The sequence below is a fragment of the Frigoribacterium sp. CFBP 13712 genome (assembly GCF_014842255.1).
In the GTDB taxonomy this organism is placed as follows: Bacteria; Actinomycetota; Actinomycetes; order Actinomycetales; family Microbacteriaceae; genus Frigoribacterium.
Map to the genome: position 1 here is coordinate 338,382 of NZ_JACYVH010000002.1, position 56,189 is coordinate 394,570.

At 70.8% G+C, this 56,189-nt stretch carries 51 protein-coding genes, 4 tRNA genes and 1 riboswitch (2 of these 56 cut by a window edge); of the genes, 33 read left to right on the forward strand and 22 right to left on the reverse strand.

Annotated elements, in window-relative coordinates:
- From treZ to glgX, 3 genes are all read right to left on the reverse strand, one after another.
- Positions 1-1,459, reverse strand: partial view of a malto-oligosyltrehalose trehalohydrolase gene (treZ, locus tag IFT51_RS05205; RefSeq protein ID WP_192059895.1) — the 5' portion only. The gene continues 299 nt to the left of window position 1, outside the view; only the first 1,459 of its 1,758 coding nucleotides appear in the window; it begins with the start codon at positions 1,457-1,459; its stop codon lies off the left edge, out of view.
- A gap of 144 nt (positions 1,460-1,603) precedes the next feature.
- Positions 1,604-4,000 (reverse strand): malto-oligosyltrehalose synthase, encoded by a 2,397-nt coding sequence (gene treY / locus IFT51_RS05210; protein WP_192059897.1) that lies wholly within the window; start codon positions 3,998-4,000, stop codon positions 1,604-1,606.
- Positions 3,997-6,195, reverse strand: coding sequence for a glycogen debranching protein GlgX (gene glgX, locus IFT51_RS05215; protein ID WP_192059899.1), 2,199 nt, complete (start codon positions 6,193-6,195; stop codon positions 3,997-3,999). The genes treY and glgX overlap by 4 nt, the downstream gene beginning before the upstream one ends.
- 164 nt (positions 6,196-6,359) lie before the next feature.
- Between glgX and IFT51_RS05220 the strand changes: the two genes are divergently transcribed.
- Complete coding sequence (locus tag IFT51_RS05220) at positions 6,360-7,307, forward strand: NAD-dependent epimerase/dehydratase family protein (RefSeq protein WP_371740688.1); 948 nt, start codon at positions 6,360-6,362, stop codon at positions 7,305-7,307.
- A gap of 52 nt (positions 7,308-7,359) precedes the next feature.
- Here IFT51_RS05220 and IFT51_RS05225 read toward each other — a convergent pair whose 3' ends face one another.
- Complete coding sequence (locus IFT51_RS05225; RefSeq protein WP_192059904.1) at positions 7,360-8,910, reverse strand: S8 family serine peptidase; 1,551 nt, start codon at positions 8,908-8,910, stop codon at positions 7,360-7,362.
- A 172-nt stretch (positions 8,911-9,082) separates the two neighbouring features.
- A riboswitch (TPP riboswitch) is annotated at positions 9,083-9,191 on the forward strand.
- On the opposite strand from IFT51_RS05225, the gene IFT51_RS05230 reads away from it, so the two are divergent.
- From IFT51_RS05230 to IFT51_RS05250, 5 genes are all read left to right on the forward strand, one after another.
- A complete protein-coding gene (locus IFT51_RS05230; RefSeq protein ID WP_192059906.1) occupies positions 9,184-9,822 on the forward strand; it encodes an ECF transporter S component in 639 nt (212 codons plus the stop codon). Its footprint overlaps the riboswitch before it by 8 nt.
- 12 nt (positions 9,823-9,834) lie before the next feature.
- On the forward strand, positions 9,835-11,319 hold the full coding sequence (locus IFT51_RS05235; protein ID WP_371740690.1) for an ABC transporter ATP-binding protein: 1,485 nt from the start codon (positions 9,835-9,837) through the stop codon (positions 11,317-11,319).
- The gene (locus IFT51_RS05240) at positions 11,316-12,110 is read left to right on the forward strand and encodes an energy-coupling factor transporter transmembrane protein EcfT (RefSeq protein ID WP_371740691.1); all 795 of its coding nucleotides are present in this window, start codon (positions 11,316-11,318) and stop codon (positions 12,108-12,110) included. The genes IFT51_RS05235 and IFT51_RS05240 overlap by 4 nt, the downstream gene beginning before the upstream one ends.
- Positions 12,103-12,654 carry a zeta toxin family protein gene (locus IFT51_RS05245; RefSeq protein WP_244636927.1) on the forward strand — a complete coding sequence of 184 codons (552 nt, stop codon included), beginning with the start codon at positions 12,103-12,105 and terminating at the stop codon, positions 12,652-12,654. Before IFT51_RS05240 ends, IFT51_RS05245 begins: the two co-directional genes overlap by 8 nt.
- A gap of 115 nt (positions 12,655-12,769) precedes the next feature.
- Complete coding sequence (locus tag IFT51_RS05250; protein ID WP_192059908.1) at positions 12,770-14,353, forward strand: glycosyl hydrolase family 28-related protein; 1,584 nt, start codon at positions 12,770-12,772, stop codon at positions 14,351-14,353.
- Positions 14,354-14,423: 70 nt separating this feature from the next.
- Here the strand turns inward: IFT51_RS05250 and IFT51_RS05255 are convergent, their stop codons facing one another.
- The 6 genes from IFT51_RS05255 to IFT51_RS05280 all read right to left on the reverse strand — a co-directional run bounded on the left by IFT51_RS05255 (position 14,424) and on the right by IFT51_RS05280 (position 18,520).
- Positions 14,424-15,278, reverse strand: coding sequence for a hypothetical protein (locus tag IFT51_RS05255; RefSeq protein WP_192059910.1), 855 nt, complete (start codon positions 15,276-15,278; stop codon positions 14,424-14,426).
- A gap of 178 nt (positions 15,279-15,456) precedes the next feature.
- On the reverse strand, positions 15,457-15,774 hold the full coding sequence (locus IFT51_RS05260) for a metallopeptidase family protein (protein WP_192060196.1): 318 nt from the start codon (positions 15,772-15,774) through the stop codon (positions 15,457-15,459).
- 167 nt (positions 15,775-15,941) lie between these two features.
- Positions 15,942-16,014: transfer RNA gene (locus IFT51_RS05265), tRNA-His, on the reverse strand.
- Between the two features lie 40 nt (positions 16,015-16,054).
- Positions 16,055-16,675: an oligoribonuclease gene (gene orn, locus IFT51_RS05270; protein WP_192059912.1), complete on the reverse strand. Its 621-nt coding sequence runs from the start codon at positions 16,673-16,675 to the stop codon at positions 16,055-16,057.
- A 145-nt stretch (positions 16,676-16,820) separates the two neighbouring features.
- A complete protein-coding gene (locus IFT51_RS05275; RefSeq protein ID WP_192059914.1) occupies positions 16,821-18,086 on the reverse strand; it encodes an MFS transporter in 1,266 nt (421 codons plus the stop codon).
- Entirely contained in the window at positions 18,083-18,520 is a 438-nt protein-coding gene (locus tag IFT51_RS05280) for a MarR family winged helix-turn-helix transcriptional regulator (RefSeq protein WP_192059916.1), read from the reverse strand. Before IFT51_RS05280 ends, IFT51_RS05275 begins: the two co-directional genes overlap by 4 nt.
- 108 nt (positions 18,521-18,628) lie before the next feature.
- Between IFT51_RS05280 and IFT51_RS05285 the strand changes: the two genes are divergently transcribed.
- From IFT51_RS05285 to IFT51_RS05305, 5 genes are all read left to right on the forward strand, one after another.
- The gene (locus IFT51_RS05285; RefSeq protein WP_192059917.1) at positions 18,629-18,913 is read left to right on the forward strand and encodes an oligoribonuclease; all 285 of its coding nucleotides are present in this window, start codon (positions 18,629-18,631) and stop codon (positions 18,911-18,913) included.
- Between the two features lie 81 nt (positions 18,914-18,994).
- The gene (locus IFT51_RS05290) at positions 18,995-19,255 is read left to right on the forward strand and encodes a thioredoxin domain-containing protein (protein WP_192059919.1); all 261 of its coding nucleotides are present in this window, start codon (positions 18,995-18,997) and stop codon (positions 19,253-19,255) included.
- 92 nt (positions 19,256-19,347) lie between these two features.
- Positions 19,348-20,682, forward strand: coding sequence for a bifunctional glycosyltransferase family 2/GtrA family protein (locus IFT51_RS05295; RefSeq protein WP_192059920.1), 1,335 nt, complete (start codon positions 19,348-19,350; stop codon positions 20,680-20,682).
- A gap of 17 nt (positions 20,683-20,699) precedes the next feature.
- The gene (locus IFT51_RS05300) at positions 20,700-22,847 is read left to right on the forward strand and encodes a glycosyltransferase family 39 protein (RefSeq protein ID WP_371740709.1); all 2,148 of its coding nucleotides are present in this window, start codon (positions 20,700-20,702) and stop codon (positions 22,845-22,847) included.
- A gap of 118 nt (positions 22,848-22,965) precedes the next feature.
- Positions 22,966-23,041 (forward strand) — tRNA-Arg (locus IFT51_RS05305).
- A 93-nt stretch (positions 23,042-23,134) separates the two neighbouring features.
- Here IFT51_RS05305 and IFT51_RS05310 read toward each other — a convergent pair.
- Both IFT51_RS05310 and IFT51_RS05315 read right to left on the reverse strand, forming a co-directional pair.
- The gene (locus tag IFT51_RS05310; RefSeq protein ID WP_243214205.1) at positions 23,135-23,437 is read right to left on the reverse strand and encodes a hypothetical protein; all 303 of its coding nucleotides are present in this window, start codon (positions 23,435-23,437) and stop codon (positions 23,135-23,137) included.
- A gap of 151 nt (positions 23,438-23,588) precedes the next feature.
- Positions 23,589-24,608 (reverse strand): aldo/keto reductase, encoded by a 1,020-nt coding sequence (locus tag IFT51_RS05315; RefSeq protein ID WP_192059924.1) that lies wholly within the window; start codon positions 24,606-24,608, stop codon positions 23,589-23,591.
- 163 nt (positions 24,609-24,771) lie between these two features.
- On the opposite strand from IFT51_RS05315, the gene IFT51_RS05320 reads away from it, so the two are divergent.
- The 5 genes from IFT51_RS05320 to IFT51_RS05340 all read left to right on the forward strand — a co-directional run bounded on the left by IFT51_RS05320 (position 24,772) and on the right by IFT51_RS05340 (position 28,470).
- Positions 24,772-24,987, forward strand: coding sequence for a methyltransferase (locus IFT51_RS05320; RefSeq protein ID WP_192059926.1), 216 nt, complete (start codon positions 24,772-24,774; stop codon positions 24,985-24,987).
- Positions 24,988-25,120: 133 nt separating this feature from the next.
- On the forward strand, positions 25,121-25,708 hold the full coding sequence (gene ssb / locus IFT51_RS05325; protein WP_192059928.1) for a single-stranded DNA-binding protein: 588 nt from the start codon (positions 25,121-25,123) through the stop codon (positions 25,706-25,708).
- A 67-nt stretch (positions 25,709-25,775) separates the two neighbouring features.
- Positions 25,776-26,234: a hypothetical protein gene (locus IFT51_RS05330; protein WP_192059931.1), complete on the forward strand. Its 459-nt coding sequence runs from the start codon at positions 25,776-25,778 to the stop codon at positions 26,232-26,234.
- A gap of 75 nt (positions 26,235-26,309) precedes the next feature.
- Entirely contained in the window at positions 26,310-27,995 is a 1,686-nt protein-coding gene (gene ettA, locus IFT51_RS05335; protein WP_192059933.1) for an energy-dependent translational throttle protein EttA, read from the forward strand.
- Between the two features lies 1 nt (position 27,996).
- Positions 27,997-28,470, forward strand: coding sequence for a thioesterase family protein (locus tag IFT51_RS05340; protein ID WP_192059935.1), 474 nt, complete (start codon positions 27,997-27,999; stop codon positions 28,468-28,470).
- 78 nt (positions 28,471-28,548) lie between these two features.
- On the opposite strand, the gene IFT51_RS05345 is transcribed toward IFT51_RS05340, so the two are convergent.
- Positions 28,549-29,418, reverse strand: coding sequence for an acyl-CoA thioesterase II (locus IFT51_RS05345; protein ID WP_192059936.1), 870 nt, complete (start codon positions 29,416-29,418; stop codon positions 28,549-28,551).
- 21 nt (positions 29,419-29,439) lie between these two features.
- On the opposite strand from IFT51_RS05345, the gene IFT51_RS05350 reads away from it, so the two are divergent.
- Entirely contained in the window at positions 29,440-30,117 is a 678-nt protein-coding gene (locus tag IFT51_RS05350; RefSeq protein ID WP_192059938.1) for a hypothetical protein, read from the forward strand.
- 110 nt (positions 30,118-30,227) lie between these two features.
- On the opposite strand, the gene IFT51_RS05355 is transcribed toward IFT51_RS05350, so the two are convergent.
- The 3 genes from IFT51_RS05355 to pepN form a co-directional block, all read right to left on the reverse strand.
- Positions 30,228-30,584, reverse strand: coding sequence for a globin (locus IFT51_RS05355; RefSeq protein WP_371740710.1), 357 nt, complete (start codon positions 30,582-30,584; stop codon positions 30,228-30,230).
- Between the two features lie 149 nt (positions 30,585-30,733).
- Positions 30,734-31,738 carry a mechanosensitive ion channel family protein gene (locus IFT51_RS05360; RefSeq protein WP_244636929.1) on the reverse strand — a complete coding sequence of 335 codons (1,005 nt, stop codon included), beginning with the start codon at positions 31,736-31,738 and terminating at the stop codon, positions 30,734-30,736.
- Positions 31,739-31,860: 122 nt separating this feature from the next.
- The gene (pepN, locus tag IFT51_RS05365; RefSeq protein ID WP_192059940.1) at positions 31,861-34,401 is read right to left on the reverse strand and encodes an aminopeptidase N; all 2,541 of its coding nucleotides are present in this window, start codon (positions 34,399-34,401) and stop codon (positions 31,861-31,863) included.
- Between the two features lie 89 nt (positions 34,402-34,490).
- On the opposite strand from pepN, the gene IFT51_RS05370 reads away from it, so the two are divergent.
- The 5 genes from IFT51_RS05370 to IFT51_RS05390 all read left to right on the forward strand — a co-directional run bounded on the left by IFT51_RS05370 (position 34,491) and on the right by IFT51_RS05390 (position 38,925).
- Positions 34,491-35,117 carry a disulfide bond formation protein DsbA gene (locus IFT51_RS05370; RefSeq protein ID WP_192059942.1) on the forward strand — a complete coding sequence of 209 codons (627 nt, stop codon included), beginning with the start codon at positions 34,491-34,493 and terminating at the stop codon, positions 35,115-35,117.
- An 88-nt stretch (positions 35,118-35,205) separates the two neighbouring features.
- Complete coding sequence (locus tag IFT51_RS05375; RefSeq protein WP_192059944.1) at positions 35,206-35,691, forward strand: ribose-5-phosphate isomerase; 486 nt, start codon at positions 35,206-35,208, stop codon at positions 35,689-35,691.
- 99 nt (positions 35,692-35,790) lie between these two features.
- Positions 35,791-36,777 (forward strand): DNA-formamidopyrimidine glycosylase family protein, encoded by a 987-nt coding sequence (locus IFT51_RS05380; protein WP_192059946.1) that lies wholly within the window; start codon positions 35,791-35,793, stop codon positions 36,775-36,777.
- Between the two features lie 4 nt (positions 36,778-36,781).
- Positions 36,782-37,408, forward strand: coding sequence for an FMN-binding negative transcriptional regulator (locus tag IFT51_RS05385; protein ID WP_192059948.1), 627 nt, complete (start codon positions 36,782-36,784; stop codon positions 37,406-37,408).
- On the forward strand, positions 37,405-38,925 hold the full coding sequence (locus IFT51_RS05390; protein WP_192059950.1) for an amidohydrolase: 1,521 nt from the start codon (positions 37,405-37,407) through the stop codon (positions 38,923-38,925). The genes IFT51_RS05385 and IFT51_RS05390 overlap by 4 nt, the downstream gene beginning before the upstream one ends.
- A gap of 94 nt (positions 38,926-39,019) precedes the next feature.
- Here IFT51_RS05390 and IFT51_RS05395 read toward each other — a convergent pair whose 3' ends face one another.
- Positions 39,020-39,508: a Dps family protein gene (locus tag IFT51_RS05395; protein ID WP_055794695.1), complete on the reverse strand. Its 489-nt coding sequence runs from the start codon at positions 39,506-39,508 to the stop codon at positions 39,020-39,022.
- 189 nt (positions 39,509-39,697) lie between these two features.
- On the opposite strand from IFT51_RS05395, the gene IFT51_RS05400 reads away from it, so the two are divergent.
- The 3 genes from IFT51_RS05400 to IFT51_RS05410 all read left to right on the forward strand — a co-directional run bounded on the left by IFT51_RS05400 (position 39,698) and on the right by IFT51_RS05410 (position 43,213).
- Positions 39,698-41,107, forward strand: a complete 1,410-nt coding sequence (locus IFT51_RS05400) for a sensor histidine kinase (RefSeq protein ID WP_192059952.1) — start codon at positions 39,698-39,700, stop codon at positions 41,105-41,107.
- Between the two features lie 4 nt (positions 41,108-41,111).
- On the forward strand, positions 41,112-41,777 hold the full coding sequence (locus IFT51_RS05405) for a response regulator transcription factor (RefSeq protein ID WP_192059954.1): 666 nt from the start codon (positions 41,112-41,114) through the stop codon (positions 41,775-41,777).
- A 110-nt stretch (positions 41,778-41,887) separates the two neighbouring features.
- Complete coding sequence (locus IFT51_RS05410; protein WP_192059957.1) at positions 41,888-43,213, forward strand: acyltransferase; 1,326 nt, start codon at positions 41,888-41,890, stop codon at positions 43,211-43,213.
- Here the strand turns inward: IFT51_RS05410 and IFT51_RS05415 are convergent.
- Entirely contained in the window at positions 43,187-43,918 is a 732-nt protein-coding gene (locus IFT51_RS05415) for an SGNH/GDSL hydrolase family protein (RefSeq protein WP_192059958.1), read from the reverse strand. The genes IFT51_RS05410 and IFT51_RS05415 overlap by 27 nt on opposite strands.
- Before the next feature lie 112 nt (positions 43,919-44,030).
- Here IFT51_RS05415 and IFT51_RS05420 point away from each other — a divergent pair, with 112 nt between their 5' ends.
- Positions 44,031-45,842, forward strand: coding sequence for an acyltransferase (locus IFT51_RS05420; RefSeq protein ID WP_192059960.1), 1,812 nt, complete (start codon positions 44,031-44,033; stop codon positions 45,840-45,842).
- Between the two features lie 5 nt (positions 45,843-45,847).
- On the opposite strand, the gene IFT51_RS05425 is transcribed toward IFT51_RS05420, so the two are convergent.
- Positions 45,848-45,918, reverse strand: a tRNA-Gly gene (locus IFT51_RS05425).
- Positions 45,919-46,071: 153 nt separating this feature from the next.
- On the opposite strand from IFT51_RS05425, the gene IFT51_RS05430 reads away from it, so the two are divergent.
- From IFT51_RS05430 to clpX, 5 genes are all read left to right on the forward strand, one after another.
- Positions 46,072-46,144: transfer RNA gene (locus IFT51_RS05430), tRNA-Pro, on the forward strand.
- Between the two features lie 62 nt (positions 46,145-46,206).
- The gene (gene tig, locus IFT51_RS05435) at positions 46,207-47,532 is read left to right on the forward strand and encodes a trigger factor (RefSeq protein ID WP_192059962.1); all 1,326 of its coding nucleotides are present in this window, start codon (positions 46,207-46,209) and stop codon (positions 47,530-47,532) included.
- Between the two features lie 217 nt (positions 47,533-47,749).
- Positions 47,750-48,337, forward strand: a complete 588-nt coding sequence (locus tag IFT51_RS05440) for an ATP-dependent Clp protease proteolytic subunit (RefSeq protein ID WP_192059964.1) — start codon at positions 47,750-47,752, stop codon at positions 48,335-48,337.
- 37 nt (positions 48,338-48,374) lie between these two features.
- Entirely contained in the window at positions 48,375-49,037 is a 663-nt protein-coding gene (locus tag IFT51_RS05445) for an ATP-dependent Clp protease proteolytic subunit (RefSeq protein WP_279292988.1), read from the forward strand.
- Between the two features lie 175 nt (positions 49,038-49,212).
- Positions 49,213-50,493 (forward strand): ATP-dependent Clp protease ATP-binding subunit ClpX, encoded by a 1,281-nt coding sequence (gene clpX, locus IFT51_RS05450; RefSeq protein WP_192059966.1) that lies wholly within the window; start codon positions 49,213-49,215, stop codon positions 50,491-50,493.
- A 90-nt stretch (positions 50,494-50,583) separates the two neighbouring features.
- On the opposite strand, the gene IFT51_RS05455 is transcribed toward clpX, so the two are convergent.
- Positions 50,584-52,611, reverse strand: coding sequence for a M3 family metallopeptidase (locus IFT51_RS05455; protein WP_192059968.1), 2,028 nt, complete (start codon positions 52,609-52,611; stop codon positions 50,584-50,586).
- Positions 52,612-52,759: 148 nt separating this feature from the next.
- Between IFT51_RS05455 and IFT51_RS05460 the strand changes: the two genes are divergently transcribed.
- Both IFT51_RS05460 and IFT51_RS05465 read left to right on the forward strand, forming a co-directional pair.
- Positions 52,760-53,578 (forward strand): methyltransferase domain-containing protein, encoded by an 819-nt coding sequence (locus IFT51_RS05460; RefSeq protein ID WP_192059970.1) that lies wholly within the window; start codon positions 52,760-52,762, stop codon positions 53,576-53,578.
- A gap of 112 nt (positions 53,579-53,690) precedes the next feature.
- Complete coding sequence (locus IFT51_RS05465; RefSeq protein ID WP_192059972.1) at positions 53,691-53,864, forward strand: hypothetical protein; 174 nt, start codon at positions 53,691-53,693, stop codon at positions 53,862-53,864.
- A 72-nt stretch (positions 53,865-53,936) separates the two neighbouring features.
- Here IFT51_RS05465 and IFT51_RS05470 read toward each other — a convergent pair whose 3' ends face one another.
- A complete protein-coding gene (locus IFT51_RS05470) occupies positions 53,937-54,185 on the reverse strand; it encodes a hypothetical protein (protein WP_192059974.1) in 249 nt (82 codons plus the stop codon).
- On the reverse strand, positions 54,185-56,189 hold the 3' portion of the coding sequence (valS, locus tag IFT51_RS05475) for a valine--tRNA ligase (protein ID WP_192059975.1). It continues 605 nt past the right edge of the window; 2,005 of the gene's 2,610 nt are visible here — the last part of the coding sequence; the start codon falls outside the window, past its right edge — the gene reads right to left on this strand; its stop codon occupies positions 54,185-54,187. The genes IFT51_RS05470 and valS overlap by 1 nt, the downstream gene beginning before the upstream one ends.

A 56,189-nucleotide genomic window follows, 5' to 3' on the forward strand; every position in this document is an offset into this window, starting at 1 on the left:
ACCAGTCGAGCTTGCTGTTCTCGAACGTCGACGGCTCCTGCGGATCGGGCACGGACGATTCGTCCCAGCCCATCTTCGCGAACTCGGCGATGCGGCCCTTCGCCGTCGCCTCGCCGAGATCGTGCTCGGGGTGCGAGGTGAAGAACTGCCACGGGGTGGACGCCGCCCATTCCTCGCCCATGAAGAGCATCGGCGTGTACGGGCCCGCGAGGGTCAGGGCCGCCGCGATGACGAGCTGACCGTCGTCGAGGGTGGCGGCGAGACGGTCGCCGATCGCCCGGTTGCCGATCTGGTCGTGGTTCTGGTTCGCGACGACGAGGCGCCAGGTCGGCATGTGGTCGGTGTCGACCGGCTGTCCGTGCGTCGCCTCGCGGAACGACGACCAGGTGCCGTCGTGGAAGAACCCCTTCGTCAGCACCTTCGCGAGCGCGCCGAGCGGCTCGAAGTCGGCGTAGTAGCCGGTGGTCTCGCCGGTCAGCGCGACGTGGACGGCGTGGTGGAAGTCGTCGCTCCACTGCGCGTCGAGGCCGTAGCCCTGCCGGTGCTCGGGGCCGAAGCCGCCGCCGTCGCGGGGGGTGATCAGGGTCGGGTCGTTGAGGTCGCTCTCGGCGATCAGCGACAGCGGGCGACGCAGGTGCGCGCTCAGGGCGGCCGTCCGCTCGGCCAGCTCCTGCAGCAGGTGCACCTCGCTGTCGTCCTTCAGGGCGTGCACGGCGTCGAGTCGCAGACCGTCGACGTGGTAGTCGCCCAGCCACATCGCCGTGTTGTCGAGGATGAACTCGCGCACCTCGTGCGCACCGTCGTCGTCGAGGTTGACGTTGTCGCCCCAGGTGTTGGCGTGCTTGCTCGACAGGTACGGGCCGAAGAGCGGCAGGTAGTTGCCCGAGGGGCCGAGGTGGTTGTACACGACGTCCTGGATGACGCCGAGGCCGGCGGCGTGCGCGGCGTCGACGAAGCGCTGGTACGCCTCGGGCCCGCCGTAGTTGTCGGTGACCGTGAACCAGTCGACGCCGTCGTAGCCCCAGTTCCAGCGGCCGTTGACCCCGTTGACCGGCAGCAGCTCGACGAGGTCGACGCCGAGGTCGACGAGGTACGGCAGCTTGCCGATGGCCGAGTCGAGGGTGCCCTCGGGGGTGAAGGTGCCGATGTGCAGCTCGTAGACCACGGAGCCGGCCAGCTGACGGCCGGTCCACGCGGCGTCGGTCCAGGCGAAGGCGCCGGGGTCGTAGGTCTCGCTGAGACCGTGCACGCCGTCGGGCTGACGGCGCGAGCGGGGGTCCGGCAGGGGGGTGTCGCCCCCGTCGAGCACGAACCCGTAGCGGTGACCGGGCCCGCGGTCGAGATCGGGGGAGGCGCGCCACCAGCCGGTCTCGGGCTCGTGCGTCAGCGGCAGCAGCTCCCCGTCGAGGTGCAGCTGCACGGTGGTCGCTTTCGGGGCCCAGACGTCGTAGACGCTCATCGGTCTCCTCGGGTCGGTGTCGGTGTCGGGTCGGTGCGGTCGGTGAGTCGCGACATGCCGCCCACCTCGGGAGGTGAGCGGCATGTCGTGACTCCTCGACCAGGGGAGACGGTAGTCGGGCGCGGAGCGGCGCGGACGGGCGGGTCAGTCCTCTGCGGGGATCAGCAGGGCGACGGGGTACATGTCGAGCACCTCGGCCAGTCGCAGGCGACCGCCCTCGTGACGGCGACCCGTGAGGACGTCGCGATACGCGCCTCCTGCGGTCAGGACCTCGGTGTCGTCCCAGCCGCCGGCCTGCTCGAGGGAGACGGGGAGGCGCGTGGCGATCGCGATCGCGCCCCCGCGATCGACGGCGACGGCCGAGACGGCCTGCTCGCCGAACACCGGCAGCGCGGCGTAGCGGGTGAACAGGTCGGGGCGGTCGCGACGCAGCGTCAGGGCGCGATGCGTGACGAGCAGCTTCGCCGCGCCCGTGTCGTCGACCGGGGGAGTCGCGCCCGAGCGGATCGCCTCGAGGTAGAGACGACGCAGATCGAAGTCGACCGGGCGACGGTTGTCGGGGTCGACGAGCGAGAAGTCCCACAGCTCGCCGCCCTGATAGACGTCGGGGCTGCCCGGACCGATCAGCTGCATCAGCGTGACGCCGAGCGAGTTGCTGTACCCGGGGCCGCGGAGGACGTCGACGATGCGCTCGACCTCGTGCCGCACCTCCTCGTCGTCGAAGACGGCGTCGACGGCCGAGTGCATGCGCTCTTCGAAGGCCTCGGCCTCATCGGTGCGGTCGGTCCAGGTGGTCGACGAACCGGCCTCGCGGGAGGCCTTCTCGGCGTAGGCGTGCAGGCGCTCGCGCGACGCGGGCCACGAACCGACGACCGTCTGCCAGAGGATGTTCTCGAACGGCCCGTCGCCCATCGGCGCGAGGTCGCGGAGGCGCTGGAGGGTGGCGGCCCACTCGTGCGCGACCTCGGAGAGCACCGAGATGCGCGCCCGCACGTCGGCGCTCCGCTTCGTGTCGTGCGTCGACAGGGTCGTCATGCCGAAGGGGCGCTCGGCGAGGCGGCCCTGCTGGCGGGCGTGGAACTGCGCCGGAGTCACCGAGAACTCGCTGGGGTCGGCGCCCACCTCGGTCAGCGTCGCGAGGCGGCTGTAGCGGTAGAACGCGGTGTCTTCGACGCCCTTGGCCATCACCATGCCGCTGGTCTGCTGGAACCGCACCGACGCGGGGTGCGTCTCGTCGCGCAGCACGGCGACGACCCGCTCGACGGCATCTGCGAGCTCGGGGCGGTGACGCGTCGCGACGGACGCGGCCTCGGTCAGCTGCTCGGAGCCCTGCGGGAGGTAGCTGCGGTAGACGGGGAACGCCGCGGCCAGCTCGGCCAGGGCGTCGACGACCTCGGGGTCGACGGCGCCGCCGCCCGCGATCAGTCGCGCGAGGCGGTTGATCTCGCTGCCGAGGATGCCGTCGGCGATGCCGCGCTTGGTGCCCAGGATCATCTCGTGCCAGTCGACCGCCTCGTCGCCGGTCGACTCGTCGGCACCGGCCGCGCGCTCGTCGGCGTCGACGCCGGTCGCACGGCGGAGGCGCGAGTCGAGCCCGTCGAGCGCCGCGGCGCCGCTCGGGTCGACGAACAGCCGGTCGAGGTCGGCGAGGGTGTCGTACCCGGTGGTGCCCGCGGTGGCCCAGTCTTCGGGGAGGCGCTCGTCGCCTTCGAGGATCTTCTCGACGAGCACGTGGGCACGACCCGTGAGGGCGGCCAGACGGCCGAGGTAGCCCTTGGGGTCGGCCAAGCCGTCGGGGTGGTCGACCCGGAGGCCGTCGACGAGCCCGTCACGGAACCACCGCCCGATCTCGACGTGGGACTCGTCGAAGACGCGCCCCTCTTCGACCCGGATGCCGGCGAGGGTGTTCACCGCGAAGAAGCGGCGGTAGTTGAGGTCGGAGTCGGCGCGCTTCCAGTGCACGAGCTCGTAGTTCTGCCGTGCGTGGATGGCCGCAGCGTCGTCGCCGTCGCCTCGCGTGCCCGGGGCGATCGGGTACACGTTGTCGTAGTAGTGCAGCTCGTCGCCTTCGACGGCGAGGCCCTCGATGGACCCGTCGGCCGCCGCGGGCTCGCCGAGCACCGGCAGCAGCACCTTGTCGCCGCCGGCCGCCCAGTCGACGTCGAACGCGTCGGCGTAGCGGGACTCGCGGCCGTGGGTGAGGAGGTCCCACCACCAGACGCTGGACTTCGGCGTCGCGACGCCGACGTGGTTCGGGACGATGTCGACGAGCACGCCGAGGCCGTGCACGTGCGCACGGTCGGAGAGCGTGTGCAGACCCACCTCGCCGCCTCGCGCGGGGTCGACCCGGCTGTGGTCGACGACGTCGTAGCCGTGGTCGCTGCCCGGCTCGGCCTCGAGCACGGGCGACAGGTAGACCCAGTCGGCCCCGAGGTCGCGGAGGTAGGGGACGACGTCGGCTGCCGCGAACAGATCGAAGGAGGCGCGGATCTGCAGGCGGTACGTCGAACGCGGGTGTCGGGTCGAGTCGTTTCGGGTCACTGGTCTTCCTCGGCCGTGGCTCGGAGGACGACGAGCGAGCGACCCACCACGGGGAGTCGGTCGCCGGCTCGCAGAGCGGTGGGCGTCTGCGGTGTCGAGGGGGGCTGGACGGTGGTGGCGGCGCGGGTGGCCGTCGGCGTGCGGGGTGCGGCGTTCGCCGGCGGCGGCGGCACGTCGACGGTGCTGTCGACGACGACCTCCCAGCCCTCGGCGTACTCGTCGGGCGGCAGCACGAAGGTGACCGTGTCGGCGCTGGCGTTGAAGTAGAGGACGAAGTTGACGTCGGTGATGCGACCGCCGCGGGCGTCACGCCCGCGGATGCCGTCGCCGTTCAGGAACATGCCGATCGCCTTCGCGTACGACTCGTTCCACTCGCCCTCCTGCATGGCGTCGCCCTCGGTGGTCAGCCAGACGATGTCGGGCAGGGGCTCGCCCTCGCCGCGGGTGACCGGTCGGCCGTTGAAGTAGCGCTGGCGACGGAACGTCGGGTGGTCGTGCCGCAGCTTGATGACCTCGGCGACGAACTCGATCAGATCGCGGTCGGCGCTGTCCCAGTCGATCCAGCTGAGCTCGTTGTCCTGCGCGTAGGTGTTGTTGTTGCCCTTCTGCGTGCGACCGAGCTCGTCGCCGTGCAGCAGCATCGGGACGCCCTGGCTGAGCAGCAGGGTGGCCAGGAAGCTGCGCTGGCGCTGCTCGCGGAGCGCGCGGACCGCACCGTCGTCCGTCTCGCCCTCGACGCCCGAGTTCCAGGAGCGGTTGTGGCTCTCGCCGTCGTTGCCGTCTTCGCCGTTGGCGTCGTTCTGCTTGTCGTTGTAGCTGACCAGGTCGCGCATCGTGAAGCCGTCGTGGGCCGTGACGAAGTTGATGCTCGCCACCGGGCGGCGGCCGTCGCGCTCGTACAGGTCGGCCGAGCCGGTGATCCGGCTGGCGAACTCGCCGAGGGTCGAGGGCTCGCCTCGCCAGAAGTCGCGGACGGTGTCGCGGTACTTGCCGTTCCACTCCGTCCACTGGGGCGGGAAGTTGCCCACCTGGTACCCGCCGGGGCCGACGTCCCACGGCTCGGCTATCAGCTTGACCTGCGAGACGATCGGATCCTGTTGCACGAGCTCGAAGAAGGTCGACAGCCGGTCGACCTCGTAGAACTCGCGGGCCAGCGACGCGGCGAGGTCGAAGCGGAAGCCGTCGACGTGCATCTCGGTGACCCAGTACCGCAGGCTGTCCATGATCAGCTGCAGCGAGTGCGGGTGACGGACGTTCAGGCTGTTGCCGGTGCCCGTGTAGTCCATGTAGTAGGTCTTGTCGTCGTCCATCAGCCGGTAGTACGCGGCGTTGTCGATGCCCTTGAACGACAGGGTCGGCCCGAGGTGGTTGCCCTCGGCCGTGTGGTTGTACACGACGTCGATGATGACCTCGATGCCGGCCTGGTGCAGCACCCGCACCATGGTCTTGAACTCCTGCACCTGCTGACCGATGTCGCCCGTGGCCGAGTACGCGGCGTGCGGGGCGAAGAAGCCGATGGTGTTGTAGCCCCAGTAGTTGCTGAGGCCCTTCTCGAGCAGCGTGTTGTCTTGCACGAACTGGTGCACGGGCATCAGCTCGAGCGTCGTGATGCCGAGCTTCTTGAGGTGGTCGATGATCGCCGGGTGCGCGACGCCGGCGTAGGTGCCCCGCTCGTCCTCCGGTATGTCGGGGTGGGTCTGGGTGAGCCCCTTGACGTGAGCCTCGTAGATCACCGTCTCGTCGTAGCTGTACCGCGGGGCGCGGTCGCCCTGCCAGTCGAAGAACGGGTTGATCACGACGCCGAGCATCATGTGCGGGCCCGAGTCCTTGTCGTTGCGCGAGTCGGGGTCGCCGAAGTCGTACGCGAAGAGCGCTTCGTCCCAGTCGATCTCGCCGCAGGTCGCCTTGGCGTACGGGTCGAGCAGCAGCTTGTTCGGGTTCGCGCGAGAGCCCGAGGCGGGGTCGTACTCGCCGTGCACGCGGTAGCCGTAGCGCTGGCCGGGCTGCACCGTGGGCAGATAACCGTGCCAGACGTACGCGTCGACCTCTCGCAGATCGACCTGCGTCTCGACCCCGGCGTCGTCGAACAGGCAGAGGACCACACGCGTGGCGGCCTCGCTGAAGATCGCGAAATTGGTTCCGCTGCCGTCGTAGGTCGCGCCGAGTGGGTAGGGATTGCCGGGCCAGGTATGCATCGAACCTCCGATTGGGACTCGCTCAGCCTACGGGCGAACGGGGAGGGCGTCCGGCGCCGTGCGACGCGTACGGTGGCGACCATGTCGAACATCGTCGTTCCCACCCGCCCGACCCGCGCCTCCTCGGCCATCGCCCCGACGGGAGGGCGCTCGTGAGGATCGTCGTGCTCGGCGCCACCGGCCACGTCGGCGGCTACCTCGTCCCCCGGCTGGTGGCGACCGGTCACGAGGTGGTCGCGGTCAGTCGTGGCACGTCCGAGCCGTACCGCGCGCACGCCGCCTGGGCCTCCGTCGAACGGGTCGCGCTCGACCGCGACGCCGCCGAGGCCGACGGCACGTTCGGTGCGCAGGTGGCTGCGCTCGAGGCCGACGTCGTCGTCGACATGATCTGCTTCACCGTCGACAGCGCCACGCATCTGCTCGACGCGCTGCGCGGGACGGGCACCGCACTGGTCAGCTGCGGAACGATCTGGGTGCACGGCCCGGCGGTCGAGGTGCCCATCACCGAGGAGGCGCGTCGGACGCCGTCCGGCGAGTACGGCACGCAGAAGGCCGCCATCGAGGAGCTGCTGCTGCGCGAGTCGCGGCGACCCGGCGGCGTGCAGTCGACGGTGCTGCACCCGGGCCACATCACCGGACCGGGCTGGCCCATGATCAACCCGCAGGGCAACCTCGACCTCGGCGTGTGGGAGGCGCTCGCCGCGGGCCGCGAGGTCGTGCTGCCCGACCAGGGGTCCGCGACCGTGCACCACGTGCACGCCGACGACGTCGCACAGGCCTTCCAGCTCGCGGTCGACCGGTTCGGCCAGGCGGCCGGCGAGGCGTTCCACGTCGTGTCGGAGCGCGCCGTCTCGCTCCGCGGCCTCGCCGAGGCCGTCGCGCGCGAGTACGGGCAGGAGGCGCGGCTCCGGTTCGTCCCGTTCGACGAGTTCCGCACGCTGGTCTCGGACGAGGCGGGCGACGCCTCGTGGCAGCACGCGTGGCGCAGCCACTCGATGAGCATCGAGAAGGCGCGTCGGCTGCTCGGCTACGCGCCGCGGTACACGACCGTCGAGGCCGTGGTCGAGGGGCTCGAGTGGCTGGCGGCCGACGGGCGGCTCACGCTGCGCTGAACGCGGTCGCGCCCGCACCCCTGTCGAGGTGCGGGCGCGAACGGGCGGGGTGTCAGCGCCTGGTCACCGCCGCGAGAGCGTCGACGACGCCCTCGCCGAAGTAGCCGTTGTCGGCGACCGTGCCGGTGCAGGCCGCGACGCCGGCGGGGCAGGCCGTGTCGGTGGCCTGCTTCTCGAGCAGGCGCGTCAGCTCGGCGCCTTGGGCCTTCGGGTGCGTGGACTTCAGCAGGGCGAGCACGCCGGCGACGTGCGGCGAGGCCATCGAGGTGCCGGACTTCGTGCCGTAGCCGCCGTCGAGCACGGTCGAGAGGATCGCCGAACCCGGGGCGGCGACGTCGATGACGCCCTCACCGTAGTTCGAGAAGCTCGACTTCGCGCCCGCCGAGGTGGTCGACGACACGGTCACGACGCCGTCGAGCTCGGTCGGGATGTCTTCGCAGCCGGCGTCGATCTGCCGCACGACGGGGGTCGTGTCGTTCGGGCTGGCGTCGTCGACGGTCTTGTTCGCGAGGTCGATCGACGAGTTGCCGGCGGCGGCGACGTTCACGACGCCCTTCTTGTCCTGCGTGTACTGCACGGCCCGGTCGACGCTCGTCTTGACGGCGAGCTGGTCGACGTCGGAGTCGCACCAGAACTGCCACGGGTCGACGTAGTAGCTGTTGTTGGTGATCGACGCGCCGGTCGAGGCGGCGTACATGAAGCCGCAGATCGCCGCCTCGGGGTAGATGAACCCGTCGTCGCTGACGACCTTGACGGCCGAGATGCGCACACCGGGGGCGACGCCGACGATGCCGACGCCGTTGCGCGCGGCGGCGATGGTGCCGGCCACGTGCGTGCCGTGATCGCTCGTCGTGGGCTGCCAGGCGTCGTACGACCGGTCGGGCGTGCCGGCGAGGCAGCCGGCCGAGGCGCGGGTGTCGATGTTCGGCTGCAGGTCGGGGTGGTCTCCCTCGATGCCCGAGTCGAGCACGGCGACGAGCACCTTCCGGCTGCCGTCGGTGATCTGGTGCGCCTGGTCGGCCTTGATCGCCTTGTTGTCCCACTGCTGGGCCTCGAGCGGGTCGGCGACGACGGTGGTCTGCGCTTCGAGTCGCCGCTCGGGCGAGGCGGCGTCGGCGCGACCGGGCTTCCCGGGCTTGCCCGGCTTGCCGTGCCCCGGTCCGTGGCCGGTGCCGGGGGGCGTGACGCCCACGCCGAAGGTCGGGTCGGTGGCCGTGACCGGTGCCGTGCGGGTCGCCCCGACCGAGTCGACGCCGCGCGTGGCCCGCAGGGACGCGGCGAAGTTCGTGTTGTCGGACTGCGCCACGATCACGCCGATCTCGTCGTACGCGGCGATCACCGCGCCTCCGGCCGTTCCGACGGCCCTCTCGATCTTGTCGACCTGACCGCGGTTCGCCTTCTCGACGTTGACGGTGTAGTTCATCAGCGGCCCGGCGACGACCGGGAGCGTCGGCGTGACCGGCTTGCCGACCGGCGCGGACGCAGGAGGCGCGGCGAACGCGACCCCGGAGCCGACGGCGGTGAGACCGAGGGCGAGCGAGGCGGTGAGACAGGTGGCGAGCACGCGACGGCGTGCGCTGCGGGGGTTCTTCGGGAAGGACATCGGACTCCTCGTCGGGCGCCGGCGGGTCGGCGCACCTTTGATAGGGAAATCTAAGGTTCCCGGCGGCGTCGCGCAGCGGGCACTTCGCGGGACCGGCGTTGTCCCCCATCCGGGGCACGGAGGCCGAGGAGGCGCGTCGCACCCGGGTGCGCCCGCCCGCGCTATGCTCATCGCACAACACACGGGAGTCCGGTGAGCCGGGCTGAGAGGAAGCGAACCACGCTTCGACCGTCGAACCTGATCCGGATCATGCCGGCGCAGGGAGGAGATCACATGTCTGTCCGCACGTCCACCACCGGTCGCGAGGCCGCCACCGCGACGAAGGCCCCGGCGAGGCGCTGGCGCGTCGTCGACATCGTCGTCGCCAGCGTCATCGGCGTCGCCTCGGGAGTCGTCTTCTGGGCCTGGGGCGTCGCCTACTACGGCACCGACGTGCTGCTGAGCTTCTCGGGCGGGTTCCAGGGCATCTTCAACGGGATGTGGCTGTTCGCCGGGGTGCTCGGCGGCATCGTCATCCGCAAGCCCGGCGCCGCCGTCTACACCGAGGTGGTCGCCGCGGTCGTGTCGATGCTGATCGGCACGCAGTGGGGGTTCTCGGTGCTGATCTGGGGCATCGTCCAGGGGCTCGCCGCCGAGATCGTGCTCGCGCTGTTCCTCTACAAGTCGTGGCGCCTCGGGGTGGTGCTGCTCGCCGGCACGGTCGCCGGTCTCGCCGTCGGCCTGATGGACATCACGTTCTCGTCGACCGCCGCGGCGCTCGCACCCGAGCGGCAGTTCGTCTACGTCGCCTCGTCGATCGTGTCGGGTCTCGTCATCGCCGGGTTCCTCTCGTGGCTCGCCGCTCGAGGGCTCGCCCGCAGCGGCGCCCTGAACCGCTTCGCCTCCGGTCGGACGACCGAGACCCTGGTCTAGCGGGGCGCGGGCGTGGCGTCGGTGCCCGCACCGGGCGGGGCCCGCGTGACGGCCCGCGGGTGGGGCTGGCGGCACGCGGGACGGCGCGCCCGCGCGGTCTCGGGCCTCGACCTCGACATCGAGCCCGGTGAGAAGGTGCTGCTGCTCGGAGCCTCCGGTGCCGGCAAGTCGACGCTGCTCGCCGGTCTGGCCGGCGTGCTGGGCGGCGACGAGGACGGCGACGCCGAGGGCGAGCTGCTCGTCGACGGGAGGCCGCCCGCCTCGCAGCGCGGGCGCGTCGGGCTCGTGCTGCAGGACCCGGACTCGCAGGTGGTGCTCGCCCGCGTGGGCGACGACGTGGCCTTCGGCTGCGAGAACCTCGCCGTGCCGCGCGACGAGATCTGGCGCCGGGTGCACGAGTCGCTCGATGCCGTCGGGCTCGACCTGCCGCTCGCCGCCTCGACCTCCGAGCTCAGCGGCGGTCAGAAGCAGCGTCTGGCGCTCGCCGGCGCGTTGGCGATGCGACCCGGGCTGCTCCTCCTCGACGAGCCCACCGCGAACCTCGACCCGGTCGGCGTCGTCGAGGTGCGCGACGCCGTGGCCCGGGTCGCCGAGGCGACCGACGCCACGCTGGTCGTGGTCGAGCACCGCGTCTCGGTGTGGCTGCCCGTCGTCGATCGCGTCGTCGTGCTCGCCGCCGACGGGGGAGTGCTCGCCGACGGCAGACCCGACGAGGTCCTCCGGGCGCAGCGCGACACGCTGACCGCCGCGGGCGTCTGGGTGCCCGGGGTCGACGTCCCGACGCCCCCGCGGAGACGGGCGACCGGTGACACGCTGCTCGAGGCGCACGGACTCGCCGTCGGTCGGCGCGGCCCGCGCGGTGCGGCGGTGGCCTCCGACGTCGGTCTGTCGGTCGTCGCCGGCCGAGCGCTGGCCGTGACGGGGCCGAACGGCGCCGGCAAGTCGACGCTCGCCCTCACCGTGGCGGGTCTCCTGCCGCCGGTGGCCGGTCGGCTCGTCGCGTCGTCGGCGCTGGCGGGCGAGGCCGGGCAGTCGCCCGTGCGATGGCGACCGCGCCAGCTGCTGACCCGCATCGGCACGGTCTTCCAGGACCCGGAGCACCAGTTCCTCTCGACGACGCTGCGGCGCGAGCTGGCCGTGGGACCGCGGGCGCTGGGCGTCCCCGCCGCCGAGATCGACCGCCGGGTCGACGCGCTGCTCGAGCGTCTGCGCCTCGACCACCTCGCCGCGGCGAACCCGTTCACGCTCTCCGGCGGGGAGAAGCGCCGACTGTCCGTCGCGACGATCCTGGCCTCGCGGCCGTCGGTGCTCGTGCTCGACGAGCCCACCTTCGGTCAGGACGCCCGCACCTGGCGCGAGCTCGTGGCGTTCCTCGCCGAGCTCCTCGACGACGGCCGGGCGGTCGTGACGGTGACGCATGACGCCGATCTCGTGGCGGCCCTGGCCGACGACGTCCTCGACCTGCCGGCCGGCTCGGCGACCGGAGGGGCGTCGTGAGCATCCTGACCACCATCGAGACCACCGGCGTCGTGGGCCGCGTCAACCCGGTCGCGAAGCTGCTGGCCGCCCTCGTCATCGCGGTCGTGCTGCTGCTCTCGATCGACTGGGTCTCGGCGGGGACGGCGCTCGCCCTCGAGCTGATGCTCCTGCCCTGGGCGGGGCTGACGGCCCGGCAGCTCGCCGTCCGCACCTTCCCGCTCTGGATCGCCGCCCCCTCCTCGGTGCTGGTGACCGCGGTCTACGGTCGTGACGGAGGCGCCGTCCTGATCGACTGGTGGGTGGTGTCGGTCACCGAGGGGTCGCTCTCCCTGGCGGCCGCGATCGGCCTCCGCATCCTCGCCGTCGGCATCCCGGGCATCGTCCTCCTCGCGACCACCGACCCCACCGACCTGGCCGACGGTCTCGGCCAGGTGCTCCGCCTCCCGGCCCGGTTCGTGCTGGGTGCGCTCGCCGGTCTCCGTCTCGTGGGGCTGTTCATGGACGACTGGCGTCAGCTGGCTCTGGCCCGTCGGGCGCGCGGCGTCGCCGACTCGGGCGGTCCGATCGGGGCCCTCCGGCGTTTCGGTCAGCAGGCCTTCGCCCTGCTCGTGCTGTCGGTCCGCCGCGGGAGCAAGCTCGCGACCGCGATGGAGGCCAAGGGCTTCGGCTCGGACGAGCCCCGCACCTGGGCCCGCCCGTCGGTGTTCGCCGGGCGCGACGTCGTGCTCGTCGGTCTCGGCGTCGCCGTGGCCGCGATCGCCGTGACGGCCGCCGTCGCCGCCTCGACCTGGTCGTTCGTCCTTGCCTGACCGCGTCGACGCCGTGATCGAGCGCATCCTGCAGCACACCGAGGAGGCGCGGGTCGCCGACCAGCCCGCCGTCGTCCTGATCGACGGCCGCTCCGGTTCGGGCAAGACGACGCTGTCACGCCGACTGTCCGACGCCTGGCCCGCACACCTCGGTCCCGTCCGCCTCGTCCACCTCGACGACGTCTACCCGGGCTGGCACGGACTCGAGGCGGCGTCGGAGGCCGTGCCGACGACGATCCTGCGGGGGACGCCCCGCGGCTGGCGGCGATGGGACTGGCAGCTGGACCGACCGGGGGAGTGGGCGGCCCTCGACCCGGCCGTCTCGGTGATCGTGGAGGGTGCGGGGTCGGTGACCCGCGCCTCCTCGGCTCTGGCGACGACGCGGGTCTGGCTCGAGCTCGATCGCGACGAGCGACGACGACGGGCGCTCGCACGCGACGGAGCCGCCTACGAGCCGTGGTGGGACGTCTGGGCCGAGCAGGAGGAGCGGCATCTGGCCAGGCATGCGCCTCGGACGCTCGCCGACATCGTCGTCGACGCGTAGGCAGGCGCGGGCTCGTTCGACCCCGGGGTGGTCGACCTGGCGCGATCGGCTCACACGCGTTAGCCTTTCCGAGGCCAGTGCATGAATGCCCTGGTCTCATGAGAGTGGGTGGCATGTGAGTACTTCGGATTCCGGTGGACGATACGGCAGTCGACGGCTGTTCCTCGCCGCGGGCGCGACCGTGGCGGCGGCAGCGCTCGTCCTCGACGGCGCGGGAGCAGCACCCGCCGTCGCGGCCGGCCCGACCGATGCGGACGACCCTCACGTCGCGGTCGACGTGAAACGGATCGGGGCACGCGGCGACGGGCGGACGAACGACACCGTGGCGTTCCAGCAGGCCCTCGATCTCGCCGCCAAGGTGCGCGGTCGCGTCGTGGTGCCGGCCGGCGCGTATCTGATCGACTCCGTCTCGGTGCCGATGCTCGTCAAGATCCAGGGGCTGGGCGCCGACATCAGCCGGTACGGGTCGGGGACGAGCGGCGGGGTCAACCTGCGCCACCTGCCCACGTCGACCGCGCCGATGGTCGTGGTGACGGGCCCGGGTACGACCCTCGAGGGGCTGACCCTGCAGGGCAACGGATCAGACGCGCCGCTGCTTCGGGTCGACAACGGGTTCGAGTCGCGCTTCGACCGGGTGCACCTCGCCAACGTGGCGGGCACGGCTCTGCTCGCCCAGCGGGTCAACAACGCGTTCTGGTCGGACGTCTTCGTCAACAACTGCGGCACCGAGACCGACGCCGCGATGGTGGTCAGGTCGCCGCCGGCCGAGATGAGCCTGACGAACTCGAACACGCTCACCTGCGTCGATCTGACCATCGAAGGCAGTCCGGGGCCCGCGCTCGACCTCGGCTGGGGCGGGTCGGGCGAGCACTTCGTCGAGTTCGTGCGACTGGTCGCCCCGCACATCGAGGCGCTGCAGACCGGATCCGCGCCGGAGGCGGTGATCCGGGTGGGGAACGTCCGTCACGTCGAGCTCGTCAGCCCGTTCCTCTACGGCGGCGGCGGGCCCCTGATCGAGCATCGGCGGCAGCGTCCGCGCGGTGTCGTGCTCGAAGGGGGGATCCGCGTGGTGGGCGGGGCGCTGCTCGGCGTCGACCCGGCGAAGGCGACGGCGAACGACCACCTCGTGCGTCTGACGAACGGCGACGACTTCGCCCTGATCGGCACGCGGCTCGGACGCTTCACCGGGGCGGCCGTCGCCGTCGGGGCCGATTACGGCGCGAACGTGATGATCGATCCGACCACGCGCATCCAGCTGTCGAAGGGGGCGTCGCCGGTGCGTGACGAGCGACCCGCTCGGGCGCTGCCCGTCTGGGGTTGGCCCGGCGGCGTCACGACGGCGGCGGACGTCGAGGTCGGCCGCCATCTGCTCGCGGGGCGCGCGACCGCGCCGACGGCTCAGCCGCTGCCGGCGGCCGCGCTCGGTGCGGCGCAGATCGTCGCGGCGGGCGGCGACTCGGCGGGTTCCGTGCGCTACACGCCCGGGGCGGCCGCGAAGGCGGGGCCCCAGGTGCGACTGAGGTTCGCCGCACCGTTCGCCACCCCGCCGACGGTCGTGCTGACGGCGCAGTCGGCCGCCGCCGCAGCGAGCCGACCCTACGTCTCGGTCACGAAGGACCACGTCGAGATCTGCGTCGTCGAGCCGCTGCCGGCTGCTCAGCGCGGAGAGGTCGCGTTCGGGTATCAGGTGGTGGGCTGACGGCGGCCGTCCACCGGCCCGGCTCCGCCTCGGGCGGTCAGGCCCCGCCGAGCTCGTGCGAGCGATCGGATCAGAACGAACCGCCTCCACGACCGCCGAGGGTGTCCTTGCCGTCGCCGTCCCAGTCGCCGGCGAAGGCGGCACCCGTGCCGGGGCCGTAACGGAACTGCAGGCCGTACCGATCGGTGCCCGTGGCGGGCTGCGTCATCTCCAGGTCGTTGTAGAGCGCCCAATCCGAGTGTCCCTGCTGGCGGGGCGGTGCGTAGGGGAACCGGAATCCGAGCGTGTCCTCACCGTCGCCGTCCCAGTCGCCGACGGTGATGAGCGCCGTCGGGAACCGAGCCTCCACGTCGACGACCCGAGCGGTGCGCGCCGTCGAGAGGTCGTTCGTGATGTGGAAAAGGCCGTTACGGAGGATGGCAAGGGAGTCTCTGCCGTCACCGTCCCAGTCGCCGACGAAGATCCGGTCGCCCGAGCGGCCGAATGCGATCGAGAAGTCGGCCTTGCCGCCCTCCCAGCGATTAGTGAAGTGGAAGGTGCTGCCGCGACGCACGGCGAGTGTCGCGACGCCGTCGCCGTCCCAGTCGCCCACATAGGTCTCGTCGGTGGTCTTCCCGTAAGAGACTGCGCGGTCCGTGTAGGCCGCCGTCGTCTCGGGCTGCAGGTAGTAGGTGTTGCCGCGACGCGCGGCGAGACTGTCTCGGCCGTCGCCATCCCAGTCGCCGACGAAGAGCGAGTCGTTCATACGCCCGAACACGACGGAACCGGCGAGTACCGGGCTCGAGGGGAAGTCCGAGAAGCCGACGATGGTCCCGTACCCCCCGGTGGCCCCGCCCTTGGCCTGAGCCGGGACGGCGATGGTCGCGGTGAGTCCGACCGCGACGGCGAAGGCGGCGATGGTGCGGACGGTGGTGCTGGACTTCATGGTTCCCCCTCTGGTGGTCGGTGTGTCGCACGGCCACCAGGGGCCATGTCGAGCGCACCTCGACTCTATGGCGTGCCCGCTGCCGTAAAGCGACCGTTCGGTAACGGATCGACGACGAAGAGCAGCGGATGACCCTGCCGGCGGTCGTGCTGCCGGCGCAGTCGGCCCCCTCGCGCGGTCAGGCCCAGCCGAGCTCGTGCAGCTGCTCGTCGTCGATGCCGTAGAAGTGGGCGATCTCGTGGACGAGGGTGACGTGGATCTCGTCGGCCAGCGCCTCCTCGTCGTCCACGGCGGCCAGGTGCGGTTCGCGGTAGAGGATGATGCGGTCGGGCAGCTCGCCGAAGCCGTACTGGCCCCGTTCGGTCAGAGCGACGCCGTCGTACAGGCCGAGCAGGTCGAGTGAGCCGTCTTCGGGGCGGTCTTCGGTGACGAAGACGATGTTGTCGAGCCCGTCGACCATGTCGTCGGGCAGCAGATCGAGCTGATCGACGACCATCTCGTCGAAGCGCTCGGCGCTGATCGCGGCCGGGTCGATCCCCGACGGCCCGTCGTCGTCAAGTCGGTGCGGTTCGTCCACGCGCCTACTCTCGCACGCCCCGTCCGTCTTCCCCTGGGCGCACAAAGAAGCCCCGCCACGAGGGCGGGGCTTCTTTGTCTCATCAGGGTGAGTAACGGGGCTTGAACCCGCGGCCTCCTAGACCACAACCAGGCGCTCTACCAGCTGAGCTATACCCACCATGTGCACTCGCCGAAGCGGTTGCAACGAGAAGACTCTACTACAGCCTGGAGGCCCATTCGTCCACGACGGTCTTCGAGATCGCCTGCACCTCTTCGGTGGTCGGGCCGGGCTCCGAGACGAAGCCGGCGCGACGGTAGTACTCGAGCTCGCGGATCGACTCGAGGATGTCGGCGAGCGCACGGTGGCCGCCGTTCTTCTGCGGGGCGTTGAAGTACACGCGGGGGAACCAGCGCCGGGCGAGCTCCTTGATCGACGACACGTCGATGCTGCGGTAGTGCAGGTGACCGTCGACGCGCGGCATGTACTTCGCGAGGAACGCCCGGTCGGTGCCGATGGTGTTGCCGGCGAGCGGCGCCTGCTGCTTCGTGGGCACGTGCTTGAGGATGTACTCGAGCACCTCGAATTCGGCCTCGGCCAGGCTGACGCCGTTCGGGATCTCGTCGATCAGACCCGACGACGTGTGCATCTCGGTGACGAAGTCGCCCATGTTGTCGAGCGCCGACTGATCGGGCTTGATCACGATCGTGAAGCCGGGGTGGACGGGGGTGAGGTCGAAGTCGGTGATCACGACGGCGACCTCGACCAGTTCGTCGACGCTGAGGTCGAGACCGGTCATCTCGCAGTCGATCCAGACCAGACGGTCGTTCGCTGAAGCCATGGGGGGAGTCTAGCCGCGTGGCCGTCGGGCACCGCGCCTCCTCGGGGCCGGTCCATGAGTCACGACACGCCGCCCGCCTCGTGGGGCGAGCGGCGTGTCGTGACTCCTCGACGGCGGGGGAGCCGAGGAGGCGCGGGTCGGCACCTCAGGTCAGGTCGCCCGCCCCGATGGCCTCGGCCTCGACGGCGGCCGGCTCGGGCCCGTCGTCGACGCGACGGAGGGCCTTGCGGGCCGCGATCACCACCACGAGGGCGACGGCGACGCTCGCCGCGGCGAACACGTACGCCGCGCTCGGCGCGATCGTGTCGGCCAGCAGGGTCGCGACCGGAGGCGCCATCGCTCCGCCGAGGAACCTCACGCCCGAGTAGGCGCTCGAGGCGACCGAGCGGGGCAGGTCGGTGGCCTCCATCACCGACTCGGTCAGAACCGTGTTGAGCACGCCGAGCACGAGCCCGCCGACGACGACGCAGACGACCAGGGTCGCAGGGGTGCCGACGACGATCGCTGCGGCGACGAGGTCGAGCGCCAGCAGGGGGAGGGCGATCTTCAGCACGGTGGTGCGCTTCATCCGGGCCGTGAGCATCGGCGCGACCCAGACCGAGGTGACGGCCAGCCCGACGCCCCAGCCGAAGAACGTGAAGCCGATGCCGAGTGCGCCGAAGCCGAGCGGATAGGGCGTGTAGGCGAGCAGCACGAAGAAGCCGATGTTGTAGAACAGCGCGGTCGCGGCGAGGGCGCCGAGCGCCGGACGGGCCAGGGCGCGGAAGGGCGCCGAGAGCCGGGTCGGCGTCGGCTTCTCCATCGAGCCGGATTTCAGGAACAGCACGATCGCGATGAACGCCACGGCCATCAGGGTCGTCACGCCGAAGAACGGGCCGCGCCAGCTCACCGAGCCCAGCAGGCCGCCGATCAGCGGTCCGATCGCGATGCCGAGCCCGAGCGCCGCCTCGTACAGGATGATCGCCGAGGCCGTGCCGCCGCTCGCGGCGCCCACGATCGTGGCGAGGGCCGTCGAGATGAAGAGCGCGTTGCCGAGCCCCCAGCCGGCACGGAACCCGATGATCGATCCGACGTCGCCGCTCGTGGCTGCGAGCAGGGCGAACACGACGATCAGCGCCAGCCCGATCAGCAGGGTCCTCTTCGCGCCGAGTCGGCTCGAGACGTAGCTGGTGAAGAACATCGCGACCCCGGTGACCGCGAGGTAGCTGGTGAAGAGCAGCTCGGTCTGAGTCGGCGTCGCTCTCAGCGACTCGGCGATCGCGGGCAGGATCGGGTCGACGAGGCCGATGCCCATGAACGCGACGACGCAGGCGAACGCGATGGCCCAGACCGCCGTCGGCTGGTGCAGGATGCTGGGTTTCGAGGGGGCTGCCGGAGGCGCGGTGACGGCGGACGAGGAGGCGCGGCTCATGCGGGCACCGCCTCGGTGCTCACGCGGGTGGCGAGCAGCTGCGCGGCGTGGTCGAGCACGCCCCATTCGGCCTCGTCGAGGTCGGCGAACAGCGCCCCGAGGGCGTCGGCCAGCTGGGCCCGCCAGTCGACGAGGGCTCGGGTGCCCTTGTCGCTGATCGCGATCAGCCAGGCGCGCGAGTCGTCGACGTCGGCGATGCGGTAGACGAGCTCGTCGTCGACGAGCCCGCGGAGGAGCTTCGTCATGGTCGGTTGGCTGACGCGGCTCGCCTTGGCGAGGTCGCCCACCCGCAGGCTGCCGTCTGTCGTGAGGATCGACAGTGTGCGCCAGACGGCGGGGGAGGTGGTGCGGCCGGTCTCCTGCGCGGCGATGCGCGTCAGGCGATGGGTCGACGTCAGGAGGGATTCCAGGATGTCGGTCGGCTGTGAAGTCATGCCGAGCAGTCTATAGCCAAGCTATATAGCTTGGCTAATCAGTTCGAGTGGACGGATCGCCGGAGGCAACCTGGGCACCGACTCCGCGCCTCCTGGTAGACCTGTGGCATGACAGACAGCAAGCCCACCGTGGCCGAGGGATCCGAGTACGTCGTCTTCTTCGAGGGCGGCCCCAGCGATGGCGCCACCGACACGCGCATCAGCACCGACGGCGGCTACGACGACGAGATCACCGACTTCGTGCTGGTCGACGGCATGGAGACCGGCATCGTCTACACCGCCACCGAGGCGAAGATGGTCGGCGAGCAGCTGCAGGTGCACTACTCGCTCGACGTGAGGGACAGCGACCCGGTCGTCGACCCCGAAGACCGGAACGACGACCGCGACAACTGACAGCGGGGGCTCCGGCCACCGACAGCAGGACCGCAGGAGGCGCGGGGGAACATTCCCCCGCGCCTCCTCGTTGTGCCCGGCATGATGCTCGAGCTGTACACGTCCGCCTTCTGCGGTCCCTGCCACGCGGCTCGCGCCGTCGTCGCCGAGGCCCGCGCCCTGGTGCCGGGGCTCTCGGTCGACGAGGCCGATGTGGCCCACCGACCGGGCGACGCCGAGGCGCGCGACGTGCGCAGCACCCCGACGATCGTCGTCACCCGCGACGACGGCGAGGTCGTGTTCCGGGCCGAGGGCGCGCCGACGCTCGACAAGCTGCTCGGGGCGCTCGCGCTCGCACTCTAGGAGCCCCGGGCATAGGTGGTCCATAGGGATCGCGCGGCGCAGCCATCGGCTCGTGCAAGGGGGCCGATAGCCAGGTCGTCGAGCGTGGTCGCATGCCAGACGACGACATCCTCAGACCCCTGCCCGCCCCCGCCGGTCCGTTGCGGCTCGACATCGTCGTGCCCGTCCACGACGAGGCCGACACGCTCGAGACCAGCATCGGCGACCTGCACGCCCACCTGACGCGACACGTCGCCGAACGCTGGCGAGTGACCATCGCCGACAACGCCAGCACCGACGGCACGGCCGAGCTCGCCGACCTGCTCGTGGCCCGGCTGCCCGGCGTCACCGCCGTCCATCTCGCCGAGAAGGGGCGGGGTCGGGCCCTCAAGCAGGTCTGGTCGGAGTCGCCGGCCGAGGTGCTCGTCTACCTCGACGAAGACCTCTCCACCGACCTCTCGGCCCTCGGCCCCCTCGTGGCGCCGCTGCTGTCGGGGCACTCCGACCTCGCCATCGGCACCCGGCTCAGCCGCTCGTCTCGCGTCGTGCGAGGCGGCAGGCGCGAGTTCATCTCGCGCAGCTACAACTTCCTGCTGCGACGCACGATGGGGGTCGGCTTCAGCGACGCGCAGTGCGGGTTCAAGGCGATCCGGCGCGATGCCGCCGCGCAGCTGCTGCCGCTCGTCGAGGACACCGGGTGGTTCTTCGACACGGAGCTGCTGATCCTGGCCGAGCGGTCGGGCCTGCGGATCCACGAGGTGCCGGTCGACTGGGTCGACGATCCCGACAGCTCGGTCGACATCGTGGCGACGGCGACGGCCGACCTCAAGGGCATGGTGCGCGTCGGTGCGGGCATCGCGCGGGGCACGATCCCCGTCCAGGCCGTGTACGAGGCGATCGGGAGGCGCCCGTTCGAGTCCTCCGCGCCTCCTGCCTTCTTCTCGCAGGTGGTGAGGTTCGGAGCCGTGGGCGTGGCCTCGACGGCGGCCTACGCGCTGCTGTACCTCGTGGCGCAGCAGGTGATGCCCGCCCAGTCGGCGAACTTCCTCTCGCTGCTCGTCACAGCCGTGCTGAACACGGCGGCCAACCGGCGGTTCACGTTCGGGGTCCGAGGCGCGCGGGGCGTCGCCCGCCATCAGCTGCAGGGGCTCGGCGTCTTCATGCTCGCGTGGCTGCTCACCTCGGGGTCGCTCGTGGTGCTGCATGCGGCGGCGCCGTCGGCCGACGCGCACGCCGAGCTCGTCGTCCTGACCGCGGCGAACCTCGTCGCGACCGTGCTGCGGTTCGTGCTGCTGCGGGTCTGGGTGTTCCGGTCGGAGGCGACGCACGTCACCCCGGGCCCGGCCGACGACCGGATGCCCCGAGAGTCACCGGGCACGGCGCCCGACCCGACCGCGCTGTCCGGCACGGTCACGGGCGACGACGACGTCACGGCGGTCGGCCGATGAGCGCCGGCACGACCTCGATGCCGGTCGAGCGTCCTCTCGCCGACCGTCCTCTCGCCGACCGTCCGGAGGCTGCGCGTGCTGCCGGCCCGCGCCTCCGTTCTCTCGGTCGACGCTTCGTCCGCGGCCGGGAGGGAGCGGCGGCGTGGGAGCGCCCCGCCTTCATCGCCCTGCTCGTCGCGACCGCTGGGTTCTATCTGATCAACCTGTCGGCGAACGGGTGGGCGAACTCGTTCTACTCGGCCGCCGTGCAGGCGGGTTCGCAGAGCTGGGAGGCGTTCTTCTACGGATCGTCCGACGCGGCGAACTCGATCACCGTCGACAAGCCGCCGGCCAGCCTGTGGTTCATGGCGCTGTCCGTCCGCCTGTTCGGGTTGTCGTCGTTCAGCATCCTGCTGCCCGAGGTGCTGATGGGTGTGGCGACCGTCGGCCTCGTCTGGGCCACGGTGCGTAGGCACTCCTCCGCGACGGCCGCCTTCGTGGCGGGCGGTGTGCTCGCGCTCACGCCGGTGGCCGTGCTGATGTTCCGCTTCAACAACCCCGACGCGCTGCTCGTGCTGCTGCTGACCCTCGCGACGTACCTGACGCTCCGCGGTGTCGAGTCGGGGCGCATCCGCTGGGTGGTGTGGGCCGGCGTCGCCATCGGCTTCGGGTTCCTGACGAAGCAGCTGCAGGCGTTCGTCATCCTCCCCGTGCTGGCCGGCGTCTATCTGATCGCGGCGCCCGTCATCCTGCGCAAGCGGGTGCTGCATCTGCTGGCGGCGCTCGCCGCGGTGGTCGTGTCGGCCGGATGGTGGGTCGCCGTCGTCGAGCTGGTGCCCGAGAGCATGCGGCCCTACGTCGGCGGTTCGCAGAACGACTCCTTCCTGGAGCTCACCTTCGGCTACAACGGCCTCGGGCGGCTGACCGGTGACGAGACCGGCAGCGTGACGGGAGGAGGCGGTGGTGCGGCCACCGGGGCGACCGGCATGTGGGGGGAGACCGGCATCACGAGACTCTTCACCGGCGAGTTCGGCGGTCAGATCACCTGGCTGCTGCCCGCCGCGCTGATCGTCGGACTCGTCGCGCTGGTGCTGCTCGGCTTCCGGCACCGGACCTCCGCACGGCGGGCGACCCTGCTGCTCTTCGGCGGCTGGATGGTGCTGACCGCGCTCGTCTTCAGCTTCATGTCGGGCATCTTCCACGCGTACTACACCGTCGCCCTGGCGCCGGCGATCGCCGTGACCCTCGGAGCCGGAGCCGACGTGCTGTGGCGTCGTCGACACCGCCTCGTCGTCCGGATCGTCCTCGCCGTGACGGCCCTGCTGACCGGGGCCTGGGCATGGGTGCTGCTGTCGCGATCCGAGTCGTGGCAGCCCTGGATCAAGTTCGTCGTCGTGGGCCTCGCCCTCATCGGAGCCGTGCTCGTCCTGCTGCCCCGCCGGGGGCGCACGCTCACGGTGACGACCCTCGCGGTGCTGCTCACCGGCTCGCTCCTCGCTCCGGCCGCCTACTCGGTCGAGACCGTGGCGACCGCGCACACCGGGTCGATCGTGACGGCCGGGCCGTCGGTGTCGGGAGGCATCGGCGGATTCGGCGGCGGCGGCGCCGGCGGTGGCGGTGGCGCGGGTGGTGTCGGCGGAGGCGGCACCGGTGGTGGTGCCGGCGGGCCCGGCGGCGCAGCGGGTGGCACGCCTCCGCAGATGCCCACGGGCGGTTTCGGGGCGACCTCGCCAGGGACGGCAGGAGGCGCGGGCACCGGCACCGGGACGGCACCCGCAGGCGGTGGTGCGGGCGGCGGCGGTGCGGGCGGCGGCGGTGCGGGGTCCCTGCTCGGCGCCGACACCGTCAGCGACGAACTGGCCGCCGTCGTCGGGGCGGACGCCGACGACTACACCTGGGTGGCGGCTGCCGTCGGCTCCAACGGCGCCGCGGGGTATCAGTTGGCGACGGGTGATCCCGTCATGGCGATCGGCGGGTTCAACGGCAGCGACCCGTCGCCGACGCTCGAGGAGTTCGAGCAGTACGTCGCCGACGGAGAGATCCATTACTTCGTCGGAGGGTCGATCGGCGCGTCGAACGGCGGCAGCTCGGAGTCGAGCGACATCGCGGCCTGGGTCGAGGCGAACTTCACACCCACCGAGGTCGACGGGGTCACGCTGTACGACCTGACCGACCCCGTCGGCTGACCCGCCGTCACACCGCACGACACGAACCGGACACCGCGCGCTGGCGCGGTGTCCGGTTCACCACGCGGTGCCCGGCGGAGCCGGGACGGACGAGGAGGCGCGGTATCGTTGATCGTCCGCCCCCGTAGCTCAGCGGATAGAGCAGGAGCCTTCTAATCTCTTGGTCGCAGGTTCGATTCCTGCCGGGGGCACCACGACGCAGATCTCGCGGTGCTTCTCATCTCTTGGTCGCAGGTTCGATTCCTGCCGGGGGCACCACGACGCGGCAATGACTCCTGCCCGACGGATCAGGCGAAGCGGAAGCAGTCGGTGGCGTCCGCGCGACTCCAGAACTCGCCGATCTCGACGAACCGTCGCTGACGGGCGATGAACCGCTTGGCCCGGTACTTCTCGCCCTGCGGGTCGGCGAACCGCTCGACGTACCCGAGCACCTCCCCGCCCGGGCGGGTGACCCGTGCGAGATCGTCACGGACCTGCACGAGTCGCAGACCCCCTCGGGTCTCGTCGAGCTGGAGTCGGGGTTCGTCGTGCGTGTGCGTGCTCGCCGAGGCGAGCGGGGTGTGCGGGGCGGGGAAGGCGGTGGTGGTCATGAGGTGCTCCTGAGGTCATCCGGCCGATGCTGTCGAGAACACCTCCGACGCTACGGTCGACCACCGACATTCCCGCGGCCGACCGCACCCGATGGCGCGACCGCGACCGCGGCCCCCACCCCTCAGCCCGCCGCAGCCCCGCCCCGCCCGGTCAGCGCCCCGTGCCGTCGACCGCGAGCGGCTCGATCGCCGCCAGCTCGTCGTCCGTGAGCGCCGCGCCGTGCAGGGCGTCGAGGCTGTCGTCGAGCTGCGCGACGGACGACGCGCCGATGAGCGCGCTCGTGACCGCGGGCTGCCGCAGCACCCAGGTCAGGGCGAGCTGCGCGAGCGACTGGCCCCGCGCCTCCGCGATGCCGTTCAGGCCCCTGACCCGCTCGAGGTAGGTCTCGCTGAGGGCCTCTTCGGTGAACCAGCGGCCCTCGGCCATGCGGGAGCCCGCGGGCGCCTCGCCCGAGAGGTAGCGCCCGGTGAGCAGCCCGCCGGCGAGGGGCGAGAAGACGATCGATCCGACCCCGCGCTCGAGAAGGGTGTCGAAGAGGCCGTTCTCGGGCTTGCGGTCGAACATGTTGTAGCGCGGCTGGTGGATGAGCAGCGGCACCCCCTCGGCGGCGAGCGCGTCCGCCGCGGCGACCGTCTGCTCGGGCGAGTAGTTCGAGATGCCGGCGTAGAGGGCCTTGCCCTGGCGGACGGCCGTGGCGAGGGCGCCCATCGTCTCCTCGATCGGGGTCTCGGGATCGGGCCGGTGCGAGTAGAAGACGTCGACGTAGTCGAGACCCAGGCGACCGAGGCTCGCGTCGAGCGACGACAGCAGGTACTTGCGCGATCCGCCGTCGCCGTACGGACCCGGCCACATGTCGTAGCCGGCCTTCGACGAGACGACGAGCTCGTCGCGGTACGGGCGCAGGTTCGCGGCGACGATGCGACCGAACTGCTCTTCGGCCGAGCCGTAGGGGGGCCCGTAGTTGTTCGCGAGGTCGAAATGGGTGACGCCGCGGTCGAACGCGCGGAGGACGATGTCGCGCTGGGTCTCGAGCGCGCGATCGGTGCCGAAGTTGTTCCAGAGACCGAGCGAGATGCGCGGCAGTCGGAGGCCGCTCCGGCCGGTGCGTACGTAGTCGAGCTTCGAGTACCGTGCGTCGTCGGCGACGTAGGGGGTGAAGGGTGATCTCATGGCAACACCCTAGGGTGCGGCGGTGCGGGCGCCCCGGTCCTCTCGGTGGGCGGGGGAGTACATTCCGGGGCGAGGGCGACCCGTCGGTCAGCGGACCGCGTGTCGTCACCGTTCTCCGTCGCCTCGCTGCCGCGGGCGACGACCTACAGAGAGGTGCTCGACGATGAGCGACCAGACGACGACGAGACAGACCTGGGTGGCCGTCGGCCCCTCCGGAACGGTGGGCTCCATCCACCGGACGCACGAGGGCTTCGCGGTCCGCATGCCTTCGCGCGACTCCGACGAGAGCGCGGTGTTCCCGACCCTGGCCGTGGCGAAGAGCGCGCTGTTCGCGGCGCTCGGACCCGGTGCGGACTACCCGGAGTTCCACGAGCACTGACACCGGCCGCCGATATCGGCCACCGACACCGGGCGCGGTCATGATCCCTCCCCGGTCGGCCCGTCGCCGTCGCCGTCCACAGGGAGGCGCGGCGCGGGTCGGTCGGCGGCCCCGCGGTCGCGAGACTCGCCCCATGACCGACATCATCACCCTCACAGGGACCATTGCCACCGATCCGCGCACCGTCACGACCGAGGCCGGCCTCGACATCGCCAGCTTCCGTCTGGCGAGCACCATCCGTCGCTACGACCGCTCGACCGACACCTGGTCCGACGGCGAGACGAACTGGTACACCGTCACCGCCTTCAGGGCCATCGCCGGCAACGTCGCGGCCAGCGTCAAGAAGGGCGACCGCGTGCTCGTCACGGGCCGCCTCCGAGTGCGCCCCTGGCAGAACGGCGACCGATCGGGCACCACCGTCGAGATCGACGCCGACGCGATGGGGCACGACCTCCGGTGGGGTCGATCGACCTTCACCCGGTCGTCGGCCGCCGTCGTCGCGCCCTCGCCGACCGACGCACCCGAGCAGGTCGAGCAGCCCGAGCAGGCGGACGACACGGACGGCCAGGCGGATGAGGAGGCGCGGCGCCAGTCTCCGACGACGCCTCCCGCCGACGGATGGTCGGTCGCGCCTCTCGGCGCCGACGAGTCGGGTGCCTCGTCGCCCGGTGCCGACGGGCCGGGCGTGCGCGACCTCGAGAGCATCGACACGCCCTTCTGATCGACCCGTAGAATCGGCAGCGGCTCCGCCCGGGCCGCATGATCGTCCGCGAAGAGGAAGGCCCGCCGTGCCCCGCTCGCGTCTCGCGCCGTCCGCCGTGGTGCTGCTGGCCCTGGCCCTCGGGGCGGCGGGCTGCACCTCGAGCCCCGACCCGGTCGCGACCGACCCCGTGCCGAGCGCATCCGCGTCGGCGGCGGCCACCTCCCTCGCGGCGGACGCCCCGATCGACGAGGCCCGCGCCTTCTTCGACCGGGTCAACAGCTCGTACCTCGACGGCGGGGGAGCGACCGACGGTCGGTCGCTCGTCGACAACCTCGTCGCGGCCGGGTTCGACAAGGCCGACATGCAGGTCACGAGCGACACGACGTCGATCGGTCGAGAGGCCGACTCGATCCAGTTCTCCGTGCTGCGCGGCGAAGACTGCCTCGTCGGTCAGGCGGGGTCGACCGGCTACTCCAGCCAGGTCGCCCCGGTGCTCGGCACGGGCGACTGCCTGATCGGCACGACGCGGACCATCGACTGGTGACCCGGGCGCCATCGGCGCCCTCCTCTTCGTTCTCACCCACCGGGGCGCATCGCCCTGCCCGATAGACTGGACCCCATGGCCGAATACATTTACTCGATGGTGCGCGCCCGCAAGGCGGTCGGCGACAAGCTGATCCTCGACGACGTCACGATGTCGTTCATCCCCGGCGCCAAGATCGGCGTCGTGGGGCCCAACGGCGCCGGCAAGTCGACGATCCTGAAGATCATGGCGGGGCTCGACACCCCCAGCAACGGCGAGGCGAAGCTCAGCCCCGGCTACACCGTCGGCATCCTGATGCAAGAGCCCGAGCTCGACGAGACCAAGACCGTGCTCGAGAACGTCCAGGAGGGCGTCGGTCCGATCAAGCAGAAGCTCGACCGCTTCAACGAGGTGTCGGCCGCCATGGCCGAGCCCGACGCCGACTTCGATGCGCTGCTCGCCGAGATGGGCACCCTCCAGGAGGACATCGACGCCGCCGACGCGTGGGATCTCGACTCGCAGCTCGAGCAGGCGATGTCCGCCCTCCGCACGCCCCCGGGCGACGCCGAGGTCGCGAACCTCTCCGGTGGTGAGAAGCGTCGCGTCGCGCTGTGCAAGCTGCTGCTGCAGAAGCCCGACCTCCTCCTGCTCGACGAGCCCACCAACCACCTCGACGCCGAGAGCGTGCTCTGGCTCGAGCAGCACCTCAGCAAGTACCCCGGCGCCGTGCTCGCCGTGACGCACGACCGGTACTTCCTCGACCACGTCGCCGAATGGATCGCCGAGGTCGACCGCGGTCGTCTCTACCCCTACGAGGGCAACTACTCGACCTACCTCGAGAAGAAGGGCGAGCGCCTGCAGGTGCAGGGCAAGAAAGACGCCAAGCTGGCGAAGCGCCTCGCCTCCGAGCTCGAGTGGGTCCGCAGCAACGCCAAGGGCCGCCAGGCGAAGTCCAAGGCGCGTCTGGCCCGCTACGAAGAGATGGCGAACGAGGCCGAGCGCACACGCACCCTCGACTTCGAGGAGATCGTGATCCCCGTCGGGCCGCGACTCGGCTCGCAGGTCATCGACGCGCACAAGCTGCACAAGTCCTTCGGCGACCGCGTCCTGATCGACGATCTCTCGTTCACGCTGCCCCGCAACGGCATCGTCGGCGTCATCGGTCCGAACGGCGTCGGCAAGACGACCCTGTTCAAGACGGTCGTCGGTCTCGAGCCGCTCGACGGCGGCGAGCTCAAGGTCGGCGAGACGGTCGACATCTCGTACGTCGACCAGAGCCGCGGCGGCATCGACCCGAACAAGAACCTGTGGGAGGTCGTCTCCGAGGGGCACGACTACATCCAGGTCGGCAAGACCGAGATCCCGTCGCGGGCCTACGTCTCGCAGTTCGGCTTCAAGGGCCCCGATCAGCAGAAGAAGGCCGGTGTGCTCTCCGGTGGTGAGCGCAACCGCCTCAACCTGGCGCTCACCCTCAAGCAGGGCGGCAACCTCCTGCTGCTCGACGAGCCCACGAACGACCTGGACGTCGAGACCCTCGGCAGCCTCGAGAACGCTCTGCTCGAGTTCCCCGGCTGCGCCGTGGTCATCACCCACGACCGGTGGTTCCTCGACCGCATCGCGACGCACATCCTCTCGTGGGAGGGGCTGAACGACGACGGCACACCGAAGTGGTACTGGTTCGAGGGCAACTTCGAGGCGTACGAAGAGAACAAGATCGAACGTCTCGGTGCCGACGCCGCCAAGCCCAGCTCGGCGACGTACCGCAAGCTGACACGCGACTGAGATGACCCGCCTGCACGTTCCGACCCGGGTCCGCTGGAGCGACCTCGACGGGTACCGGCACGTGAACAACGCGTCGATGCTGCGCCTCCTCGAAGAGGCGCGCATCGACGCGTTCTGGTCGGTCGACGGCGAGGTCGACCAGACGTCGGGCGCGGCGGTGCTCGACGGCAGCCCCGGTGCCGACACGATGACCCTCATCGCTCGTCAGGAGCTCGAGTACCTGCTGCCCATCCCGTACCTCAGGGCGCCGCTCGACATCCAGGTCTGGGTCGGTCGGCTCGGCGGCGCCAGCCTCGAGGTCTGCTACGAGGTGTGGTCACCACTCGGCGTCGAACCGCGGCAGCTCTTCACCAAGGCGGCGACGACCATCGTGCTCGTCGACACGCCGACGAACACGCCGCGACGGATCTCGGCCCGCGAACGCGCCGCATGGGAGCCCTTCGTCGAGCCGCCGCTGACCTTCCGTCGTCGCTGAGTCGCACCTCACCGAACCCGCGCTCGAGCACCACGAGCGGCCTCGAGAAGTCCCGCACCGCCCGGCGCCGCACGGCCGTCAGGCCCGGGGGACGCGGATCATGCCCTCCTGCGCGACGCTGGCGAGCAGTCGACCCGACCCGTCGTAGATGCGACCGAGCGCGAGTCCGCGCCCACCGGTGGCGTTCGGGCTCTCCTGGACGTAGAGCATCCACTCGTCGGCGCGGCCCGGGCGGTGCCACCACATCGCGTGGTCGAGGCTGGCGGCCTTCAGCCCGGGGGTGATCATCGGCACGCCGTGCCGACGGTAGATCGTCTCGAGCAGCGTGTAGTCGCTGGCGTAGAGCAGGGCGGCGCGGTGCAGATCGAGGTCGTCGGGCAACGGCGACGTCGCCTTCATCCACACGGCCTGGTGCGCCACCCGGGCGCCGTCGATCGTGAAGTAGACGGGCGACGGCACGTGCCTCATGTCGAACGGGCGGGCGGCCCAGGCACGGGCCACGGGGTGGTCGACGGCCGACAGCAGCTCGGAGTCGCTCGGCACGTCGTCGGGCCCGGGGAGGTCCGTCGGCATCTCGACCTGGTGGTCGAGGCCGTCGTCGAGGGTCTGGAACGAGGCGATCATCGACAGGATGGGCACGCCGTCCTGCGACGCCTGAGTCCGTCGGGTGGCGAACGACCGCCCGTCGTGGATCCGGTCGACCGTGAACGTGATGGGGATGCTGAGATCGCCGGGGCGGAGGAAGTACGCGTGCAGCGAGTGCACCGCGCGTTCCCCGCCGATCGTCCGCTGAGCGGCGACCAGCGACTGGGCCATCACCTGACCGCCGAAGACGCGCCCGAGGGGCTCCCACTGCGAGGTGCCGGTGAAGACGTCTTGGCCGCCGACGTTGCCCGCGGGGGCCAGGTCGAGGGTGGCGAGCAGGCTCTGCAGCGGATCGTCGGTCATCCGATGTAGTTTAGGGGGCCGATGAGCACGACATTCACCCTCCCCGACTCCCTTTCCCTCAGCGACCTCGCGACCTATCTGGGGCGGGCGGGCCGGGTCGAAGACGGCTCCGTGCGTCTCATCGCCGGCTCCGGCGTGCTCGCGGTCTACACGGCCGTCTTCTACCCCCTCGGGCTGCTCGACGAGAGCCCCACGGTGCTCGGTCTCCGCACCTACCAGCTCGACGACTCGCCGGTCTTCGACGCCGTGGTGCCCGTCCGGTCGATGAAGGAGCGGCTGGTCAGGCTGCAGAACGACGTCGTCGACCCCACGGCGCCGGTCACGGTGTCGCTCCCGGTCGAGGTCAACACGGTCACCTGGGCCGCGATCTCCCCGCCGCGCGGCGGCTGGTCACCGCTGCCGGGCGCCGACGAGGGCGTCCTGCGGACGACGGCGACTTCGGGCATCGACGAGATCGCGGCGGCGCTGCCCGAGAACGCCGGCGAGCAGATCGTGCACCGCGTGCGCTCCGAGGTCTGGTCGCGCTCCGTCCCGGGTCTCGAGCATGTGCCCGCCGGGGCCGCCTTCGCCGGTCTGAGCCTCGGGTTCCTGGTCGAGGGCGACGAGGTCGCGCTCTTCGAGACCGGCCCGTGGACGCGGCTGACGACCAGTCGGGGCCACGTGCTCGTCAAGCGCCGCGCCTCCCTGCTCGGCGGCTGACGCGAGTCGACCCGCACGCGAGTCGACCCGCACGCCGTCAGATCCGCACCCCGGTCGAGATCCGGACGGACCCCGAGGAGGCGCGGGTCGCCCGGGTGGGCACCCGCCGGTCAGGCGGACGGCGCGTTCACCATCGCGTGGGCGGCGCGTTCGAGGTAGGCCCAGAGGGTGGCGTCGTCGAGCGGCGACAGCGACAGCTCGTCGACGGCCGTGCGCATGTGCAGCAGCCAGCGGTCGCGCGCCTCGGGTGTCACGGTGAAGGGCGCGTGGCGCATGCGCAGGCGAGGGTGCCCGCGCTCCTGGCTGTAGGTCGTCGGACCGCCCCAGTACTGCTCGAGGAACCCCGTCAGTCGCTGAATCGCCCCCTCGAGGTCGGCTTCGGGATACATCGGCCAGAGCACGTCGTCGTGCCGGACCCCTTCGTAGAAGCGCCGCACGAGTCGCTCGAAGATCGGCCGACCGCCGATCTGCTGCCAGAAGTTGCCTTGGGCGGCGTCCTGTCCGAGACCGGCGCGGAGGGTGACGGGCTGAGCCGCGCCTCCTGCGCTCGGGGGGCCGACGGGCAGGCCGGGGCCGCCGCCGAGACCGGACGACGGGGGAGTCGGGGGCAGATCGGTCACTTGCGCTTGCCCTTCGGGATGTGCGGCGTCGGCGAGGTGCGGGGCGGACGTGCGCCCTGGACGGAGGAGGCGCTGTCGAAGCCCGTGAGGACGACGCTGGTCAGCGACGGCAGCACGATGTCGAGTGCATCGGTGGTCTTCTTCAGCCGGGCGCGCAGCTCGCGGTCGACGGTGTCGCGATCGGACGATCGCGTCTTCACGACGATGCGGATGACGACGTGCTCTTCGGCGATCGACTGGATGCCCCAGACCTCGGGCGTCTCGAGGATCGCGCGCTTCCAGCGGGGGACGGCGGCGAGCTCGATCGCGGTCTCGAGCATGGCGTCCTGCACCTGGTCGACGTCGGCCGAGTAGGGCACGGCGAGGTCGATGACGACGCGGGTCCAGCCCTGCGACATGTTGCCGACCCGGAGGATCTCGCCGTTGCGGACGAACCAGAGGACGCCGTTGACGTCTCGGATCTGCGTCACGCGGATGCCGACGGCCTCGACGACCCCGGCGGCCGGCCCGACGTCGACCACGTCGCCGACCCCGAGCTGATCTTCGGCGACCATGAAGACGCCGTTCAGCAGGTCTTTCACGATGTTCTGGGCGCCGAAGGCGAGACCGGCGCCGACGACGCTGGCCGCCCCGACGATCGCGACGATGTCGAAGTTGAGCTCGCCGAGCACGAGCACGAGCGCTATGCCGGCGATCAGCACGGTGACGACGTTGTTCAGCACGCTGCCGAGGGTGCGCGTGCGCTGCACGACGCGGACGGCCTGAAGCGGCGAGGCCATCAGCGCCTGCGTGTCGTCGACGTTCTGCTTGCGCTTGATGCCGTTGACGACCTGGTCGACGATCCGACGGATGGTGAAGTGCAGCGCCACCCGGAGGAGCACCGCGACCACGATGATTCCGGCGATGCGGATGGGGATGCCCCACATCTTCCAGAAGGCGTCCCAGTCGAAGGAGACGGGGGCGGCGGGGTCGGTGCCGGCGGCGAGGAGGAGGAGAGTCATCGTCGACAAGTGAAGCACGGGTCGTCAGGTCTCTGCGGTGAGGCCGCTGAACGCCGAAGCGGCAGACCCTCTGAGAAGGTCTGCCGCTTCGGGTGCGGGGTGCCGGTCGGCCGGCGGGCCGGCTAGCGCTCGTCCGCCGCCTGGGCGCGCAGGGCGCGCTCGACGCCCGAGACGCTCTCGCTGACGATGCGGCGCAGGGCCGGCACGTCGGGGTTGGCCTCGAGCCACGCGTACGACGCGTCGACGAGGGCCTGGTCGGCGAGGCCGGCCGGGTACAGCCCCGAGACGAGCGTGTCGGCGATGTGGTAGCTGCGCGACTCCCAGATGCCCGTCAGCGACGAGAAGTACCGGTCGACGAGCGGCTGCAGGATCGCCGGGTCGTTCGCGTGCTGGAACCCGAGCGTCGTGGCCCGCACGATGGCGTTGGGCTGGTCGGCGCTGTCGACGATCGAGGCGAACGCGGCCTCCTTGCCCGCCGTCGTCGGGAGGGTCGCTCGCGCGCGGGCGGCGGCCTGCGCGCCGTTGGCCGTGTTGTCGGCGGCCAGGGCCTCGTCGATCTCGGCCTCGCCGGCGCCGCCGACGAGCACGAGGCCCTCCAGCAGCTGCCAGCGGAGGTCGGTGTCGACGGTGAGGCCCTCGAGGGCGACCGATCCGTCGATCAGACCGGCCAGCGCCTCCTTGTGGGCCTCGGTCGACGCGATCGCCGCGAAGAACGTGACGAACTGGAACTGGGCGTCCGACCCGGCCTCGGCGGCCTGCGCCAGGGCCCACAGGCCGTCGCCTACCTCGGTGACCGTGGAGGCGCGGCGCGTGGGGGCGACGTAGCTGCGGGCCGTCTGCAGCAGCTGCGAGAGGGTCGTGCGGATGGTCGTCGACTCGGTCTCGGTCGCGATGTTGTCGAGCACGAGGCGGACGTAGTCGGAGGGCGAGGTCTCGGCGTCGCGGGTGGCGTCCCAGACGGAGCCCCAGACGAGGGCGCGCGCCAGCGGGTCGGCGATCTCCGAGAGGTGCTGCAGCGCCGTCTCGAGCGAGGTCTCGTCGAGACGGATCTTCGCGTAGGCCAGGTCGTCGTCGTTGATGAGCACGAGGTCGCCGCGCGTCAGGCCGACGAGCTCGGGCACCTCGGTGCGGGTGCCGTCCACGTCGATCTCGACACGGTCGGTGCGGACCAGCGAGCCGCCCTGCAGAGCGTAGAGGCCGATCGCGAGGCGGTGCGGGCGGATCGTCGGGTAGTCGGCCGCCGCCTCCTGCAGCACCGCGAACGAGGTGATGACGCCGTCGGCGTCGACCTCGAGCTCGGGGCGGAGGGTGTTGACGCCCGCCGTCTCGAGCCACAGCTTCGACCAGCTGGTCAGCTCGCGACCCGAGGTGGCCTCGAGCTCGACGAGGAGGTCGCTGAGCTCGGTGTTCGAGTGGTGGTGCTTCTGGAAGTACGCGGCGACGCCGGCGTAGAACGCGTCGATGCCGACCCAGGCGACCAGCTGCTTCAGCACCGATCCGCCCTTGGCGTACGTGATGCCGTCGAAGTTGACCTGGACGTCCTCGAGGTCGTTGATCGTGGCGACGACGGGGTGGGTCGAGGGAAGCTGATCCTGGCGGTAGGCCCAGCTCTTCTCCATCGCCTGGAACGTCGTCCAGGCCTCGGTCCACTCGGTGGCCTCGGCCGTCGAGATGGTCGACGCCCATTCGGCGAACGACTCGTTCAGCCAGAGGTCGTTCCACCACTTCATGGTGACGAGGTCGCCGAACCACATGTGGGCGAGCTCGTGCAGGATCGTGACGACGCGGCGCTCCTTGATGGCGTCGGTCACCTTGCTGCGGAACACGTACGTCTCGACGAAGGTCACGGCGCCCGCGTTCTCCATCGCGCCGGCGTTGAACTCGGGCACGAAGAGCTGGTCGTACTTCTCGAACGGGTACGCGTACTGGAACTTCTCCTCGTAGTACGCGAAGCCCTGGCGGGTCTTCTCGAAGATGTAGTCGGCGTCGAGGTACTCGGTGAGCGAGCGACGCGTGAAGATGCCGAGGGGGATGGTGCGGCCGTCGGCGCTCGTGAGGTCGCTGCGGACGACGTCGTAGGGGCCCGCGATGATCGCGGTGATGTAGCTCGAGAGCACGGGCGTGGGCGCGAAGGTCCAGGTGCCGGTCTCGCCGTCGACGACGGGCTCGGGGGTCGTCTGGTTGCTGACGACCTGCCAGCGGGCGGGCGCCGTGACGGTGAACTGGAACGTCGCCTTGAGGTCGGGCTGCTCGAACACGGCGAAGACCCGGCGGCTGTCGGGCACCTCGAACTGCGAGTAGAGGTAGACCTCGCCGTCGACGGGGTCGACGAAGCGGTGCAGACCCTCGCCGGTGTTGGTGTACTCGGCGTCGGCGACGACCTCGAGCACGTTCTCGGCCGCGAGACCGTCGAGCTGGATGCGCACGCCGTCCGAGACGGCCGCGGCGTCGAGCGCCGTGCCGTTCAGCACCACGGAGTGCACGGTGCGGGTGAGGGCGTCGATGAAGGTCGAGGCGCCCGGGGTCGCGGTGAAGCGCACGGTGGTCGTGCTGCCGAACACCTCGTCGCCGCGGGTCAGGTCGAGGTCGATCTCGTACGACTGCACGTCGACGATGCTCTTGCGCTCCTGCGCTTCGACGCGGGTGAGGTTCTCTCCGGGCACGGTGGCTCCATCCGTATAGGTAGTGAGGGGACTCGTGGTCCGCTGAAAGCCTAGACCGGCCGTCGTGACGCGGGGTGTTGACTGGGGCGATGACCGACACCGTCGCCCCCGCTCCCCGAACCGCCGTCGACTTCTGGTTCGACCCCTCGTGCCCCTGGGCCTGGATGACCAGCCGCTGGATCGACGAGGTCGCCGTGCACCGCGATCTCGACGTGACCTTCCACATCATGAGCCTCGCCGTGCTCAACGAGGACAACGACGTCAGCGACGAGTACAAGGCGAACTTCGCCCGCATGCTCCGCTACACGCGTCTCGTCACGGCCGTCGGCGAGCTGCACGGGCAGTCCGCCGTCAAGCCCCTCTACGACGCCCTCGGCACGCGCATCCACCCCGGCGGCGAGACCGACGCCGACGTGGTCATCCCCGCGGCGCTCGCCGAGGTCGGCCTGCCCGCCGACCTCGCGCGCTACGCCGACACCGACGAGTACGACGCGCAGATGCGCGCCAGCCACTTCGACGGCATCGAGCGCGTCGGACAGGACGTCGGCACGCCGGTGATCGCCGTGAACGGCACCGCCTTCTTCGGGCCGGTCATCTCGCCCGCGCCGAAGGGCGACGAGGCCGCCCGCCTCTGGGACGGCGTCGTGGCCGTCGCCTCGTACCCGGGGTTCTTCGAGATCAAGCGCACCCGCACGGTCGGGCCGATCTTCGACTGACGACCCGCGCCTCCTCGGCTGGGCAGCCCCGCCGCCGAGGAGGCGCGCGTCGCGATCCGTCCGCCGGCCCGGTTCTAAGATGATCACCATGCGCATCCACGTGGCGACCGATCACGCCGGCCTCGAGTTCAGCCAGACGGTCATCCAGCACCTCTCCGACGCGGGCCACGACGTGACCGACCACGGGCCGACCTCGTACGAGCCCCTCGACGACTACCCGTCGTTCTGCATCGCGGCGGCGAGGGCGGTCGTCCGCGACCAGCGCGAGGGCCACGACGCGCTCGGCGTGGTCTTCGGCGGCTCGGGCAACGGCGAGCAGATCGCCGCGAACAAGGTCGAGGGCGTGCGGGCCGCACTGGTCTGGAACGACTCGACCGCCCGTCTGGCCCGTCAGCACAACGACGCGAACGTGATCGCCATCGGCGCGCGTCAGCACACCGAGTCCGAGGCGCTCGCCTTCATCGACGCCTTCGTCGCCGAGCCCTTCAGTCACGACGAGCGTCATGTGCGACGCATCGCGCAGGTCGGCGAATACGAGACCACCGGGGCCATCGCCGGGCACCCGGTCGACTGACGACGTAACGTCGAGTGCGGCGGGCGCCCCGGTCGGGGTACCCGCCGCTTCGTCGTCCCGGCCCCACCGCCGGGACCTCACCCCGAGAGAGGGAGCACCGTGCCCGAGGGTCATTCCGTCCACCGCATCGCCAACCAGTTCGAGCAGAGCTTCGTCGGGCACCGAGCCGCGGTCAGCTCACCGCAGGGGCGCTTCGCGGCCGGGGCCGAGAGGCTCGACGGGGCGACCATGGTGACCGCCAAGGCGGTCGGCAAGCAGATGTTCCTCGAGTTCGACAACGGACTCTGGCTGCACGTGCACCTGGGGCTCTACGGCGCCTGGGACTTCGCGGGCGAGATCGCGACGGGGCACTCGATGGCCGAGTCGCGGCGTCGCCGGGCCGCCACCCGCAAGTCCGAGAACGCGCCCGAGAACGCGCCCGACGACGACGGCGAGCACTCGATGGCGAGCATCGGAGCGCCGCGCACGAGTCGGGTGCGCATGGCCGAGCAGGAGAAGGCCGAAGACGACATCGAGTCGTTCCCGCCCGAGCCGGTCGGCCAGGTGCGGGTGCGGCTGCTCACCGACACGGCGGTCGGCGACCTGCGCGGCCCGACGAAGTGCGAGGTGCTCGATGCGGCGGGAGTCGACATGGCGATCGCCAAGCTCGGCCCCGACCCGCTGGTCGACTCGCCCAAGAAGGGCGCCGACCGGTTCGTGTCCGTCGCGGGCAAGAAGCGCACCCCGATCGGTCTGCTGCTGATGGATCAGAGCGTCGTCAGCGGCATCGGCAACATCTACCGGGCCGAGCTGCTCTTCCGGGCGCGCCTCGACCCGCACACCCCCGGCAACCAGGTGCCCGAAGAGGTGCTGCGCGCCCTCTACAAGGACTGGACGAAGCTGCTGAAGAGCGGCGTCGAGCTGGGCCAGATGATGACCATGGACGGTCTGACGAAGGCGCAGCACGCCAAGGCCCTCCGCAGCCGCGCCGACCGGCACTGGGTCTATCACCGCGAAGGACTGCCCTGCCGGGTCTGCGGCACGAACATCGTCATGGAGATGGCCGCGGGTCGGAAGCTCTACTGGTGCCCGACCGACCAGACTTGAGCCCATGCGGCACACCCCCACGTTCGTCCTGACCGATGTCGACGAGGTCAGGCGCCTGATCCGCGAGAACCCGTGGGCGACCATCGTGTCGCACACGGCCGCGGGCATCGTCGCGTCGCACTACCCCGTGGTGCTCGAGCCCGCCGACCCGGCCGACCCCGACGCGATCTCCATCGTCAGTCACGTCGGCCGCCCCGACGAGCGCTCGCACGAGCTCGGCGAGCACGAGGCCATGGTGATCATCCAGGGCCCGCACGGCTACATCTCGCCCGGCTGGTACCCCGCCGAGCAGATCGTCCCGACCTGGAACCACGTCACCGCGCATCTCTGGGGCGTCCCCGAGATCCTGTCCGACGACGAGAACTTCCGAGTGCTCGGCGAGCTCGTCGACCACTTCGAGAACGTGATGCCCGAGCCCGTGTCGCTCGCTCTCGACGAGGAGGGCTCCCGCCGCGTCGCGAAGGGCACCGTCGGCATCCGCCTGCGGGTGACGCGGTTCGACGCCCGCCTCAAGCTCAGTCAGAACAAGCCGCCGGAGGTCGTCGACCGCATCGTCGACGAGCTCGAGCACGGCCGGCACTACGCGCAGCCTGCGCTGGCCGCCGAGATGCGACGGGTGCGCGACCGATGAGCCTCGTCGACGCCCCGACCGGGGGAGCCGAGGAGGCGCGGGGCCTGATCCTGACAGACGCCCGCCTCGTCGGCAGCGACGGCTCCCCGGTCGACGTGCTGATCGAGTCGGGCGAGGTCTCGGCGATCGCCCCCGGCATCACCCCGGCTCCCGGCGTCGACGTGGTCGACCTCGGCGGGCGCTGGCTCGCACCCGGTCTCTGGGACTCGCACGTGCACATGGACCAGTGGGCGCTCGCCCGGCGTCGACTCGACCTCTCGACCGCCCGCTCCGCCGCCCACGCGGCGTCGCTCGTCGGCGAGAAGCTGCGCGACGACCCGCCGCCGAGCGGGCAGCCGCTCGTCGGCTACGGCTTCTTCGACGCCCTGTGGGCCGACGAGCCGACCCGCGGGGTGCTCGACTCCGTCAGCGGCGACGTGCCCGTCGTGCTGGTCAGCAACGACCTGCACGCGGCGTGGCTCGATTCCGCGGCCCTGGCACGATACGGCTACGGAGGCCACCCCACGGGTCTGCTGCGCGAGCAGGACGCCTTCGACGTCAGCACGCGGGTGAGCGCGGTCCCCGACGAGCTGCTCGACCGGTGGGTGGCCGAGGCGTCCGCCGCCGCGGCCGCGCGTGGCGTCGTCGGCATCGTCGACCTCGAGATGTCGTTCTCGATCGACCGGTGGGCCCGACGGGTCGCCGGCGGCGACCGCAGCCTCAGGGTGTCGGCCGGCGTCTACCCCGCCGACCTCGACCGGGTGATCGAGCGGGGCCTCCGCACCGGCGACGTCATCGACGGCACCGGGGGGCTCGTGACCATGGGCCCGTTCAAGATCATCACCGACGGGTCGTTGAACACCCGCACAGCCTTCTGCCACGACCCGTATGCGGGTCTCGAGGGCACCCCCGCGGCTCGGGGCCTGTCCGCCTACGACGCCGACGAGCTCGTCGACTGGCTGCGCCGCGCCTCCTCGGCCGGGCTGGTGCCCGCGGTGCACGCCATCGGCGACGCCGCGAACGCCCTCGCGCTGGACGCCCTCGAGGCGGTCGGCTGCGGCGGGAGCATCCAGCACGCGCAGCTCGTCGACGCCCGCGACGTCGCACGGTTCGCCCGGCTCGGCATCGTCGCGAGCGTGCAGCCCGAGCACGCGATGGACGACCGCGACGTGGCCGACCGTCTGTGGGCGGGGCGCACCGATCGCGCCTTCGCCTTCGAGTCGCTCGCCGCCGCCGGCGTGACGCTGCGACTCGGGTCCGATGCGCCCGTGGCGCCGCTCGACCCGTGGGTGTCGATGGCCGCCGCCGTGTCGCGGTCCCGCGATGGACGCGAGGCCTGGCACCCCGAGCAGCGTCTGGTCTCGTCGGTCGCGCTCGCGGCGTCGACTCGCGGGCGATCGTCGGTGGAGGCGGGATCGGTGGCGGACCTCGTCGTGACGGAGTCCGACCCTCTGTCGGCGGCGGACGCCGACCTCCGGGCGTTCGACGTCGCGGCGACGCTGCTGGGCGGCCGCTTCACCCACGTCGCGCTCGGCTGACCCGGGCGTCTGCGGTCCGCTTCCGCGCAGGCGGGGCACGACGGAGGCCGCCGCCCCGAGGGGCGACGGCCTCCGATCGTCTGGAGCGGGAGTCTCAGCCGGCGACGTGAGCGGCGAGGAACCAGCGGTCCTTCTCGAGGCCGCGCGAGATCTCGATGGCGACGTCCTGGCTCGAGGCGTCGAGCTCGCCGAGCTCGTCGATCGCGGTGCGGACCGCGACGAGCGAGGCGTCGATCTGGGCCACGAGCTCGGCGATCGTGGTGTCGATCTGGTTGAAGCCGGGCGAGGTGGGCGGGATGACCGTGTTGGCGGCGACGGTGGCGATGCGCCCGTCGACGGGCAGCCCGAGGGCGACGACGCGCTCCGCGGCGAGGTCGGCCCACTCACGTGCGTGGTCGACGACCACGTCGATCAGCTCGTGGACGGCGATGAACGCGATGCCGCGGACGTGCCAGTGAGCCTGCTTGCCGTTGACCGACAGCGCGGTCATGTCGGTGACGATCTGGCTGAGGAACTGGGCGACGCCGGCAGCGACGTCGGGGTCGACGGATCCCTGGGGGACGGTGCGGGTGAGGTCGGTCATGACGTGGTCCTTTCCTTGACGATGTGGTCAACGCTAGAGGTCTGAGAAGATTCCGCAAGCAAGCTGAGGCTCGGCTCACGTAGGCCAGCCTCGCCTCACCGAGAGCGTCGGAGGCGGGGGATAACCCCACCCGGGTTCCGGTCGCTGGCACCATGGGTCGGACGCCGGCCGTCGACCAGGCTCGACAGCATGAACCAGGAGACCCCCATCACGACCCCGAACCCCTACCTCTCGCCGCCGCGGCAGGCCGGCGGCTACGCCCGACGCTGGCGCGGCCTGCCCCGCGAGCTCGGCTACATCGCGCTGTCGGCGGTGCTCGTGGTGGTGGTGCTCATCGCGGCCAACATCGCCCTCCGCGGGTGGGAGACCTCCGGCGGCTACATCGCGAGCCTCCTGTCGCTCGCCGTCGTGGTGTTCGTCTCCCTCTGGGCGGCGCGCTGGTTCGGCACCTTCGAGGTGACGCGGCTGCGGTGGGCCTCCGACCGCCCGATCCGCCCCGTCGACTGGACGCCGAACACGACGTGGGGTCGCTCCGACAAGCGCATCGTCCGCGCCGTGTCCGTCGTCGCGAACCCGCACTACTGGCTCTACCTCCTCTACGCGGTCGTCGTCTTCCCCGCGGTCGCGGGGTTCACCTCGTTCGTCACATTCGCGGCGCTCGCCGTCCCGCTGGGGCTCGTGCTCCTGGGCGTGCTGATCCTCACCGCCGTCGTGCCGTGGAACATCTACTCCCTGGGTGACGCGCTCAGCGGGTCGACCGTCGGGTTCATGGCCCTCGCCGTGGGCGTGGTCGTCCTCGCCGCGGTCGTCCTGCTGCTGCCGTACGTGCTGCACGGGTTCGTCGTGATGCACCAGGCGATCGCCGCGGCCATGCTCGGCGGGTTCCGCTCCGACGAGCTCGAGGTGGAGCTCGCCGACCGCGAGATCTCCCGCACGGCGGCCCTCTCCGCCGAGGGCACGGCGCTCCGCCGCCTGGAACGCGACATCCACGACGGCCCGCAGCAGCGACTCGTCCGGCTCCAGATGGATCTCGCCGCCGCCTCCCGCGCCGTCGACACCGACCCCGACAAGAGCCGGAGCCTCATCGAGGAGGCGCGGGTGCAGTCCCAGGAGGCCCTCGAGGAGCTGCGGGCGCTGTCCCGCGGCTTCGCGCCTCCTCTGCTCCTCGACCGCGGTCTGCTCGCCGCCCTCGAGTCGCTGGTCGACCGGGCGACGATCCCGACCACGCTGCTCGACCGGGTGCCCGCCCACGTGGTCCTCCCGGTCGACATCGAGCGCAACGCGTACTTCATCGCCTCCGAGCTGGTCACGAACATCGGCAAGCACGCCGAGGCGTCGTCGGCCGACATCGTGGTGCGCACACGGCAGGCGCCCGACGGCATGGGGCTGCTCCTCGAGCTCGTGGCCACCGACGACGGCCGCGGCGGGGCGGGGCTCCGCGACGGGCACGGCCTGGCCGGGGTGCAGGAGCGCCTGGTGGGACTCGGCGGGTTCCTCGACATCTCGAGCCCGGCGGGCGGGCCGACCATCGTGACGGTGAGCATCCCGCTGACCGCGAGCCCGACGATGCCGACGGAGACCGTGGTCTCCCTAGACTGACCGGATGGCCGACAGCACCCTCGATCCCGCCCTCCGTGTGGTGGTCGCCGACGACTCCGTGCTGCTGCGCGAAGGACTCGTCCGACTGCTCGACGAGATCGGGGTCGTGGTCGTCGGGGCCTACGGTGACGCCGACGAGCTGCTCGCCGCGCTCGACGCGGACCTCCCCGACGTGGCCGTCCTCGACGTGCGCATGCCCCCCTCGCACACCGACGAGGGGGTGCGCGCGGCCATCGAGATCCGCTCGCGCCGACCCGGCACGTCGATCCTGCTGCTCTCGCAGTACGTCGAGGTGGCCTACGCCCGAGACCTCCTCGAGGCGGGCTCCGGAGGAGTCGGCTACCTCCTGAAAGACCGCATCGCGTCGCTCGACGAGTTCCGCGACGCCCTCGAGCGGGTGGCGAACGGAGGCACGGTGCTCGACCCGCAGGTCGTGTCGCAGCTGCTCGGTCGGCGCAGCGACCCCCTCGCGGCGCTGACGCCGCGTGAACGAGAGGTCCTGACCCTGATGGCCGAGGGGCGGACGAACGCCGCGATCGCGTCGGCGCTCGTGATCGGCACCGGCGCCGTCGAGAAGAACGTCACCTCGATCTTCCAGAAGCTGCTGCTCGAAGACAGCGGCACCGACCATCGCCGCGTGCTCGCGGTGCTGGCCTACCTGCAGCACTGACACCGGCACCGGCACCGGCACCGGGGGCGGCACCGACCACCCGCCGGCCGCATCGCGCGGGGCGACGCAGGGGAGGGGCGCCGGCCAGGACCCTCGGGTAGCCTGTGGCGATGTCCGCGCCAGCCCCGACCCCGACCCCTCCGGGCGCGTCGGCGGCGCCGTACTGGGGCGATCGCATCGTGGGTCTCGAAGGCCTCCGCGGGCTGGCGGCGATGGCCGTGCTCTCGTACCACGTGGCGCACGTCCTGACGCGCGACGTCGAGGACGAGACGATGCCCCTGCTCGTCTTCTTCATGCACCAGGGCCTGAGCCTGTTCTTCGTGCTCTCGGGGTTCCTGCTGTTCTGGCCGTTCGCCACCCGCATCATCGAGGGTCGTGAGCTGCCGTCGCTGAGGCGCTACGCCACGAACCGGTTCCTGCGCATCTGGCCGGCCTACGTCGTCGTCCTCCTGATCGTCAACTTCGTCCTGCAGATGTCGTTCCTGTCGCAGAACGAGTTCGGTCGGCTGCCGTGGTGGAAGACCCTGGTCGACCTGAACCTGCTGCACTCCTACCTGCCCGGCACGCTGCGGACGGGTCTCGAGGTCTCGTGGACGCTGACCGTCGAGCTGACCTTCTACCTCGTGCTCCCGTTCCTGGCGATGCTCGGTCGGCACGTCGCGCTCCGCACCTCCGGCTGGATCGGTTCCCTCGTGCCGGTCGGGGCGATGTTCGTCGCCGGTGTCGCCGGCAAGATCTGGCAGCACACGGTGGGCGAGACGTCGGGCCTGAGCGGTGGGGACCTCGCGTGGTCCGACAACTGGTTCTCCGTCGTGAGCCGCAGTCTGCTGCTGCACGCCGACCTCTTCGCCTTCGGCATGGCCGCCTCGCTGCTCTACATCGCCGTCCGGCGGGGGGCCGCACCTCGAGTGGCCGTCTCCGCTCTCCGCGGCACGCTGCTCGTGATCATCGGGGCCGCCTTCGTGGTGGCCTGGATCGGCTCGACCCCCGAGTTCCAAGACACCTTCGCGTCCATCGGCTTCACGGGCGTGCTGCTGCTCATGGTGCTGCCGGCCCACGGCGACCGTCTGGGTCTCATCGCCCGGTTCTGCGACTGGGCGCCCGTCCGTGGCCTCGGGGTCATCTCGTTCAGCGTCTACCTGTGGCACATGCCGGTCATCCGCATCATGCAGGACCTCCTCGATCCCGGTCAGGGCGGACGCGCGCTGTACGTCCTCTATCTCGTCGTGACCGTCGCGATCACACTGACCCTCGCGACGATCACCTACTGGGCGGTCGAGAAGCAGGCGCTGCGCCTCAAGCCGACGGGCAGGCCCGCCCGCGGCGGCGGCGCCTCGGGCCTCGGCGCGACGGCACCGGGAGACGACGCGCTGGCCGAGCGGTCGTCAAGCCCGGGTGCCGAGCGGTCGTCAACCCCGGGTCGAGTCGGCGGGTGACGCCGCCTCGTCGAGGATGAGCTCGTGCAGCTCGCGGCCGAGTCTCTCGTAGCCGGCTGCCGTGGGGTGGATGCCGTCTGCGCTCGTGGCCGGGGCCCACTGTCCGTCGGCTCCTCTCGCGAAGAGCCAGGGATCGATGAGCGGATAGCCCTCGCCATAGGCCCATGAGGCCAGGTCGGCCTCGTAGTCCATGGCCGCCTCCGGGGCGGGCTGGTAGGGCGGGATCGCCGCGATCAGCACGCGGTCGGCGCCCACCGTGCCGATGATCGACTCGTACGACGCCTCGGCCTCGGCGAACCTCGTGCCGTGACGCACGTCGTTCGTCCCTCCCATCAGCACCAGGACGTCGGCGTCGACGGGCGAGACGGCGGCGGCCATCTGCTCGACGGTCGCGCCGGCACGGGCCCAGCCGCCGGCGAACACGACTCCGTCGCCCTGCGCGTAGGTCATCCACGACTCGTCGTCGAGTCCGTTGCCGAGGAACCCGCTGCGGCCTGCGCTCAGCGAGTCGCCGACCACCGCCACCCGGAGATCGTCGGCGGACGCCGCCGGTGCCACACCGCCTTCGGCACGCGGGGCCGTGGTGCTCGGTGCGGAGCAGGCGGACAGCGCCACGGCCAGTGCGACGGCCGTGACGGTGGCGGCGGTGCCGAGCAGGCGCGCCCGTCGGCGGACGGAGCGGCGGGGCGACGATCCCGGGGTCATGGCGCCATTCTGCGGCACCCGCGGTCGCTGCGCGAATCGCTCAAGGCGATCCGGTATTGATATGCTAAAGTTGATATCTGTTCATGGTTATCGAGCAGGGGAGTCCCGACACGTGATCTACAGACCCGAGATCGACGGCCTCCGGGCCGTGGCGGTCGTCAGCGTCATCCTGTTCCACGCGGGGGTGGCCGGCTTCGCAGGCGGTCTCGTCGGCGTCGACGTGTTCTTCGTGATCAGCGGCTATCTGATCACGGGCATCATCGTGGGCCAGCGGTCACGGGGCACCTTCACCCTCCGGTCGTTCTGGGCTCGCCGCATCCGGCGCATCGCGCCGGCGCTGCTCGTGGTCATGGCGGCGTGCACGCCGTTCGCGGTCCTCTGGATGATGCCGGACGAACTCGAGAACTTCGGCCAGTCGCTCGTCACGACCCTGCTCTCCGGCAACAACGTCCTGCTGTACCTGTCGAGCGGCTACTTCGACACCGCCTCCGAGTTCAAGCCGCTCATGCACACCTGGAGCCTCGGCGTCGAAGAGCAGTTCTATCTGCTCTTCCCCCTGCTGCTGCTCGCCCTGCTGGCCCTCGGGCGTCGGGCGGCGGCATCGGGCGTCGTCGTCGTCGGGCTCGTCAGCTTCGGGGTCGCCGTCTGGTGGTCGTCCACCGACCCCGATGCGGCCTTCTACCTGCTGCCCGCCCGATCGTGGGAGCTCCTCGTCGGGGCCGGGCTCGCCCTGTGGCACGCGCGGCCCGGCGCCGAGGCCGCACCGCGCCTCCTCGGCCCTCGTGCCGCCTCCGCGGCTGCGACCGCGGGGCTCCTCGCCATCGTCGCCACCGTCGTGGCCGTCGACGGCGGCTCGGCCGTCTCCCCGTTCGTCCTGGTCGTCCCGGTCGTCGGCGCCGCCCTCGTCATCGCCTTCGCGCGAGAGGGCACCCCGGCCGCCCGGGTGCTCTCTCGGCCGCCCGTGGTGCTGGTCGGCCTGATCAGCTTCAGCGCCTACCTCTGGCACCAGCCCCTCTTCGCCTTCGCCCGCATCTGGTCGCCCGAAGAGCCCCCCGTCGGGGTCTTCCTCGCGCTCTCGGTCGTCTCCCTCGCGCTCGCCTGGCTCACCTGGCGCTTCGTCGAGACGCCGTTCCGATCGCCCGACACGGTCCGCCGCCGGGTCTTCGCCCCCGCGGTCGGGTCGGCCGTCGTGCTCGTCGCCGCCGCGGGCCTCGTGCTCCATTCGACCAACGGTCTGCCTGGTCGCATCTACGCGCCGGAGGTGCTGGCCGACGGCGCCACGGACGTCACGTACGTCCAGCGCCTGATCGAGAACGACGCCGAGCGCTTCGTCGACGACGACCGGCTCAACGTCTTCGTCGTCGGCAACAGCTTCTCGCGCGACCTGGCCAACGCCGTCCTCGAGACCTATCCGGAGGCGCGGCTCGAGATCATCCATCAGCCCGGCGTCCTCGGATGCCTCCGCGACCAGCCGAGGCCCGCCCACTTCGACGAGCGCTACGAGGCGGCCGAGCTCATCCTCTACGCCACCGATCGGGAGTACCCGACGTGCGTGCGAGACGATCTCGCGCAGGCCGTGGCGGACGGCAAGGAGATCTTCTACGGCGGCGCCAAGAACTTCGGCGACAACGCGAACTGGATCGCGCGCCAGGCGCCCGACGAGCGTGCCCTGCTGACCAACTCCGTCCCCGACGAGATCGTCGAGATGGACCACGTCGCCCGCGATCTGATCCCGGCCGAGCACCTCGTGCCCTGGCTCGACCTCGCGGTGGACGGCCGCGTGCCCATCACCGACGACGAGGGGCGCATCCTCTCGCCGGACCGCATCCACTTCACGAAGTACGGCGCCGCCTACTTCGGGGAGCGGGTGCTTCCGCAGACGGGCCTCGACGAGATCATGAGATCGGTGACCCCGGAGGACTGAATCGGAGGGGATGACGGGAATCGAACCCGCGCCATCAGTTTGGAAGACTGAGGCTCTACCATTGAGCTACATCCCCGGAAGCGGCCTCGGCCGCATGGGTAGAACCACTATAAACCATCTGCCGGTTCGTTCAGTCACCGGTCGCTCGCGTCGGCTAGACTGACCGCGGCCTTTTCCCCGACCCGACCTCAACGGGACAACACGGGGTGAGACCGTTCCAGGTGATACACGGGGCGTAGCGTAGTGGCTAGCGCGTCCGTTTTGGGGGCGGAAGATCGCAGGTTCGAGTCCTGTCGCCCCGACGATCGTCTACCTGCTGTCTCGGATGTGAGTTCAGCGTCGCCAACACAGGAGAAGCCCCACATTGGTCCAGACCACGGTTGAAAAGCTCAGCCCCACGCGCGTCAAGCTCAACATCGTCGTGACTCCCGACGAGCTGAAGCCCAGCGTCACGCACGCCTACGGGCACATCGCCGAGACCATCAACATCCCCGGCTTCCGCAAGGGCAAGGTCCCGCCGCCCATCATCGACCAGCGCGTCGGTCGCGAAGAGGTGCTGAATCACGCCGTGAGCGAGAGCCTCGACAAGTTCTACCGCGAGGCCGTCACCGAGACCGAGATCCGCGTGCTCGGTCGCCCCGAGGCCGACGTCGTCGGCTGGCCCGACGTCAAGGACTTCTCGGGCGACCTCACCATCGCCGTCGAGGTCGACGTGCGTCCCGACTTCGACCTGCCCGACTACGAGGGCATCGAGCTCACGGTCGACACGGTCGAGATCTCCGACGACGAGGTCGACGAAGAGCTCGCGAACCTCCGCACCCGCTTCGGCACGCTCGTCACCGTCGACCGTCCCGCCACCACGGGCGACTTCGCCCAGATCGATCTCACGGCCACGATCGGCGACGACGAGGTCGACACCGCCAAGGGCATCTCGTACGAGCTCGGTTCGGGCGAACTGATCGAGGGCATCGACGAGGCTCTCGAGTCGCTCACCGCCGGTGAGAGCACCACCTTCGAGTCGAAGCTGCTCGGCGGCGACCGCGAGGGCGAGACCGCGCTCATCGCCGTCACCGTGACCGCCGTGAAAGAGCGCGAGCTCCCCGAGGCCGACGACGACTTCGCTCAGATCGCCAGCCAGTTCGACACGATCGACGAGCTCAAGGCCGACCTGCGCGAGCAGCTCGCCAAGTCGAAGTCGTTCGGCCAGGGCGGCCAGGCTCGCGACCAGGTCGTCGAGAAGCTCCTCGAGTCGGTCGAGATCCCCGTCCCCGAGAAGCTCGTCGAGGACGAGGTGCACCGTCACCTCGAGCAGGAGAACCGCCTGGAGGACGACGAGCACCGCGCCGAGGTGAAGGAGAGCAGCGAGAAGGCCTTCCGCAACCAGATCCTCCTCGACGCCATCGCCGAGAAGGAAGAGGTCAAGGTCGAGCAGGACGAGCTCACCCAGTACCTGATCCAGGGTGCCGCCCAGTACGGCATGGAGCCGGGCGAGTTCATCAAGGTCCTCGACCAGAACGGTCAGATCCCCGCCATGGTCGGCGAGGTCGCCCGCAGCAAGGCCCTCGCGGTCGTGCTGTCGAAGGCCAAGGTCGTCGACGGCGAGGGCGCGGCCGTCGACCTGTCCGCCTTCACCGCCACGGCGGGTGTCGGTTCGGACGACGACGACCACGAGGGTCACGACCACGCGTAGTCGACACGTCTGAGGTCGACCGCCGGTCGACACGAGAGGGCCGGGTGCAGAACGCACCCGGCCCTCCGTCGTCCCCGGCACCGCGCCTCCTCGGTCGGCCCGACGCCGGAGCCGGACACCCGTCGCCACCCGCTATCTGCCGTGGGCGAACAGTCCGGAACCCGTGCGTTGGACCCTATAGATTCGACAGCAAGCGACAACGAATGGGAGCTCCACCATGGCCGATGTGACACTGCCCAACAGTGTTTTTGACCGACTGCTCAAAGACCGCATCATCTGGCTCGGCTCCGAGGTGCGCGACGAGAACGCCAACGAGATCGCAGCGAAACTCCTGCTCCTCGCCGCGGAGGACAGCGAGAAGGACATCTACCTGTACATCAACTCGCCCGGCGGGTCGATCACCGCGGGCATGGCGATCTACGACGCCATGGAGTTCGTGCCGAACGACATCGTCACGGTCGGCATCGGCATGGCGGCCTCGATGGGTCAGCTGCTGCTGACCGCCGGCACCAAGGGCAAGCGCTACATCACGCCGAACGCGCGTGTTCTGCTGCACCAGCCGCACGGCGGCTTCGGCGGCACCTCGTCCGACATCCAGACGCAGGCGCAGCTCATCCTCTCGATGAAGCGACGTCTCGCCGAGATCACGGCGGCTCAGACGGGCAAGACCGTCGAGCAGATCAACGAGGACGGCGACCGCGACCGCTGGTTCACGGCCGAAGAGGCCCTCGAATACGGCTTCGTCGACCACATCCGCGGTTCGGCCACCGACGTCGTCGGCGGCGCCGGCACCGACCAGTCGTAGCCCCCACCCGATCGTCAGCACAGAAAGAGAAGAACACATGGAACTCCCGATGATGGGTGGTGCGGGCCGCGTCCAGACCCCCGATTCCCGGTACATCCTCCCCAGCTTCGAAGAGCGCACGGCTTACGGCTACAAGCGCCAGGACCCCTACGCCAAGCTGTTCGAAGACCGCATCGTCTTCCTGGGCGTGCAGGTCGACGACGCATCGGCCGACGACATCATGGCGCAGCTGCTCGTGCTCGAGAGCATGGACCCCGACCGCGACATCACGCTCTACATCAACTCGCCCGGCGGCTCGTTCACGGCCATGACGGCGATCTACGACACGATGCAGTACATCCGCCCCGAGATCCAGACGGTGTGCCTCGGTCAGGCCGCGTCGGCCGCCGCGGTGCTGCTCGCCGCCGGTCAGCCCGGCAAGCGACTCGCCCTCCCCAACGCCCGCGTGCTGATCCACCAGCCGTCGACCGGCGGCAACAGCGGGGGCCAGGCGTCCGACATCGAGATCCAGGCCGCCGAGGTGCTCCGCATGCGCACCTGGCTCGAAGAGACGCTGTCGTTCCACTCGAACAAGACCCCCGAAGAGGTGAACCGCGACATCGAGCGCGACAACATCCTCGGCGCACAGGAGGCCCTGGCCTACGGTCTCGTCGACCAGGTGCTGACCTCGCGCAAGAACCAGCCGGCGCTCACGCGCTGACCGATTCCGACCACGGTCGCCTCGAAGCCCCGGACCACGCGGTCCGGGGCTTCGTCGTGTGGGCGGATCCGGCGCCCGGCCCGCGTGGGTCCGTCGGCGTCGGAGGATCGCGTTAGGCTCGATGCACGACGACCGTCAAGGGTCGCCGATCTTCACGCCACGAAGGAGGCCGGGCATGGCACGTATAGGTGAGAGCGCCGATCTGCTCAAGTGCTCGTTCTGTGGAAAGAGCCAGAAGCAGGTCCAGCAGTTGATCGCCGGCCCCGGCGTCTACATCTGCGATGAGTGCGTCGAGCTCTGCAACGAGATCATCGAAGAGCGCCTCGCCGAAGCCGGCGAAGAGCCCACCAGCGAGTTCGACCTGCCGAAGCCCCGCGAGATCTACTCGTTCCTCGAAGAGTACGTGATCGGCCAGGACGCGGCGAAGCGCTCCCTCTCCGTGGCCGTGTACAACCACTACAAGCGCATCCGCGCCGCCTCGACCCTCACCGCCGCCGAGTCCCTGGCCGACGAGGTCGAGATCTCGAAGTCGAACATCCTGCTCATCGGTCCGACCGGCTGCGGCAAGACCTATCTGGCGCAGACTCTGGCCAAGCGTCTCAACGTCCCGTTCGCCGTCGCCGATGCGACCGCGCTGACCGAGGCCGGCTACGTCGGCGAAGACGTCGAGAACATCCTCCTCAAGCTCATCCAGGCCGCCGACTACGACGTCAAGCGGGCCGAGACGGGCATCATCTACATCGACGAGATCGACAAGATCGCCCGCAAGGCCGAGAACCCCTCGATCACTCGAGACGTGTCGGGCGAGGGCGTGCAGCAGGCGCTGCTCAAGATCCTCGAGGGCACCGTCGCCTCCGTGCCGCCGCAGGGCGGTCGCAAGCACCCGCATCAGGAGTTCATCCAGGTCGACACGACCAACGTGCTGTTCATCGTGGCCGGTGCGTTCGCCGGGCTCGAAGAGATCATCTCGAACCGCGCGGGCAAGCGGGGCATCGGCTTCGGCGCCCCTCTGCACAGCAAGGAGGACGAGGCGGCCCTCTTCAGCGAGGTCCTCCCCGAAGACCTGCACAAGTTCGGTCTGATCCCCGAGTTCATCGGCCGTCTGCCCGTCGTGACGACGGTGACCCAGCTCGACCAGCCGGCGCTCATGCAGATCCTCACCGAGCCGAAGAACGCGCTCGTACGTCAGTACCAGCGCATGTTCGAGATCGACGGCGTCGAGCTGGAGTTCGATCGCGGCGCACTCGAGTCGATCGCCGACCTCGCCGTCCTCCGGCAGACGGGTGCTCGGGGGCTGCGGGCCATCCTCGAAGAGGTGCTCGGGCCGATCATGTTCGACGTCCCCTCCGACGACACCGTGGGCAAGGTCGTGGTGACCCGTGCCTCCGTGCTCGAGAACGCGGCGCCGACCATCGTGCCCCGCGTCGTCGAGCAGCGCACCGAGAAGTCCGCGTAGCCCCGAGCGGGTCCGGCGGGTTCCCGTCATCGGGGGCGGGTCAGCGCTGACCCGCCACCGACGACACGAACCCGCCCCAGTGCGCGCCGACTACGCGAGACCGCGACGGGCCAGCAACGGCTCGACCCGCGCCTCCCTGCCTCGGAAGTCGCGGAACGCCTCGAGGGGATCCTTCGAGCCACCGACACCCAGCAGGCGTGAACGGAACCGGTCGCCGTTCGCGCGGGTCAGGCCGCCGTTCTCCTCGAACCATTCCACGGTGTCGGCATCGAGCACCTCGCTCCAGATGTACGAGTAGTAGCCCGCGTCGTATCCGCCTGCGAACGTGTGGGCGAAGTACGTGCTCGAGTAGCGGGGCGGGACGGACGCGAGATCGAGACCGACCGCGGCCAGCGCCTCCTTCTCGAACGCCTCGACGTCGACGACCGCCTCGGCCTCGGCCGACGACAGCGAGTGCCACGCCTGGTCGAGCAGGGCGGCGGCGAGGTACTCGCTCGTCTCGAACCCCTGGCCGAACCCCTGCGACGCGACGAGGGCGTCGACCAGTCGGGTCGGCAGGGGCTCGCCGGTCTCGTGGTGCACGGCGTAGTTCGCCAGCACGTCGGGCCAGAGCATCCACATCTCGTTGACCTGGCTCGGGAACTCGACGAAGTCGCGGAACACGTTCGTGCCCGAGAAGGTCGGATACCCGACGCGGGCGACGAGACCGTGCAGCGCGTGACCGAACTCGTGGAAGAACGTCGTCACCTCGTCGAGCGTCAGCAGCGTCGGCTGGCCGGCGGGCGGCTTCGGGACGTTCAGGTTGTTGACCACGACGGTGGGCAGGCCGGTGAGGGCCGACTGCGACACGAGGGGGTTCATCCAGGCGCCGCCGCGCTTGCTGTCGCGGGTGTGCAGGTCGAGCACGTAGAGGCCGACCGGTGCGCCGTCGTCGTCGGTCACCTCGAAGACCCGTGCCTCGGGGTGGTAGGCCACGAGATCGGGTCGTTCGGCGAAGTGCAGACCGTACAAGCGGCCCGCTGCGAAGAAGATCCCGTCGTGCAGCACCCGCTCGGCCTCGAACCAGGGTCGCATGGCCGCGGTGTCGACATCGTGCTCTTCTGCGCGGACGAGCTCGGCGACGAACGCCCAGTCGGAGGCGGCGATCGGCCGCCCGGCCCGACGCTCGAGCTCGGTCTGCTCGGCGCGGGCGTTGCGAGCCGCAGGAGGCGCGAGTCGCGCGAGCAGATCGGCCACCGCCTCGGGGGTGCCCGCCGTCTCACCGGCTGTGACGTACGCGGCGTGACTGGCGAAGCCGAGCAGCTCGGCACGCCGGGCCCGCAGACGCACGATCTCGAGCACGAGGTCGCGATTGTCGAACGGCCCGCCGCGGCGCCCGCGCGACAGCGACGCGTCCATGATGCGCTCGCGCAGAGCCTCGTCGGTCAGGGCCGCGAGATAGGGGTGGCCGCTGAAGAGCACGAGCGTGATGACGTACCGGCCGTCGAGTCCCCGGTCGCGGGCGGCCTCGGCGGCGGCCGCGACGGCACCCGCGTCGAGCCCGTCGAGCTCGGCGACGTCGTCGACGACCACGGCGAGGTCGTTCGTGTCGGCCAGCAGGTTCTTCTCGAAGCGGGTCGTCAGCGTCGACAGCCGCCCGTTCAGGTCGCGCAGCCGGGTCTTGTCGTCGTCGCCGAGGGCTGCACCCGACCGGACGGCGTCGTCGACCAGCCGCTCGATGAGATAGCGCTGCTCGGGCGTCAGGTCGAGGTCGTCGCGCCGTTCGTGGAGGCTCCGCAGGCGGGCGAACAGCCGCCGGTCCAGGCGGATCGCATCGGTGTGCGCGGCGAGTCGAGGCGCCAGGTCGAGCTCGATGGCGTCGGTGGCCGCGTTCGAGTCCGACGACGTCTTGTTGAAGAAGACGTGGCCGACCCGGGCGAGGGTGGCGCCGCTCCGTTCGAGCGCGTCGAGGGTGTTCTCGACGGTCGGCTCGGCGGGGTCGGTGGCGATCGCCTCGACCTCCGCCAGCTGCTCGGCGAAGCCGGCCTCGAACGCGGGCAGGTAGTCGTCGTCGGTGATGCTCGCGAACGGCGGCAGCGAATACGGCAGCGTGCTGGGGGCGAGGAGCGGGTTCGTCATGGCCCGAGCCTAGGCCGGTCCGCGGGCCCGCCCGGGGAGTCACGACACGCCGCGAGGCCGCCGGGGCTGCGGCGAGTCGTGACCCGTCGATGCCGGAGGTGAGGGCGAGGGCGGGGGCGGAGCCGAGGAGGCGCGCTAGGGTCGCCGCATGAGCGGACGACCTCGCGACACGGCCCGGTACACCCACGGGCACCACGAGAGCGTGCTGCGGAGTCACACGTGGCGCACCGTCGAGAACTCGGCGGCCTACCTCGTGCCGCATCTGACGCCCGGCGCGAGCGTGCTCGATGTGGGGTCGGGCCCCGGCACGATCACGGTCGACATGGCCGAGCGGGTCGCCCCCGGTCTCGTGGTGGGCGTCGACTCGTCGACCCGGATCGTCGCGCAGGCGACGTCGCTCGCGGCCGAGCGGGGGCTGGCGGCCGTCCGTTTCGAGACGGCCGACCTGTTCGCGCTGCCCTTCGACGACGACTCCTTCGACGTCGTGCACGCCCATCAGGTGCTGCAGCACGTCGGCGACCCGGTCGCGGCGCTCCGCGAGATGCGTCGGGTGGCGCGCCCCGGGGGAGTCGTGGCAGCCCGCGATGTCGACTACCACGGCTGCGTCTGGGCGCCCGAGAACCCCGGGTTGCAGCGGTGGATGGACGTCTACCAGGCGGTGCACCGCGGCAACGGCGGGGAACCGGACGCAGGGAGGCGCCTCAAGGGCTGGATGCTCGAGGCGGGGTTCGACGAGGTCGCGAGCAGCGCGTCCGTCTGGTGCTTCGCCTCCGACGAGGAGCGCACCTGGTGGGGCGACAGCTGGGCCACCCGCGCCACCGAGTCGGCGTTCTACGCCGACGCCGTCGAGAAGGGCGCCGCCACCCACGACGAGCTGCACGCGATCGCCGACGCCTGGCGCCGCTGGCGCGACGCCCCCGACGGCTGGCTGATCATGCCGCACGGCGAGGTGCTCGGTCGCGCCTGACCTCGTCGAAGAGTCACGACACGCCGCAGACCTCCAGAGGTGAGCGGCGTGTAATGACTCCTCGACCCTGCGATCGATGGCCTGATCGCTTACTCATCGCTATCGTTATGCCATGAGTCGAGAGTGGTTGGTCGTTCTGCTGGTCACCGTGTGCGTGGTGTCGATCGTCGACGCGACGATAGCCGCGCTGGTGGGGGCGCAGAGTGTTCTGTGGTCTTCGATCAGGGTCGCAGCCATGATCGGGCTGATCGTGGCTGCGTGCCGTCGGCCGTCTGCAGAGCAATGAAGAGTCACGACACGCCGCTCACCTCGAGAGGTGAGCGGCGTGTCGTGTCTCCTCGACTGGAGGAGGGGCGGGCTAGTCCTCGTCGTCGGCGGGCTCGTGCACGTGGGCCTCGCCGGTCACGGCGTCGACGCGGATGACCGTGCCGTCGTCGAGCTCGACCACGGGGCGACGCTCGAGCCAGGTGAGCGTCCAGCGCCAGGTCGACGCATCGACGCCCTGTTCGGCGAGCTCGCGTTCGACGGAGGCGATCGCCCCGAGGACGGGAGCGTCGAGGTCGGCCGGCGCCGCGCCTCCTACGCTCCACCGCGTACCGAGCTGCATCAGGCGCCCGCCGCCGGTGCCGCAGCGGACGTGTCGGCCGGCTGCTCGGCGAACACGATGTCACCCACGGCGAGCTCGTCGCCCTCGGCGAACGTCAGATCGGCGATCTTGCCGACCGCCGCGAGATCCCCCGCGGCGAGGCGGACCAGCGCCAGCTGAGCGGCCGGCGCCGTGATCACGGCCGTCGACACGGGGGTCTTCTGCGAGGCCTTCGCATCGGACTTCGCCCGGCGCACGAAGATCAGCGCCTGCCCGACGAGCCCGACCAGCCCGGTCGCGGACTCGCCCTCGGACAGGCCGAGCTCGGCGACGGTCGGCCACGCCGCCTGGTGGATGGACTCGTCGTGCGTCCACGACCAGACCTCTTCGGTCGCGAACGGCAGGTACGGCGCCAGCAGTCTCAGCAGCCCCTCGAGCACCGTGCGGAGCGCGAGCACTGCCGAGGCCTGCTCGGCCGGTGTCGTCGCACCGTAGGCGCGCTCTTTGACCAGCTCGAGGTAGTCGTCGCAGAAGGTCCAGAAGAACTTCTCGGTCGTCTCGAGCGCTCGGGCGTGGTCGTAGCCCTCGAGCGCCTCGGTGGCGGTCTCGATGACCGACGCGAAGGTGGCGAGCAGGTCGCGGTCGAGCGGCTCGGTGACCGAGTGCTCGCCCGAGGGCAGCTCGAACGAGTAGACGAACTTGGCGGCGTTCAGCACCTTGATCGCCAGTCGGCGGCCGATCTTGATCTGCTTCGGGTTCTGCGGGTCGAACGCCGCGTCGGTGCCCAGACGGCTCGAGGCCGCCCAGTAGCGCACCGAGTCCGAGCCGTGGTCGTCGAGCATCGCGGCCGGGGTGACGACGTTGCCCTTCGACTTCGACATCTTCTTGCGGTCGGGGTCGACGATGAAGCCCGAGATCGAGGCGTTCCGCCACGGGACGGTGCCCCCCTCGAGCTGCGCACGCAGCATCGTCGAGAACAGCCAGGTGCGGATGATGTCCTGCCCCTGGGGGCGCACGTCGTACGGGAACACGAGGTCGAACAGCTCGGGGTCGGCCTCCCACTTGCCGGCCAGCTGCGGGGTGAGCGACGAGGTCGCCCAGGTGTCCATCACGTCGAGCTCGCCCTGGAACCCGCCGGGGACCCCGCGCTGCGACTCGTCGTAGCCGGGCGCGGTGTCGGACGACGGGTCGACGGGCAGCTGCGCCTCGCTCGGCACGATCACCTCGTCGAAGACGGGGTTGCCGTCGCCGTCGAGCGGGTACCAGACCGGGATCGGCACGCCGAAGAAGCGCTGGCGCGAGATCAGCCAGTCGCCGTTCAGGCCGTTGACCCAGTTCTCGTAGCGCACGCGCATGAACTCGGGGTGGAACGCGACCTCGCCGCCGCGCTCGAGCAGCGTCGACTTGAGCTGCTCGTCGCGAGCGCCGTTGACGACGTACCACTGGCGCGTCGAGACGATCTCGAGGGGCTTGTCGCCCTTCTCGAAGAACTTGACGGGGTGCGTGATCTTGCGGATCTCGCCGACCAGCTCGCCCGAGGCGGTCAGCTGCTCGACCACGGACTGCTTGGCGCTGAACACGGTCTTGCCGGCCAGCTGCGCGTAGGAGGCGCGACCCGCCTCGGACTCGATCGCCGCCGGCGCCTCGCTGACGAACCGACCGTCGAAGCCGATCACGGCGCGGTTCGGCAGCTGCAGCTCACGCCACCACACGACGTCGTTGGTGTCGCCGAAGGTGCAGACCATCGCGATGCCCGAGCCCTTGTCGGGCTGCGCCAGGTGGTGCGCCACCACGGGCACCTCGACGTCGAACAGGGGGGAGCGGACGGTCGTGCCGAACAGCGCCTGGTAGCGCTCGTCGTCGGGGTGGGCGACGAGTGCGACGCAGGCGGGCAGCAGCTCGGGGCGCGTCGTGTCGATCAGCACGTCGCCCTGCCCGTCGGTGCGGTGGAATGCGAGCTTGTGGTACGCGCCCGGCATGTCCTTGTCTTCGAGCTCGGCCTGCGCCACCGCGGTGCGGAAGGTG

Bases quoted from the DNA above. Each gene is read 5' to 3' on its own strand.
- glgX (WP_192059899.1), bottom strand. From the start codon at position 6,195: ATGCATACCTGGCCCGGCAATCCCTACCCACTCGGCGCGACCTACGAC.
- IFT51_RS05225 (WP_192059904.1), bottom strand. From the start codon at position 8,910: ATGTCCTTCCCGAAGAACCCCCGCAGCGCACGCCGTCGCGTGCTCGCC.
- IFT51_RS05230 (WP_192059906.1), top strand. From the start codon at position 9,184: ATGTCTGTCCGCACGTCCACCACCGGTCGCGAGGCCGCCACCGCGACG.
- IFT51_RS05255 (WP_192059910.1), bottom strand. From the start codon at position 15,278: ATGAAGTCCAGCACCACCGTCCGCACCATCGCCGCCTTCGCCGTCGCG.
- IFT51_RS05260 (WP_192060196.1), bottom strand. From the start codon at position 15,774: ATGGTCGTCGATCAGCTCGATCTGCTGCCCGACGACATGGTCGACGGG.
- orn (WP_192059912.1), bottom strand. From the start codon at position 16,675: ATGGCTTCAGCGAACGACCGTCTGGTCTGGATCGACTGCGAGATGACC.
- IFT51_RS05275 (WP_192059914.1), bottom strand. From the start codon at position 18,086: ATGAGCCGCGCCTCCTCGTCCGCCGTCACCGCGCCTCCGGCAGCCCCC.
- IFT51_RS05280 (WP_192059916.1), bottom strand. From the start codon at position 18,520: ATGACTTCACAGCCGACCGACATCCTGGAATCCCTCCTGACGTCGACC.
- IFT51_RS05285 (WP_192059917.1), top strand. From the start codon at position 18,629: ATGACAGACAGCAAGCCCACCGTGGCCGAGGGATCCGAGTACGTCGTC.
- IFT51_RS05290 (WP_192059919.1), top strand. From the start codon at position 18,995: ATGATGCTCGAGCTGTACACGTCCGCCTTCTGCGGTCCCTGCCACGCG.
- IFT51_RS05295 (WP_192059920.1), top strand. From the start codon at position 19,348: ATGCCAGACGACGACATCCTCAGACCCCTGCCCGCCCCCGCCGGTCCG.
- IFT51_RS05300 (WP_371740709.1), top strand. From the start codon at position 20,700: ATGCCGGTCGAGCGTCCTCTCGCCGACCGTCCTCTCGCCGACCGTCCG.
- IFT51_RS05310 (WP_243214205.1), bottom strand. From the start codon at position 23,437: ATGACCACCACCGCCTTCCCCGCCCCGCACACCCCGCTCGCCTCGGCG.
- IFT51_RS05315 (WP_192059924.1), bottom strand. From the start codon at position 24,608: ATGAGATCACCCTTCACCCCCTACGTCGCCGACGACGCACGGTACTCG.
- IFT51_RS05320 (WP_192059926.1), top strand. From the start codon at position 24,772: ATGAGCGACCAGACGACGACGAGACAGACCTGGGTGGCCGTCGGCCCC.
- ssb (WP_192059928.1), top strand. From the start codon at position 25,121: ATGACCGACATCATCACCCTCACAGGGACCATTGCCACCGATCCGCGC.
- ettA (WP_192059933.1), top strand. From the start codon at position 26,310: ATGGCCGAATACATTTACTCGATGGTGCGCGCCCGCAAGGCGGTCGGC.
- IFT51_RS05340 (WP_192059935.1), top strand. From the start codon at position 27,997: ATGACCCGCCTGCACGTTCCGACCCGGGTCCGCTGGAGCGACCTCGAC.
- IFT51_RS05345 (WP_192059936.1), bottom strand. From the start codon at position 29,418: ATGACCGACGATCCGCTGCAGAGCCTGCTCGCCACCCTCGACCTGGCC.
- IFT51_RS05350 (WP_192059938.1), top strand. From the start codon at position 29,440: ATGAGCACGACATTCACCCTCCCCGACTCCCTTTCCCTCAGCGACCTC.
- IFT51_RS05360 (WP_244636929.1), bottom strand. From the start codon at position 31,738: ATGACTCTCCTCCTCCTCGCCGCCGGCACCGACCCCGCCGCCCCCGTC.
- IFT51_RS05370 (WP_192059942.1), top strand. From the start codon at position 34,491: ATGACCGACACCGTCGCCCCCGCTCCCCGAACCGCCGTCGACTTCTGG.
- IFT51_RS05375 (WP_192059944.1), top strand. From the start codon at position 35,206: ATGCGCATCCACGTGGCGACCGATCACGCCGGCCTCGAGTTCAGCCAG.
- IFT51_RS05385 (WP_192059948.1), top strand. From the start codon at position 36,782: ATGCGGCACACCCCCACGTTCGTCCTGACCGATGTCGACGAGGTCAGG.
- IFT51_RS05390 (WP_192059950.1), top strand. From the start codon at position 37,405: ATGAGCCTCGTCGACGCCCCGACCGGGGGAGCCGAGGAGGCGCGGGGC.
- IFT51_RS05395 (WP_055794695.1), bottom strand. From the start codon at position 39,508: ATGACCGACCTCACCCGCACCGTCCCCCAGGGATCCGTCGACCCCGAC.
- IFT51_RS05400 (WP_192059952.1), top strand. From the start codon at position 39,698: ATGAACCAGGAGACCCCCATCACGACCCCGAACCCCTACCTCTCGCCG.
- IFT51_RS05405 (WP_192059954.1), top strand. From the start codon at position 41,112: ATGGCCGACAGCACCCTCGATCCCGCCCTCCGTGTGGTGGTCGCCGAC.
- IFT51_RS05410 (WP_192059957.1), top strand. From the start codon at position 41,888: ATGTCCGCGCCAGCCCCGACCCCGACCCCTCCGGGCGCGTCGGCGGCG.
- IFT51_RS05415 (WP_192059958.1), bottom strand. From the start codon at position 43,918: ATGACCCCGGGATCGTCGCCCCGCCGCTCCGTCCGCCGACGGGCGCGC.
- IFT51_RS05440 (WP_192059964.1), top strand. From the start codon at position 47,750: ATGGCCGATGTGACACTGCCCAACAGTGTTTTTGACCGACTGCTCAAA.
- IFT51_RS05445 (WP_279292988.1), top strand. From the start codon at position 48,375: ATGGAACTCCCGATGATGGGTGGTGCGGGCCGCGTCCAGACCCCCGAT.
- clpX (WP_192059966.1), top strand. From the start codon at position 49,213: ATGGCACGTATAGGTGAGAGCGCCGATCTGCTCAAGTGCTCGTTCTGT.
- IFT51_RS05455 (WP_192059968.1), bottom strand. From the start codon at position 52,611: ATGACGAACCCGCTCCTCGCCCCCAGCACGCTGCCGTATTCGCTGCCG.
- IFT51_RS05460 (WP_192059970.1), top strand. From the start codon at position 52,760: ATGAGCGGACGACCTCGCGACACGGCCCGGTACACCCACGGGCACCAC.
- IFT51_RS05465 (WP_192059972.1), top strand. From the start codon at position 53,691: ATGAGTCGAGAGTGGTTGGTCGTTCTGCTGGTCACCGTGTGCGTGGTG.
- IFT51_RS05470 (WP_192059974.1), bottom strand. From the start codon at position 54,185: ATGCAGCTCGGTACGCGGTGGAGCGTAGGAGGCGCGGCGCCGGCCGAC.